The organism is Novosphingobium sp. CECT 9465, from assembly GCF_920987055.1.
Taxonomy (GTDB): Bacteria; Pseudomonadota; Alphaproteobacteria; order Sphingomonadales; family Sphingomonadaceae; genus Novosphingobium.
The window spans coordinates 457,102-514,497 of the sequence record NZ_CAKLBX010000001.1; the positions used below are offsets into that span (position 1 = coordinate 457,102).

A 57,396-nucleotide genomic window follows, 5' to 3' on the forward strand; every position below is an offset into this window, starting at 1 on the left:
ACTGGAGTACTTGTCGTCATTGGCGGTGCGGTGTCCGCCAAAATAATCGGGCGTGGCATTGCCGGTGGGCACATAGACCAGCCCCAACGCATCGTCCGAACTCATCGGCGCCCAGCTGTTGGGCGTACCACGGGTAAAGGCCTGGCCTTCAGGTGGAAGCCCATGGAAATCGGGTTTGCCGATATCGAAGGCCCACGCGAACCGGCCCGTCACCGCATCGAACGCGCGAACAGCGCCCGATGGTTCGCCGGTATGCTGGCCATCGGTTACCCAACCACCCAGCACAAGCTTGCCACGCGCGATGGCAGGCGGTGAGGTGACGAAATAGTAGCCCTTTTCAACCGGGGTCATGCCTTCGAGCAGGCTGACCACGCCGTTTGTGCCGAAGCCTGCGCAACTGCGCCCGTCAGCCGCATCCATCGCCAGCAGGCGGGCATCCAGCGTGGCTGTATAGATTCGTTGCGAACACGGCCCGGTGGCGCCGGGCACCTGATAATAGGTTACACCGCGACAGCTGAGGCCGTAGACGCCGTGCGTGTCCGTCCTGGCGCGGTGTCGCCACACCTGTTTGCCGGTTTCCGCATCAAGCGCTATCACATCATTGTAACCGGTGCAGAAATACACCTTGTCGCCAATTTTCAGGGGATTGGCCTGAAACGACGGCTTACCCTCTTTCGGCCCCGGACCCGTATGGAAACTCCAGATACGTTCGAGATTGCCGACATTGGCCGGCGTGATCTGGGCGAGCGGAGAGAACCGCGAACCGCCGCGATCATTGCCGTAGGCGGTCCATTCGCCATCCTGCACCGTGGCGGGCGAGGGGCCATAGGCATCGCTGATGGCGGGCGGCGTGGCATCGAGCCAGAACAGTGCGGCTACCGAGGCGACCGCGGCAAAACCAAGCCCGCGCCAGAGAATTTTCCCGCCCGGCAAAGGTTCGGCCAGCCCGACATGGCTGCGATAGCTGCGTGAGAGCATCCACAACCCAAGGCAGAACGGCATCGCGATCCTTGGCGCGAGCGCCCAGCCATCAAGCCCGACTTCCCATAGCGCCCACAGGAGATTGGCGGCAAGGAAGGCCCAGAACAGCCGGATCGATAGGACCTTGCGCCGGAAGCCAAGCACGGCTGTGACCACCATGACGATCCCGCTGAGCAGATACCAGGCCGACCCGCCCAACGCCACCAGCTGACCGCCCAGCGCCACAAGCGCAGCGCCACTGACAAGCAGGATAAGAAGGAACGCGATGTTCAGGAAACGCTGCATGGCGGTACAATCCGGTTGGCGTGCCAGCTGGAGGCACAAGGGTTGGCGCCCGATCGTGACAACAAGCGCAGCGTTGCCGTCAACCAGGATGATTTACCTGACTGATGCCGAATATCAGCCCATCTGGCTCTTGAGCCATTCGGGAACGCCGATCAGGTAGCTCTTTTCCTCGTACAGCCTGGCGATCCGCCAGCCATCCGGCGTACGCACCAGATCGTGTATGTACCACAGGCCGCAGATCATCGTATCTGTTTCGACGTTGTTGGTCACGGTCATCGGGTTATAGCAGACGGTCTTGGTCCTGGCGGTCTGCCGGTCTTCACTGAACTCGTAGCGGGTTGTCGATACAACATGCTGCGCTGCCACAACCTGCTGGAAGCTTGCCCGAAGAAATGCCTTGGTTTCTTCCAGATTGCCCTTGAACAGCGCCATTTCCGAATAATCGATAAAAGCATCTGCGGTAAAATAGTCATCGAGTTTGTCGAAATCCCGCGTATCCACGGCATAACAATATCCGACCAGCAGATCCTGAATCTCGAACCGGTCAGACATTTCCTCTACGCTGATAGCCATCGCTCAATCCCACTTGTCTTTTTTGATAGCCTCGCTTTCGCATGGCCCAGGGCACGCTACCGCCTCTCCAATGGTAGGCTGAAGTGCGGGTGCATGGCGGCGAGCGACGCCGGATATTGCGCGATACATCCCCATGTCATGTCCGCAACCGGCCCAAGGCGCTGTGGGAAATGCATGGACCTACAAACTGCTGGAATGGCAGATCAGGGCGCTGCGCCGCTCAGGTCATTCGCCCAGCAGAATTTTCCAGGTGTTGAGGTCTTCGCCAGCGGCAAAGAACCGCTCGTTCATGGGAAGCCCGTTCTGGCCCCAATAATCCATGTTGGCGACCCATGCCTGAATCCCATACATCACCCAGCGCGGGATTTGTTCGTTCCAGATCGTTTCCAGATCGATAACGTCGGTTGCACCTTCCTTGATCAGGCAGTCGCGATAGTGTGCGACCAGATCCTTGTGGTGGTGGCGCCGCTCTTCCACAGTCAGTGAACCGACAGTAAAATACGTCAGGTCGCGCCAGGGACGGCCGCGCCGACCAAGCTGCCAGTCCAGCCACAGCCGCTCGCCCGATGGCAGGATATAGGTGTTGCCCTGATGGCAATCGCCAAGGATCACGCAATAAGGGGCATCGAATGCGCGCTCGTATTCGGTCAGCTTGTCAAATGCCCGCGAGACCCGTTCAGGATCGTCGAGATAATGCTGCGGTGCGATCGCGCGGAAATTGGGATCTTTGAGGTTCTCGCCGATCCAGTGCCACATGATGCGGACCTGATCGTGATCCACCGGAACGTTCATGGACGTTGGCAGCCACGGCGCAGCTTCGGGCGAGATCAACGGGCTGTTCCACAGTCCGCCGTGCAGTTTGGCAAGATCGGCAAGATTCTGTGCGATCACGTCTACGCCGCAATGTTGCGTACTGTGCCCAAACTTGCCGCCGCGGTCGATCAGGTCTTCCAGCACGACAATGCCACGGCCTGAGCCATCGTCATCCCAGTCGGAATAATAGCACGTTGCGGTCTGGCAGGTGAGTTTGTCGGTAAGGAAGTGATAGAACCGGGCTTCGAGGGCGTGGATGTCCACATCGTCGAACATCCCCGACCAGTTGGACTTGATGCACAAATTGCGCGGCAGCCCGGCGGCGATGCCGGCAGCGTTCCAGTCGACGGCGACTCGCAGTTTGGTGGTGTGGCTGTCGAACAGCTGCACCACCTCCATCTTCTCTGCGACAACACCCGGATACTTGTTTGCCATGAGCGAGCCGAACCATTGCGCGTCGGGCGTGAAGCGGCCGGAGGGTAACAGTTCGGTACGGCCGGGATAGGGCCGGGGCACCGGGTTCTGATCCACAACTCTCGCTTCTTTTACAGCTTCCTGCGTCATTCCATCATGCTCCTCTCGCATTGTTGCTGCAAAATCATGCAGCTTGTTACCCTGTTTCGCGCGGCGAGGCCTCACGATCCGGGGCATAGCATTCAGCTTCATTCGTCCGTTGCGAATAGTTTCAGGTCTGGGGGCTGTGCTTGGACCCTGCCAAAGGGAAGGTGTAGGCCGTCGTCTGCACTGCCCAAATCATACCGACAGTCAAAATAGTTGGCGAGAGGATGGAGCGAACAATGTCAAACAGCAAGGAAGCTGCGGTCAGGGAATTTCTTGCGCTTTTCCACACCGCCAAACTGGATCTCGACAAGATCCGCGCAGCGCTGGCACCCGATGCCCGTTGGCAGGCGGTCGTTCCGCTGGCGGAAGTGGTATATGGCGCAGAAGGCATCTGCCGTGAAGCCGAGCGTCAGTATCGCATCTACAAGGACTGCGATTGTGAGCTGCTGAACATCGCCAGTTCGGGCAACACCGTTTTTACCGAACGTGTCGATCGTGTCCGCCTGCTGGATGGCGACAAGGAAATCATCATCAATGTTGCAGGAATTTTCACGGTAAACGACGATAATCTCATCGTTTTCTGGCGGGAATACTGGGACATGCTGGACATTGCCGACCAGATCGGCGTTTCGGGCGAAACCATGCGCCAGATGATGGACACGCAGGTTGCCGTCTGACCCCGGCCACAGTGCAGGAGAGACCGTCTTGAGCACGAGCGAAGAAAACTGGAAGCGGGGCCGCGAAACGGTGGATGCCGTTTATGGCGACGGCTTTTCCGAGATGATGGAGCCGTACAAGGACAATCGGTTCAACCAGGAAATCGTGAATAACCAGTTCGGCAACCTGTGGGCGGACCCGGCCCTGACAATACGCGAAAAGCGGCTGATGGTGCTGGGTCTCACCACGATGTTGGGCCGGGCCGACCTGATCGAAACGCAGATGACAGGCGCACTGCTGAACGATGAATTCACCGACGAGCAACTGGCATTGATACCCCATTTCCTGCTGTTTTATGCCGGTGCCGGCAATACTTCGGCGTTGTTTCGGGGCATCGAGGCAGCCAAAGCCAAGGTGAAAGCCGCAAGGACGGGCGCCTGACCGTGCATCTTGCAACTTTGGAACCGGGTACGGAACTGGTTTGTCCCGAAAGCGACTGGTCGCACCAGAATCGTGATTTCGTGGAGGATTTCGAAATCCTCGCGCAATTCGCCTCGCACGACCTGACGATGGACATTCGGCAATACGATTGGGTTCGGCCTTCCGCGGGGCAATTGCTGCCGCAGCGGCACTATCTCGACATATCCCTTGATGGAAGCACAAGGCGCAGCATCCTGCGGTCGGAGCGATGGGTCGAACCCCAGTATTCGGGCAGCGTACTCTACCTGCCGCCAGATGCGATCTACTGGGGCCAGCCGGCGTTGGAAAAGCGCAAGTTGATGTGCCTTTCGTTCGGCAACCGGTTCCTGTCCGAAGTGTTCGAGGATGAAAATCCGTTGCGCCATGCCGTCGCGCATGCCGATATCCAGAATCCCACGTTGCGGCGCTATCTTCTGGCGATCGCGAGCGAACTGGCTTCGCCGGGATTTGCCGCCGGCCCATTGCTTGAAGCGATGGCGATCGGTGCGACAGTGGAACTGGCGCGATGGTCGCAACTTGTTGCAGATTCGACCATCGGCACCATTCTGCCGCATCAGGCAAGGCGTATCGAGGAATACATACGCGAGAATCTTTCCAGCACCTTGAGCATTTCGGAAATTGGCCGTGCCTGCGGGATGAGCACGCGCAACGTGGCGCGTGTGTTCAAGCAGGCGACCGGCGTCAGCATCGGTGATTTCATCGCACGGTGCCGCATCGAACTGGCCAAGGAACTGCTGGCTTCGGACGAATTGCGGATCAAGGAAGTGAGCTGGCGGTGCGGTTTTCGCAGTTCATCCGCTTTTTCGGCAGCGTTCCGTTCCGCAACTGGCACGACCCCGCGCGACTTCAGGCTGCAACCGGGACTGCTGCTGCAATAAGGCGCGGTGCCCGCACCAATTTCAACATCGGGAACGTTAGAATATGCAAAGACTGGCTGGCAAAGTTGCAATCGTCACCGGCGGCGGTGGCGGCATCGGATCGGCGGTCGCGCGGCGGCTCGTCTCCGAAGGCGCACGGGTTGCGGTGGCGGACATATTCGAGGAATCGGCACAGCGGGCAGCCGAACCGCTCGGCGATGCCGCGATTGCGGTGCAGTTTGATGCGGCCAGCCCGGATTCGGTGAAGGCGCTGGTCGAACGGACCGTGAGCCACTTCGGCAAGCTGGATATCCTGCACAACAACGCGGCAATGACCGACCCGGTAAAGTCGGCGCAGGATACTACGGCCATCGATATTCCCATGGAGGTCTGGCGTGAAATCCTCGATGTGAACCTGACGGGGTACATGCTCGGATGTCGCTATGCGATTCCGCACATGATCGCCAACGGCGGCGGTTCAATCGTCAATACCGCGTCGAATTCGGGCACGGCCGGCGATCTTGCGCGCATTGCCTATGGTTCGACGAAAGGCGCAATCATCACACTGACGCGTTATGTCGCCACGCAGCATGGAACACAGAACATCCGTTGCAACAGCATTGCACCGGGCGTGGTGCTGACCGAAGCGCTGGACAAGACTGTGCCGGGACTGAAGGACATCATCAAGCGCCACATCCTGACGCCTGAGTTCGGCACACCCGATGATATTGCCGCGCTTGTGGCATTCCTGGCTTCGGATGAATCGCGTTATATCACCGGCGAGAATATCTCGATTTCCGGTGGCGGTCTGATCCACCAGCCGCATTACGCCGATCTTAAGGCCTTCATGGAAGCCGCCGGCTAACGCCATCTGGCTCTAAACAAGCCGAACGATCCGCTTGCCCCGGTTCTCTCCCCGGTACAGTCCGGCAAGAGCATCGGGGCAGGCCTCGATACCGTCGAGCACGTCTTCCTGAAAAACCAGGCGGCCATCTGCGATCCAGCCGCGCAGGGTGCCCACCGCTTCGTCAAGCCGGTGCATATGATCGAACAGGACGAAACCTTCCATGCGCGCGCGCTTTACCAGCAGGTGGCGTTCCACGCGCGGGCCTTCCGGCCATGGCTCCCAGCGATCGTATGACGCAGTTCCGCAGACGACGACGCGGGCCTTTTGCGCCAGATGCGGCATGACTGCATCGGAGATCGCGCCTGAAGTGTTGTCAAAATAGACATCGACACCATCGGGACACAACGCAGCCACGCGTGCACCGATATCTTCTGACCGGTAATCGATGGCTGCATCATAACCGAACAGTTCCACGCAATCGCGCACCTTGTCCGGTCCGCCTGCGATCCCGATGGTGCGGCAACCAAGGATACGAGCGATCTGGCCAACCGCCGAACCGACCGCGCCAGCCGCCGTCGATACGACGACGGTCTGCCCGGCTTGCGGCGCTCCGATCAAGGTCAGCGCGAGCAGTGCCGTCGTACCGTTCAATCCCAGGATGCCGAGCGCCATACGTGCTTCAGCGGCAGACGTGCGCTGGACGATACGGTCCGCGCCGACAGCAGCATAGTCCTGCCACCCGAACCAGCCCGTCACAAATTCACCGACCGCGTAATCAGCGTTGCGCGAAGCGACGATTTCCCCCGAACACAGGCTGCGCATCACTTCGCCAATGGCGACGGCCGCTGAATAGTTACCGGTGTCGGCAATCCAGCCCCGCATGGCAGGGTCTACCGAAAGGTAGTGATTGCGCACGAGAATTTCACCGTCGCCAGGTTCCGGCACCGCGCCGCTTCGAACCGCGAAATCACTGGCTTGCGCCACGCCCTGCGGCCGATTGACCAGAACAACGCGGCGATTGATGGCGTCAGGTTCCATCGAACTCATGCGCCAATGCCATGGGCGACGCCATAGCAACGCATCATCGCTAGGCCGATCGTGCTGTTCATAGTTCTGCTCTGACCATGCCATTGTTTCCGTTCTATCGTCACGAACGCTATCGTCGCTTTATCGCCGATAACCTGCCGTCTGGAAGGGGAACCCGCCGCATCATACCGGTGATCATGGCTGAACTTTGCAAGCAAGCGCAAAATCAGGAGAGACTCGATGGGCGGTATTACGAACGATGACAGGATCGCGATCGCCGAACTGTTCGCCCGCTATTGCCACCGCGTCGATCATGGCGATACGACAGGCTGGCTGGAACTGTTCACACCCGACGGCACCTTTGAAGTTGCAGGTGTGATGCGACTGGAAGGGCATGAGCAAGTTGGCGCAATGCCCGGCGCGGTTGCTGCACAAGGCAACGGCAAGTGGCGGCACCAGATCACCAACATCGTCGTCGAACCTGGCGATGGCGATGATGTTGCGCTGGTTTCTGCCTATGGACTTGTCACCGACTGGGGCAATGAAGGCAGGCCGATGACGTTTTCCGATTATGCCATCACGCTGAACCGGATCGGTGGCGAATGGCGGATCCGAACTCTGCTGGCGACAGCGCCCTGAAGGCAATCTTGCCCCGAAGGGAATGTTGCGCCAAAGCCTGCCAAAGGACAGGCGGCTTTGCCGAATGCGTCTCGCACGGCATCGGCAGTGAAAAGAGGTAGACCCGAAATGACCGAGATCGAGCCGGGCGCGCAGGCGCTGTTTGACAAGTTTGGAACCTATATCCTGCCCGGCCGCGTCAGCGACCCTCGGCGAGGAATCGAAGAGGCGATCGAAGCGGAGCGCATCGGCCTTGGTTGCGTGTGGATTTCGGAGCGGTTCGCCTTGAAGGAGCCGGCAGTGCTGGCGGGTGCCGTTTCTCAGGCCACGTCGAAGATCCGCATTACCGGCACATTCTATGCCACCATGCGCCATCCTATCGTGACCGCGAGCACGGCGAACCTGATGCAGGCGATGTCGGGCGACCGGTTCCGCGTGATGTTTGCCCGCGCCGTGCCTGCCTACATGAAGATGATGGGCGCAGCGCCGATCACCATGGACCGCCTTGCCGATACGATCTCGATCATGAAGAGCCTGTGGGCGGGCGAGACCGTGAAGTACGACGGGATCATGGGCAACTTCCCCAACCTGAAGCTGACCGACAAGTATGATGGTCCGCTGCCCCCGATCATCTTCACCGCGATTGGTCCCAAGTCGCTCGAATTTGCGGGCGCGCATTGCGACGGTGTGCTGCTCCACCCGTTCGTATCGCCGCAGGGCGTGCGCAACAGCGTGAAGATCGTGCGCGATGCCGCTGAAAAGGCCGGGCGCGATCCGATGGCGGTGCGGATCTATCACAACATCATCGTTGCCCCGGATCTGCCCAAGGACGAGGAAAATGCGGTCGTGCGCGGACGCGCGATCACTTATTTCGAACTGCCGGGCTTTGGTGACCTGATCGTAGAGATCAACGAGTGGGACAAGGCGGTTCTCGGCCAGATTCGCGCCCATCCCAAGATCGCCTGCCTCAACGGCAAGCCCGCCGATCAGGCTTACACGCGCCAGGAACTGGTCGATGTGGGCGAGCTTTTGCCGCAGCAGTGGATCGACGAAGGCGCCGCAGTCGGCACAGCGGCGCAGTGTGCGGATCAGTTGATGGCCTATCTTGATGCTGGCGCCGACGAAATCCTCCTGCACGGTGCTGCGCCCAAGGACATGGGGCCGCTGACCACCGAGTTGAAGCGGGCGCTTGCTGCCAAGGGTTTCTGACAATGCCCTTTCTCCCGGCAGGTTGCGATTCAGCCCGCCGGGAGAAAGGTTTGATTGGCGCATGATCCCGGCAGCGGATCGGCGCCAGGGATAGGGAACGACGGAATGGCGCTGGCTGAAGCATCAGGATCAATTGCCCCGCTGGACCCGGACGCGCTGATTGCCGATGCGCAGGCGCAGACGGGCTATACCGATTTCGGTCCCGACCTCAGCTTCATGACCGGCTTTCGCGAACTGGTCAAAGCCGTGGAAGCGATGGACCCGCCGCCGCAATTGCGCGCCACCGCCAAGGCCAATATCACCAAGATCCTGTCGATGCGCCTGCGCATGGCCGAGGATGACCGCAACCATCCCGAAATCGCCGCGCAAGATGTGGGATCGCCGCTGATTGTCTGCGGGCTGCCGCGCACCGGCACGACGATCACCTATGACCTGTTGTGCCTTGATCCGGCGGCCCGCGCGCCGACCGAATGGGAATGGTACATCCCCTGGCCTGCGCCGGAAAAGGCGACGTTCACCACCGATCCGCGCATCGGGCAGGTGCAGGCGATCTATGAAAACTGGCTGGCCCACGCGCCGCAGCTTGCCGATATCCAGCGCATGGATTGCACACAGCCGGGTGAATGCAATCACGGTATGATGATGCATTTTGCCAGCACCAACTTCCCCGCCGAACTGGGTGTACCCGATTTTGCCAGATGGTTGCTCAGCACCGTGGCGGAGGGGCAATACCGGACGCACAAGCGCCTGCTCCAGCAATTCCAGTGGAAGGGACCGCAGGGGCGCTGGACGCTGAAATCGCCGCAGCACCTGTTCGATCTGCCGGGGCTGGTGGAAGCCTATCCCGGCGCGATGCTGGTGTGGACGCACCGCGATCCGGTGCTGACGTTCTCTTCGCTATCAAGCATGATCGCCGCGTTCCTCGCCGCCGTGGGCGCGGACAAGGACTTGAAGGCGGTGGGCCGCAGCGTGTTCGAAACGTGGAGCGAGGGGCTGGAGCGCGGCCTCAAGGCTCGCGACGCACGCCCCGACATTGCCGAACGCATCATCGATCTGGGGCACAGCGAAGTCGTGGCCGATCCGATGGGATCGGTCCGCCGCATCTACGACCGTTTCGCCCTGCCGTTCACGCCCGAACACGAGGCGCGCATCACGCAGTTCCTTGCGCAGAATTCGGCGGCGAAGCGGCTGGGCCGCCACAAGCACACCGCCGAACAGTTCGGCATCGATCCGGCCGAGGTGCGCGAACGCCTCGCCCCGTATTACGCGCGGTTCGGGCACCTGCTGGCGCCCCTTCCCACCAACGCAGGGTAATTTCGATGAGCGTACTCGATCGTTTCCGGCTGGATGGCCGCACCGCAATCCTGACCGGGGTTGGCCCCGGTGTGGGCGAACACGTTGCCAAGGCCTATGCCGAACTTGGCGCGAACGTGGTGATTTCCGCGCGCAGCCAGGACCGGCTTGACCGGATTGCCGGGGAAATCAACGCGCTTGGTGGCGGCCGTGCCCGTGCTGTTGCCGTTGATGTGGCAAACAAAGCCGATCTGCAGCAACTGGTCGATACCGCGCACGATGCGTTCGGGCCGATCCACATCGTGTTCAACAATGCCGCCGCTGGCGTGGTCTATGCCCATGATGGCGGCTTGTGGGCCAACACTGACGCGGTGTGGCAGACCGCGATGGACGTGAATGTCATGGCGACATGGCGGCTGGTGGAAATGACCGAGGCCGACATGAAGGCCCACGGCAAGGGCAGCGTGATTTCCGTGCAAAGCTGCGGCGGCTTCACCCCGATCCCACCTGCGGTGGCCTATGGCGTGAGCAAGGCTGCGCTGCTGTTTCTGGTGCGCGAACTCGCCAAGACGCAGGCCCCGCACACACGGATCAACTGTCTGTGCGTGGGATCGATGAGTCCCGATGGGCAGGAGGCGGAAATCCATCGCGGACTGGGCCTTGCCGAGCGCAATGCGATCAAGCGCTTCGGCGCGGCGGACGAGGCAGTGGGCGCGGCAATCCTGCTGGCGAGCGATGCGTCGAGCTATACGACCGGCAGCACGATCTTCACCGAAGGCGGCCGCGTGGGGACGATTTCATGAGCGCGAACCCGCTTTGGACCGCCGATCAGGCCGAGGCCGAGCGGCTTTCGCTGCGGCTGATCGAACGCGCCGATGTGCGTGCCGCGCGTGAAACGCAGCGAATCGCCATGCGTGCACATCCGCTGTCCGCGACAGTTGATGGCATTGCCGGGCTGGACCGCGCGCTCGACCAGTGGGTGCTTGGCCTTGCCATGCGCGAGGCCAATGGCGATCCGGCCGATCCCAAAGTGGTGTGGAATATCAGCAATGCGCCGCGCAACTGGTTCGGCCATGTCTATCAGGGCGCGGCAGTCGCGATCGACAATCCCGACAACTTCAACCGCGAAATTCCCATAGACGGCGACGGCAATTACGAGATCACGATCCAGTTTTCCGCCGACCCGCCGCAACTGAGCATCGTGCTGGAAGTGGAGCCGGATCATCACGCCGGGCTGGGCCGCAATCTGGGCGCGTTCACCTTGCAGGACTTGCGCGATCCGGCAGCGCCGACCGCTCCCGTCGTGGTGACGGTGGGACCTGGCGAGGGTGGCCGCCGTCATCTGCGGTCCGAACCGGGCAAGATGCATCAGGTCTATACGCGCGACAGCCAGCGCGACTGGAACCAGAGGCCTGCGGAAGTCACCGTGCGCCGGATCGATCCACCGGCCGGACACCGTCCGCGCACCGAGGACGAGATTGCGGCGAAGGTCATCGCCGATCTGCCCGCTTGGGTCCACTTCTGGAGTCATTTCAAGGACGATTTCCTTGGGCTGCCCGAACCGCACAGGCTGGTCGGTCCCAATGGCCGCGACGGTGGCTGGGGCTATCTGGCGGGCGGGCGCTTCCGGCTGGACGATGGCAAGGCATTGCTGGTGACGATTGATCCGGCAGGCAGCTACTACTCCGGCTTCCAGATTGCCGATCCGTGGACCATTTCGCCCGATCCGATGGTGCGTCTGGTCAGCCTGAACAGTTCGCAGGTCGCCGTCAGCCCGGACGGTACGCAAAGCTATGTGCTGAGCGCGGTCGATCCGGGCGTCGCCAACTGGATCGACACCACCAACCTGGCAGAGGGCTGGATGATGATCCGCTGGCAGGGAGTTCCGTCCTCTGCCGATCCTGCGACATTCATCCGCACGGTGCAGGAATTCGATCTTGCCGATGTGGATACGGTTGTACCCGCATCGGTGCCCCGCATCGACATTGCCGGACGCCGGGCGCAGCTGATGAAGCGCGCGCGTGACCACGGCACCCGCACCCGCGCCGCCGACTGGTTACCCTGAACTTCGCAACAAGGACTCCGACCGATGCAACCCACCGGCTCCGTTCTCGAACTCTGTCAGGTCGTGGCCGATCTGGAACCGGCGCTGGAACACTGGACCGGGACCATCGGGGCAGGGCCGTTCTTCGTGTTCGACGTGCCCATCCTGCCGGGCCAGATCTATCGCGGTGCGCCCACCGAGGTTTCGATGCGCGTGGCATTCGGATTTTCGGGCGGGCTGTTGATCGAACTGTTGCAGCAGACGAATGACGGGCCTTCGGTGTTCAAGGAAATGCTGGAGAACAGCGGGCACGGCTACCACCACATCATGTTGACCGGTCCCTATGACGAAAACCATGCGCGCCTTTCGGCCAAGGGCCACGCGGTGGCGTTCAGCGGGCAGATGCCATCGGGCGAAAGGTTTTGCCTGTTCGATACGCAATCTGCCGACGGTGCCTTCATCGAACTGATGGAAACGTCTCCGGCGATGCAGGAGTCGATGTCGCGGATGCATCGCGCGCATCTGGCGTGGGACGGGGTGACCGATCCGGTGCGCGGGCTGGAGCGGCTGGCCGAATTTTCCTGAACCGGCCTGATACATCACGACCTGACGTTGGATAGGCGTCGTCCTTTGAATGCTGCCGCAATCCCGACAGCCTGAAGCTGTACCGCGCGTGAGAGGATTGAAGATGAAGGTTGCATGGATCGGACTGGGACAAATGGGCCTGCCGACCGCGAAAGCAGTTGCCGCTGGCGGGCATGAAGTCCGCGCATTCGACGTGAAGGCACCAGCCGCGGAAGATGCGCAGGGTCTCACCTTGGTCGGCTCGCCGCGCGAAGCCGCGCAGGATGCCGATCTGGTGTGCCTTGCCGTGTTCTCCGACGATCAGGTTGCCGACGTGTTGACCGGGCCGGAAGGCGTGATCGACCTGCTCAAGCCCGGCGCGATCGTCGCCGTGTTCACCACGGGCAGCATCGAATCGATCCAGGGGATTGCCGCCAGCATACCCGCAGGCATCGCCATTCTCGATACCTGCTTCAGCCGGAAACAGTCGGAAATGGCGTCCGGCAAGCTGACCTTGCTGGTCGGCGGTGATGCTGACGCGATCGAGCGTGGGCGCCCGGTGTTCGATACATTCGCGCGCGCGATCTTCCACGTGGGCGCCAGCGGGGCCGGTCGGGCGATCAAGCTGGTCAACAACATCCTGTTCGCAGGCCACCTGCAACTGGCTTCCGATGCGATGAAACTCGCCGAAAGCCTGGGGCTTGAGCGTGCTTCCACTGCCACCGCATTGATTCAGTGCAGCGGTGCCAGCGACGTTCTGCCCTGGTTCGCCGGGGCCGATTGGAGCGCAATGCTTGAGACGACGCGCCGCTACATGATCAAGGATGTGGGCGCAGCGATCGATGCGGGCAAATCGGCAGGTGCGGATATCCCGACGCTGACCGCAGCAACCGCCACCTATCTCGCCAAGTAAGCAGGAGGGAATGCCATGAGCACCACCGCCGAAATCTACGACGCGCAGGCCCTTGCAGATCGTAATCGCGCCCTCGTGATCCGGCTGATGACCGCGCTCGACAAATCGGACGTGGATACCATTCGCGCGATCATGGCGCCCGATGTGGACTGGTACGTTTCGGGCGTCGGCACGCTTGATCTGGATACGCTGCTGACGCAGTTGCAGGCGATGCTCGGTGTGGCCAAAGTGGCGCATACGACGATCATCGCCACGACCGCAGAAGGCGAGCGGGTTGCGGTGGAATCGCGCGGCAACTTCGAATTTGAAGATGGCCGGACCTACCGCAATCACTACCATCACTTGTTCACCGTACGTGACGGCAAAGTGGTGGGGGTGCGCGAATACCTTGATCTGCAGGAAACCGAGCGGGCCTTTGGGCCGATGGGGGGCAGCGCTTGAACAAGGTGATGCCCGCAGCCACAGCAGCGATGCAGGGCGGCGGTTTCTACAACCGCCACTCCGGGTTGCAGGCGGCCAATCTTGGCTCTGCGCTGCCGTTGCTGGTGGCGGCAGCGGGCGAGGTTGCCGTTGATTCCCCGGCTGTCGGCATTGCGGATTACGGCGCGTCGCAAGGGCGCAATTCGATGGCGCCGATGGCAGCCGCAATTGACGCCGTGCGCGCACGGACCGGGCCGGATTGCCCGATTGTGGTGAGCCACATCGATTTGCCCTCGAACGATTTCGCCGCGCTGTTCACGCTGCTTGACGAAGACCCGATCAGCTATCTGGCGGGCCGGGCAGAAGTCTATCCCGTGGCCATTGGCCGGTCGCATTATGGGCCGGTCCTGCCGCGCGGCAGTGTCGATCTGGGGTGGAGTTCCAACGCGCTGCACTGGATGAGCCGGAACCCTTGCGCGGTGCCCGATCATGGCTGGGGCGTGTTCAGTGCGGACGCTGCCGTGCGCGATGCGGTCGATGCGCAGCTTGATGCGGACTGGGCGAACTTCCTGATCGCACGGTCGCGTGAATTGCGGTGCGGCGGACGGCTGATCTGCCAGTTCATGGGGCGGGGCGAAGACAGCCACGGCTTTGAATGGATGGCCGGGGCCTTTTGGCAAAGCTGGGTGGATGTGGCCGATTCCGGCCTTGTGACTCATGATGAACTGGCGTGGATCAGCGCGCCGTCGGCGGGCCGCTCGGTCGCACAGATCGAAGCGCCGTTCCGCGATGGCCGGGTATCCGGGCTGAAGCTGATCGACGTTGCCGTGGTGCCGACGCCTGATCCCTATTGGGATATCTACCAGCAGAGCGGCGACGTTGTGCAACTGGGGCAGATGTGGGCGAACATGATGCGCGCCGCCAATGGACCGAGCTTTGCCGCAGGACTGGACGCCGGGCGTGATCGTGGTCTGGTGCTCGATGCGGTTACAGAACGGCTGGCAGCGCGCATTTCGGCCGATCCACAGCAGAACCGGTCGTACAACGTCATCGTGGTGATTGAAGCTGTGGACTAGGCTTCGTTGTTTGATTTTTGCGCGCCAGGCATGACGCGCCAATAGCAAAAACTGGGAGAAATCGAAATGGCATTTGCGTTTCCAGAGCCTGTGATTCCCGATCATGTTCCTGCCGATCTTGTCCGGCCGTTCCCGTTCGTGTTCGGAATGACGACCGACCGCGATCCGTTCAACGAACTGGCGGCATCGGTGCATGAAGGACCCGAACTGATTTACGCTCCCCACGCCTACCCCGGCGGTTCGCCCGCCTGGATTCCGCGGCGCATGGAAGATATGCGCGCGATCTACCTCGATACCGACCACTATTCGACGCACGACTTTTCGCCATTTTCGAAGCTGACCGGCGGAACGTGGATCAATTCGCCGGTTGAACTTGATCCTCCGGCGCACGGACCTTTTCGCCAGATGGTCAACCCCGCCTTTACGCCCAAGGCAATGGCGGCCCTGGAAGACAAGATCCGCGAATACGCCATTGGGTATATCGACGGTTTTGCCGCGCGCGGATCGTGCGAGTTCATGAGCGACTTCGCGTTTGAATTCCCGATCAAGGTGTTCATGGAACTGATGGGGCTGCCCCATGATCGGGTGGCCGAATTCATGGATTGGGAAATGAACCTGCTCCACAACCATGATCTGTCCAAGATCGCCGACGCGACACGCAAGGTCGTGGCCTATCTCAGCGCCGAAATCGACGACCGGCGAGCGAACCCGCGCAACGACTTGATCAGCTTCGGCGTGATGGGGCAGATCGAAGGCCGTCCTTTGACGCAGGACGAACTGATCGGATTCATGTTCAATCTGTTCATCGGCGGGTTGGATACCGTTTCGACGAATATGGGCTTGCAGTTCTGGCATCTGGCGACCCATCCCGAAGATCAGGCCGCGCTGCGCGCCAACCCGGCCGAAATTCCCCATGCGCTCGATGAATTGATGCGCGCCTACGGTGCGGTCACCACGTTCCGAACGTGCAAGAAGGAAACGTCGATCCGGGGGGTCACGATCAAGCCGGGCGACAAGGTGTGCATGTCCACCACGCTGGCGGGGCGCGATCCGGCCGAGTTCGACAACCCCGGCGTTGTCGATTTCAGCCGTCGCCCGCGCCATGTCGGGTTCGGGTTCGGCATCCATACCTGCGTCGGCATGCACCTCGCTCGCCGGGAATTGCGAATTGCCATGGAGGAATTCCTTGCCCGGATACCTGCATTCACACTGCAACCGGGCCATACCGTGACTTGCCACATGGGGATGATTCAGCCTGTCGCCTTGCCGCTCGTGTGGGCGCCGGCGACGTAAGGCCCTGCCCTGAAGGGAAGGCGCATTCCTGCCGAGAGATAGGTTGCAGGGAATGGGCCGAGGCTAGAGCGAAGGTCGATCAGGAGTTGACACCGAGCCATGGATTTTTCGCTTACCGAAGAGCAGCAGGCATTCAAGGATATCGTGCACCGTTGGGTCGAGGCCGAATGCCCGAAAGACTGGATGCGCAAGCTTGAGGCTGACGAGGAAAACTATCCTTATGCGCTGTGGGACAAGCTGAAGGAGCAGGGCTTCTTCGGCATCGGCATCCCTGAAGAGTGGGGCGGCCTTGGCGGCGACGTTGTCATGCAGATGATCTTCGCGCGCGAATTTGCCCGCACCGCTGGCGGCTTGCTTTGGACATGGGGTCTGACCTCGTTCGGCGGGGCCAAGACGATCACGGCGGTCGGCAGCGAAGAGCAGAAGCAGCGCTGGTTGCCGAAGATGGCATCGGGCGACCTGCGCGTGTCACTTTCGATGACCGAACCTGATGGTGGCACCGACGTTTTGGGCGCGATGAAGACGCATGCCGAGAAGGTCGACGGCGGCTGGAAGCTCAATGGCGCGAAGATGTGGACGACCGGCGCCAAGGCAGCGGACCGGTTGCTGGTGCTGGCCCGTACGGACGCCAACGTCGAAAAGAAGCATCACGGTCTGACCATGTTTTTCGTCGATGCAAAGTCGCCGGGCATCACCTCGTCGCTGCTGCCCAAGCTGGGCATGCGTGCGATGGGATCGTGCGAAGTGCATTACGAGGACGTGTTCGTTCCTGACGAGGACGTCCTCGGTACGCCGGGGCAGGCTTGGTACGCGATGCTGCCCACGCTGAACAATGAACGCATCATGGTCGGCGCGCAGTGCCTTGGTGCGATCGACGGCGTACTCGAAGATGCCGTTGCCTACATGAAGCAGCGCACGGCATTCGGCGGGATCATCGGCCGGTTCCAGATTTTGCAACATTACATTGCAGACATTGCCACCTGGCAGAAGACCACCGAACTGCTGCTCTATTACGTGGCGCAGCTTCAGTCCGAGGGCAAGCCCTGCGGAATCGAAGCCAACATGCTCAAGATGGTGGCCACCGAAAACGCTGTGAAGGCAGCGGATCTTGGCATTCAGATCATGGGCGGCATGGGCTATTCGGCGGAAACCGACATGCAGCGTTACTGGCGTGATCACCGCATTCTGCGCATGACGCCGATTTCCAATGAGATGGTGCGCAATTCCATCGCCGAAAGCTTCGGTCTGCCGAGGTCGTACTGATGAGCGATACAGCCGAGTTTCCGCCCGCGCCGCAAGTCGCCGGGACTTCGCTCGATGGGACCAGGATATTTACGGTCTCGGCCGAGGAAAACGAGCGCCTGTGCCGGTCGGTGGGCGTTGCCCCTGCCGCCGATGGCACCGCGCATCCGGTGTGGTATTACGTCGCCACGCAAGTCGCGATGGGCAAGACTGTGGCGGGTGTGTGCGAGACCTGCGAGTTCGATGTCGAGGACGGCCCGATGATGGGATCATCGGGTGTCCGTTTTTCGGGGCCGATCATGGTCGGCCAGCCTTACAAGGTGAGTGGTGAAATCCTCAGCCTTGTACGCAAGAAAAGCCGCAAGCTGGGCGTGATGGATGTGCTGACCTATCGTCTGCGCCTGCATCCGTCCGAGGGCGGAGACGCCATTCTGGAAACCGACAACGTGTGGGTGCTGCCGCGAAAGGAACTGGCATGAGCTACGCCATCGGCGATGCGATCGCGCCGTTCACGATCCCTAGCGTAAGCGCTGAAGCGATGAAGGATTGGGCCGTGTTCCTGGCCGATCCCAACCCGATCCATCTCGATGTGGAAGTGGTGAAAGCCAAGGGACTGGGGGATCGGGTCATAAATCAGGGTCCGATCAACGTCGCCTACATGATGAACATGCTGATGGCCGCCTTTCCCGAAGGCACGATCGAGGCGATGGATTCCCGTTTCCTTGACAATGTCTACGCAGGCGACAAAGCCATCGCCAGCGGTCGCATCACCGCAGTCGATGGTAACCGCATTGAATGCGAATTCAGCCTGGATATCGAAGGTCGCGGCACGGTTAATGCCGGCACCGCGACGATCCGGCTCAGTAATTAAAACTGGCCGGCTCAACGTCTAAAAGGAGACAAGACAATGCCGAGCGGACCTTTTGCCCACGTGTGCATGGTCGTGCGCGATCTCGATACTGCGATCGTCGACTGGACCAAGATCCTGCGCGTGCTCGATCCTGCGCAGCTTGATCAGCGTATCGTCAAGTACGACGAGTTTTCGAGCGGCGACGATGCCGGCATGAAGTGGGCGACCTTCGTCAACGATCACGGCACCGAAATCCAGTTCATCCAGCCTGCGCCCGGCACCCCGATGGGCCGCCGTCTCGACAAGGTGGGCGAACATGTCCACCACCTGTGTTTCTCCACCGACGACGTTCCGGGCGCGATGGAAAAGCTCAAGGCTGAAGGTCTTGACCTTCCAGGCGGCGGCGCAACTTACAACGATCCCGACATGACTTGGCAGAAGTGGAGCTGGGTCGGTGCCAAAAGTACCCATGGCTGCCTGATCGAAGTTGCCAGCCCCTATGAAAGCCGCAACGACGGCAAGTGGCACCATGCCCCGCAGAAGTTTGCATACAAGGGTTCGGGCGAGCACCCCATCTTCAACGAGATCGCCCCGCCGACAGTGGCTGCCGAATAAGCTGGCAGCTATACGATGAATGCACCGGTTCGGGCCGTGGTCGAACTTCCTGGCGACGACGGCCTGATCCTGCGCGCTGACGCTTATGGTCCGATTGACGGCCCGCCGGTGCTGTTTTTCCACGGTGGCGGACAAAGCCGCCGTTCCTGGAGCGGTGCCGCACGTCGCGTAGGAGCGGCGGGCTATCGTGCCTGTACCGTAGACCTGCGCGGCCATGGCGAAAGCGATTGGGCTGTCGATGGTGATTACCTGCTCGATGCCTTTGCCAGAGACGTGGAAGCCTTGCTGGACTCATTCGATCGGCCGGTTGTTCTGGTTGGCGCATCACGCGGCGGGCAATCCGTATTGGTGGGCGGTTCCCGGCGGCCGGGCAAAGTGGCGCTGGCGATGATTGCGGATGTTGCGCCGTTGCTCCGCGATGCCGGTGTAGACGATATGCGCAGCTTTTTTGCTGCCAGTGCTGGTGGCTTTTCCACAATCGATGAAGCCGCCGATGCGCTTGCTGAACACCTCCATCTGCCCCGTCGAAGCGACGTTTCAGGTCTCGAAAAAACGATGCGGCGCGATGAAAGCGGACGGTTGTACTGGCAGTGGGATCCTAAGACGGTCTCGCCGGAATTCCTCAATCCTCCGTCCGAAGGCGTGGCGTTGGAACTGGCCGCCGCAAGGATGAAAGATCCGGTTGTGCTTGTGCGGGCCGAACTTTCGACGATAGTGACGGATGAAAGTGTGGCCTTGTTCCAGCAGCTTACCCCGCACCTGGAAGTCGTGGTTGCCCGCGACGTGGGGCATATGGTGACCGGCGACAGCAATGACATGTTCGCAGATACGCTGCTGGACTATCTGGCCCGCTATGCCCCGGTAAAGAGATGATGCAGCAAACGGTTCTTGTGATCGGCGGTTCTGGTGGCCTTGGCTCCGCGATCTGTCGGGCGCTTGCGGCGGATTGGGGCCGGGTTGCAGTGGGCTATCGGTCCGGGAAGGACAAGGCCGAAGCGGTGGCGGCAGGGCTTGGTGGCAAAGGCATTGCCTTGTGCTGCGATCTTTCCGACAATGCCAGCATTGCAGATGCCGTAACAGGTGCAAACTCTTGCGGCATGCCTTTGAAAGGTATCATCTTTTCTGGTGGTGTGGCGATAGATCAGCCCTTTGTCAGCACAATTGCCGAGGCGCAGTGGCGGCAGGTTTTCGAAGTCGAATTGATTGGCTTTACCCGCGTGGTTGCTGCCGCCATACCGGTCTTGCGCGCCAACGGCGGCGGATCGATCACCGCGATTTCATCGGTTGCAAATTACAGCTACCCGCCCGGCGATGCGCTGTCATCCGTGCCGAAGGCCGCGATCGAATCGCTATGCCGCGCCGTCGCCAAGGAGGAGGGCAGGGCAGGTATCCGCGCAAATGCGGTCGCGCCAGGCATCATCGATGCCGGACTCGGCGCACAATTCCTGGCGGATCTCTATTCGCCGGACGTGTGGGAAGCACAGCGTCGTCGCATTGCACTGCGTTGTTTCGGTTCAGCCGAAGACATCGCCGATGCCACGGCATTTCTTGCTTCAGACCGCGCCCGCTACATCACCGGCCAAACCCTGATCGTCGACGGCGGTTTCAGCCTCTAGCTTTCAGGCTGCGATTGGCGCGGTGGCTCCACGATCATACTTCGCTTCGAAATCCTGAAGGTAGGCCCGATAGCCACGAGGCTCGCGCCGCTTGATCGGATCGTAGAACGGAGAGCAAATCTTCAGCATGTTGCGGAAGAAGCGACGGCCCATGATTTTGCGCGCGTATTTGTCGCGCACGAAAGATTCCTGCAACTCGTCCGGCGTCATATTCCGACGATCATGTTCCAGCAGTTTTTTTGAAACCATGAGCTGGAACCGGCCAAGATGGACGATCGCATAGAAATATCCGTAAAGCCGGTAAAAATAGGCAAAGACCGGGTTGAGACCGCTCAATTCATGATAGACGTCCGAGCATACGGTTCGATGTTCGAACTCTTCGGCCAAATGCCAGCGCCACATATCGGTTGGTTCCGGGTCGGCACTTTCCAGAAGCTCGTTATAATCTTCGAAATATAGCTCGCACGCCGTTGCGCTGAGCGATTCAAAGCCTTCGCAATAGGCAAGGTTGAAACGCATGGATTTGTTGGCAAGGAAGCCGGCGAAAGTCGCCTCGAAATCCTTCTCGATCGGCTTGAGCAGTTCGTAGCCCACTTCATGCATGCGCTTGTTAAACGCAATATGCTGGCGGCAATGCTGCATTTCCTGCTTGATGAAAATATCCAGATCGTTGTGCAGCGCAGCCTTGGAGGGATCGATTTCCTTCCGGGCTTTCATCATCACTTTGAGCAGGTACGGTTCGATGTAAGCCGGAATCAAGGATGCCGCGTTGGCCCTTTGGGCAAATTCCCAATTGGGTGCCCAGTGCGCGCGGACGTTCGAAAATTCGAACTTGGGGAATCGTACCTTCATCGTTCATCCTCGCGATTGGGCCGCTAACGATCGTCGGTTGGCTCCGACGGATCTTTCATCATGTGAACTTACGCGCATTGTGCATGGATTTCAATTACACTTGACGGCCAGTCAGGCAATTGCCCCTTCTGCCACGCTCACGGATTTTGCGCAGCAATGAGGAGCGACGTTGCTGGTGGTGAAAAAGCCATGCCATGTGGACGGCGCGTCAAACCACAAATCCAAATGCCATATTGTGCATAATAACGATATAATGCATAAAAAATGGCAAGGCAGATTTACTGCTTGATGAAAAAGACTTTAGGCAAGGAGCGGACAAATGAAAGTTTCATACCTTTGCATGACGGGTTACGATGGTCCTGCGCCTGGGATCGAGATATGGCCTGCGTCCCCTGAGTTTTGCGAGCCTGCGGTGGCGCAAGGATCGTATGCGCGGTATCTTGAGATGGCGGAGACGGCCGAGGCGCTGGGTTTTGACTGGGTGAGCGTTTCGGAGCATCATTATGCGCCGTACCAGATGACGCCGAACCCGATGATCATGGCATCGGCTATCATCCAGCGCACCCGCCGTGTGCGTGTCGCCCTGCTGGGTCCGCTGGTGCCGCTGAACAATCCGGTGCGCCTGGCCGAGGAAGTGGCGATGCTCGATGCTTTGAGCGGCGGGCGGCTTGAAGTGCTGTTTTTGCGCGGCACACCCAACGAACACAAGACTTACGATACCCAGGCCGACCAGACCAAGGCGATGACGCAGGAAGGCATCGACCTGATCCTGAAGGCCTGGACCAGCGAGAAGCCGTTTGGGTGGGAAGGCGATCAGTACCAGTTCAACACGATCTCGATCTGGCCGCGCATCACGCAATTGCCGCATCCGCCGGTGTTCGGATCGGGCAACAGCGAGGATTCGGTGGTGTTTGCGGCCAGGCGCCGGATCGGCATCGCGTTTTCCTTTGCCGCGCCGGAAACGGTCAAGGGCTGGATCGAACTGTACCGCGCCGAATGCGCCAAGGAGGGCTGGGAGCCGACCCCTGCACATGTGATCTACCGCGGCATTGCCTATTGCGCCCCCACCGACGAGCAGGCGCAGTCCGACATGATTGCCTATTTCGGGGCGCAGGCCGAAGCACAAGGAACGCTGCAATCGGCAACGCTTGGCGGCCCGCCCGTTCTGGAACTGGTGGCAAAGCCCTATTTCGTGGGCAGCCCCGAAACGCTGATCGAAAAGTTCCGCGTGCTGCACGATATCGGCGTGGGCGTGTGCGATCTGCCGTTCGTGATCGGCACGCCCGACCAGCAGCGCGCATCGCTCGACCTGTTCGGCAGAAAGGTCCTGCCCACCGTGCAAAGCTGGGACATGGCACGCTTCCCCCAGATCGCCCAAACCGAACCCGCCGAATAATATCCTGCGCGGCGGGCAGGGCATTATCGCGCTGGACGCCGCGTCAAGGAAACGACCTTCGACTCCGGCCGGAAATCGTGCATAAAGGACATGTTATCGCCCTGCAGGTAATGGCCTGAAGAGCCGCAGGTGCCGGTGCTGATCGATGTTGCGAGCCGGTTTTGCCGGACATGCTTGGGAGAGTGCAAGAAATGACCGATGCCCTGACGCTGCCTGCCGGATTCGAGAACCTTGCGCCGTTCGCAGATGTATGGGGCAAGCTGGTTTCACAGGAAGAGCGTTACTTTCAGCGCCAGCACAGCACGATGAAGGAGCTCAAGGCATTCTACGATGCCACGGCACCCCGCCTGAACGAGATTTTCGATCATCTTGATACTTTCCCGATGGATGCGCTGCCAGAACCGGAAGCCTTGCTTTATCGCACCACGTTGGGGTTGACCGAAGCAGCGATGGCCATTGAAGTGTTCAACCAGCCTTGCGTTCCCTATGCTCCGTTTCCGCACAAGATGGCGATCGAGTGGAGCGAGCATCGCTGAATGTCGCCGCGCCTGCCGAAGTGCAGGCAGGCCATTGCCCGATAAGCTGAACGGAAATTCGCATGAGCCATGTATCACTGCCGGAACAGTTTGCGTTCCTTGAACCCTTCGTTGCGGCCTGGGGTGATCTCAGGACGCAGGGCGAACGCTACAACCGGCGGCAGGAATTGCCGCAGGGCCAACTTGAAGCATTTCATGCAGCGCTCGCTCCGCGCCTTGAAGAGGTGTTCACCCATCTCGACAAGTTTGATCCCAAAGCATTGCCGGAAGAAGAGGCGCTGCTGTTCCGCGTGGTGCTCGGTCTGACCGAGGCAAGCCAGGCGGTCGAGATTTTCGGGCAGCCGCGCGTCCCATATGCGCCGTATCCACACAGCGTCAGCATGGAATGGGTCGGCTATCAGCCGCATTGATCCTGTCAGAATTCGGGGAGAGGGTGCCAAGCAAAGGGCGCCTTGCATAATATGGTCGATATCAATCAGCATATGACGAAGGCTCACGATCTGGGTCTTGGCAACGATCGGGTGCCGGTAGAGTATTACACTTCACCGGAATATTTCCGCCGCGAACAGGACATGATCTTTCGTCGGGCCTGGCTTATGGTCGGTCGTGTCGATGAAGTGCCTCAACCGGGCGACTACATTGTGCGCGACTTGCCGACGCTGAAGGCAAACATCGTTATTGCGCGGGGCAAAGACGGCGAAGTGCGGGCCTTTCACAACGCCTGCTCGCATCGCGGCGTAGCGCTTGTTTGCCAGGAACGTGGGAACGCCCTGACATTCCGCTGCCCTTATCACGCATGGACCTATCGCATCGACGGTTCGCTAAGCGCCGTCCCGTCCGAACAGGATTTTCCCCATGTGGACAAGGCTGCCAACGGGCTTACGCCGATTCACCTCGATACCTGGGCTGGCTTCATATTCCTGAACTTCGCCGATGAGCCCGAAGCTACGTTGTCGGAATTTCTGGCCGGACTGGATGTCATGCTGGAAGGGGCACCGTTCGAGGATTTCCCGTTCAGCATCCACGTGACTGACGAAATCGACTGCAATTGGAAGAATCTCGTCAATGCCTTCAACGAAGGTTATCACGTGGCGATTCTGCATAACAAGACGCTGCGTGCGGCAGTTGTGCCCAAGGAAAATCCGCACCTGCATTATCTTGATGTGAAGCATTTCGGTCCGCACAGCGCAGGGACGGTGCAGCGCAATTTCGATTACAACCCGCAGGCGCCCGCGCTGACCTGGGTTTATGCGCAAATGCTGCCGACATCGGCGCCCGACATCGAGGCCATCAAGGAAGGCCGCGCCGGCTTTTACGAACACCCCGGCATCAACCGGCTCAAAATTCCGAATTTCGGAACCGAAACGATTACGATTTTTCCGAACATCTCGATCCAGCCGCTGGCGAACGGCTATCTGTTTTACCAGTTCTGGCCCATTTCCGAAGGCCGGATGCGAACCGAGGTGCGTATCTACAGCCGCCATGAACCGCGCACCCTGCGCGAGGAATATGCGATGGCCAGTACGCTTGCGGCCACGCGCGATGTGGTGGTGGAAGACATGGCTATGTCCCGTCTCCAGCAGATCGGTTTTGAATCGGGCGGAAAGAAGTTCCAGCAGTTCGGCCAGAACGAACCCCTGCTGCGCATGTTCACCCGTGACTACGAGGCCTATCTGGCGGGCGGTGGTCTGGCACCCACACCCTCGCAAGCAGAGGCTGCCGAGTAACCCGCGTAGCGTTCGGTAAGCATGACCTCAAGGGAGCGACTATCTGACAGGTCAAGTGTCACTGACCAATTTCAGCTCTTGTTTCGCGTGCTTTTGCGTTGAGTCGGACGAGCAGTTTTCGGGCGAGGGCGATGCGGACGACCATTTTGGGTTTACCTTGGTCGAGCAGGCGTTGGCGGAACTCTGCCATGGCCGGATCGAATTTTCGCACGATGTCGGCGACGAGGAAGAGGATCGAGCGGACAGAGCTTCTTCCACCACGGATAGATCGGGCACCGGATCGTTTGCCGCTGTCGTTCGCGATGGGCGCAAGGCCTGCAAGTTTGGCGATGGCCTTGTTCGACAGGGTTCCGATTTCGGGCAGTTCGGCCAGCAGGGTGGCAACGGTGCGATCTGCCACGCCCTTGACCGAGCGCAGTGTGCGATCAAGCGCGGTCCAGACGGGATCGTGTTCGATCAGGCCTGCGATTTCACGGGCCAGCGCTTTGGCTTGGGTATTGAAGAAGGCGATGGCCTCTTTCAGGCTGGCAAGGGCAAGCGGATCGCGGGTGGAATGCAGGCGCTGCTTTTGCACCGTGATATCGCCTGTCACTTGCCGCAACCGGGCAGAAAGCGCGCTAAGCCTTTGTTGTTCGTCGCAAGGTGGCGGCGTTGGCCGTAGCCGCCGTGCCGCAGCAAAGCAGGCGATGACCTCTGCATCGATACGGTCGGTCTTCTCCAGCCGCCCCATCGCCTCGGCAAAATGCCGTACCGCTCTGGGATTGGTCAGGGCACAGGGCATGCCTGCGCGCCACAGCGCCAGGAATGCGTCCTGTTCGAGCCCGCCACTGGATTCCATCACCACCAGCCCTGCGCCATGGCGACCGGCCCAGTCCACCAACGCAGCAATCCCCGCCTCATCATTGGCGAACCGGCGATAGCCGCCGGCCTCGATCCAGCCATCAAGCCAGGCCTTGCTAACATCCACTCCACAAATCGTTTCGATCACGGTAACCTGCCTTGTCCGTACGGTTGAGACACCTGCCGACTATTCGGTCGTGCGTGACAAGCGGTGCTGGTCCCAGGCTCCCTTACGGTTACTGCCTGAGGGGTGACGGGCGACAGCACCGCAGCGCCGGGGTGGGTGGCCACCCACCCCGGCGATCAGCCGATTACATCGCAATCAACCAACAACGTCCAGATACAAGGGGCATTCGTCAATGTCCCTGCCTGTTCGAAGCGATTATACCCTTTTGCAAACATCATTTCGTCATTGCGAGGAGGCGAAGCCGACGAAGCAATCCACCGCCGCTACACACCGCTCTGATTGCTTCTCCCCGCTTCGCGGCGCTCGCAATGACGAAGCCAAGGCTTGTGTTTGCAAAAGGCATAATCGCCTTTTTCAAGGCTTCAGCGAAATGTCGTCCGTTCCCCCGGCTTGCCAGTGCTACAGCAGATCGCCACGGCTTATCTTAGATGGGGCTTCATTCGCTCCAGCGCGGCCATGAACCTGTCGATTGCACGTTCCAGTTGTGCGTCCTCGCTAAGGTAGCAATCGAAATTCTGCGCATACTGGCTCAGAACATGAACTGCTCTTGCTTGTTCGCGCTTGCCGCTCTTCAGCCGGTATTGATACAATGCGCTGCGCGGATCGCTTAACAGCAACTTGCGCATGTCGTGCTCGCGCGCAGGATCGTAAAGGTCCGGCAGTGGCTTGAAGTGGATCGGCATGCATAGCGATGCTGCCCAGTCATGCCATTTGCCGACGTAATTGATCGGGCTGATCTGAAGCGGGAACCATGGCACCCGCAATGCATCGGCAACGATTGCGCCGTGCATGGCCTCGGTCAGCACCTTGCTGCAGTTGGCGATAGCGTCGATCGTACCCGATGGTTCGGCCTTGGGATCGAGATAGGCCAGGCCCGCCTGTTCGCAGATCGATTTCCAGTCCCAGCGCGCCAAGGAACGGTGGTGGGGCATGAAACCGACCTTGCCCGTCGGTCGGTCGGGTCGTTGCCAGAGATCGCGGATGCACATCGCCGGGTCGGTCGTGGAAAGTGAGAGGTCAAGGCCGAGATAGGATGCCGTCAACGGCCCGCGTACGCCGAAAATGCTCCACGTTTCATCTGTGACCAGCGGTGGAACAGACATCCCCCCCCCTGAACCGAGGACGTATTTTCGCGCACCAGCAGGCAGGTCCTGAACGAACCACGGCTCCAGAATTGTCCCGACACCGATCAGGAACGATGCCGGATCGTCATCGATCGTGCCCGGAAGCAACTGGTCCCACAGCCAGGGATTGAGATCATCGCCGAAGTTGCCTTCAGGATCCTTGAAATACGCAAGCTTCATCGACGATTACTCACCTGACGTTGCATCGAGACGCCTATCACCATGGCGAAACCGCGTTGATCCCTGCCGACAAGGCGGACAGTCCAATTTTTTGGTCGAGCATGATCTTCATTCGCTGCCATCGGGATTTTGGCTGCGCACGAAGGCTCAGGCGAGCGCGTTTTTGTGCCAGATTCTCGCCAGCCAGTACCGGATGGAACAGCGCTGCCCCGCTTCTGTCAGGCAAAGGCTCATTTGCATCGCGCAGTGTTTCGAACGAATATTCGGACGTGTCGTAAGTCTTGCGCCCAAGGCTGTTAAGGTCGGCAAAAGTCAGGCCGCTTGCGGCAACGCCGGTGGCAACGAATGCCTCGTCATTGGCCCAGAAATGTCTTCGCGACCACTGCTGTCCATGGCGCAGGCGCGCCGCGAACAATTTATCGATTGCCGTCCGGTTCAGCCGACATACGGGAAAGAAGCATTTCAGTACGTCGTGGTCGCGGCTGGTCGCCGACCGATGCCAGTACCAGTCGGACGAGGTCACGGCGATATAACTGGCCAGAAAATCATGAGGTTTGTCCGCAAAGAAGCGAAAGAACGATGCGGGATCGCTTCCGCCAATCCGCACATCGGATTCGATCATCCAAAATTGCTGGACTTCGCCGAAGGCGTGCCGCGCAAGGTAGAAGCCATAATCGCCGCAGCGCCATGCAAAGTCGTCTGGACAATACAATCCGATATTTTCGCAAGCTTTCCGGGTCAGACTGATCTTCGGCAATGCCCCGCAATCTACCGGCCCGTTGCGTTCATCCATGATCAGGACAACCGGGGCGCCCGCCCACGCACCAAGACATTGCGCAAATTCCGCCATGTCGCGGTCAATCGCCTGGGTCCGCAACAGGATCATGGCATTCGTTAGTGGTCCTTTCCGTGAGTCGATTGGCGAATGCCCTTCCATCATGATGCCAGTCCGCCCGCCATGGCAATTTTCCTGCCTTTTCGCGTCGCAAGAATGCCTCGTCTGCTGGTTTCGACTGCCGACATGCTTTGCGTTGATTGCATTTGGAATTCCCCAGGTATGCGGCAGGGCGCCAAAGCGACCCGGTCCTTTCGGATTGCGATCACTTCCTGATGGTCAAGGCCGCCTTGTTTATTGTGATTGCTCCTGCAAGCGTAACGTAAACCGCGCCGGCAAGTGGCGCCATGGCGATCAGCGTTGCCCAAGCCCTGCGATGGATCATGTAGGCCTTGGCCGCAGCCAATTCGCGCGCAAGTGTCGAAAGCCGCCCACGATGCAGGTCGCGGAATGTTCCGGCAATCCAGCCCTGCAGATAAGCGATGCGACTTTTCCGGCAAAGCAAGTGCTTGGCAAAATAAGCGCCTCTGCCGCGATCGTAACTTGCCATGAGCGCGGGATAATCTGAGGCTTTGCGTCCGTGGTGATGTCTTACAACCATGGAGGGATCGAATCGGCCTGGCAATCCTGCCCATACGCATGCCGCCACCGTATCGATATCTTCGCACGGGAATGGCGTTCCTGCACCCAATGCCGGGTCTACTCCGCCGATCCGTTCTAGCGCGTTGCGCCTGAACGCCATGTTGGCGCCTTGAAGGGCGCCTGGCCTGACAAATTCAAAGGCAGGTATGTCACTGGCCTGCGTTCTTTCATCAATGGTAACCGGATAGTCGTCGGGGTCGTGCAGCAGGATTCGCCCGCCAGCAAATCCGATCTCTGGATGAGCATCGAACACGGCTATCGTGGCATCGACGATATCCGGCGCGACGTAGCAGTCATCGTCCGTGAAAAGGATGATATCTCCGCGCGCTTCCCGCCATGCCATGTCACGCGCAGCGCCGAGTCCGATGCGACTGGCGGTGACGATGCGAAAATTTCCAGCCCCTTCCGCAAGGAATGTCAGCCGCTCTCTGGTGTTGTCAGTGGATGCGTTGTCAACCAGCAGCAATTCCCAATCTTGCTCGCTTCTAATGGCCTTCATGGCCGAAATCATCGGCTCCAGCGATTGCGCGCGATTGCGGGTGCAAACGATTATGGAAAGCCTGGTCATGATAATCGGCACGAATCTGAAATTTTACACATCCCTGCGCCAATCGATTGGGCACCGCAGGCGCCATTCGTCCGCCGCTTTGCGCCATGTTGTACCGGTAATGCGCAGGAAGAATTCCGAGGCAACATGCAGCTTCCCATCAATGATCAGGGCGTTGATGAAGTGCCCACCCGGCCAGCCATCGTTCAGGGGCGCCCAACGCTGGTATAGGAAAATCCCGCGTCGCGCATTTCCGCCGGATCATAGACGTTGCGCAAATCGACGATTACCGGTCCCTTTGCCAGTCCCTTGACCCGGCCAAAATCGAGCGCGCGGAAGGCGTCCCATTCGGTGACCAGGACGATGGCATCTGCCCCCTCGATCGCGGCATAGGCGCTTTCCACCATCCGCACGGCGGGCATCATTGGCGCGGCTGCCTCCATCCCCTCAGGGTCATAGGCGACCACTTCAGCGCCCGCATCCAGCAGTGTCTGAACCACCGCGATCGACGGCGCATCGCGCATGTCGTCGGTGTTCGGCTTGAACGTCAGGCCCAGCAATGCCACGCGTTTGCCCCGCGCCTCTCCGCCCAGTGCCTCGATCACCTTGCGGCCCATCGCGCGCTTGCGGCTATCGTTCACCTTGACCACGGCTTCGACAAGCCGGACCGGACTGTTGTAATCCTCGGCGGTCTTGAGCAGCGCCAGCGTGTCCTTGGGGAAGCACGATCCGCCATAGCCCGGCCCGGCATGCAGGAACTTCGATCCGATCCGGCCATCAAGACCGATCCCGCGCGATACGTCCTGCACGTCTGCACCCACTTTTTCGCACAGATCGGCCATCTCGTTGATGAAGGTGATCTTCGTCGCGAGAAAAGCGTTGGCGGCATACTTGATCAATTCCGAACTGCGGCGCGAGGTGAACAGGATCGGCGCCTTGTTCAGGAACAGCGGGCGATAGACCTCCTTCATCACGCCTTGCGCCCATTCTTCCTCTGTGCCGATGACGATGCGGTCCGGCCGCTTGAAATCGCCGATGGCAGCGCCTTCGCGCAGGAATTCGGGGTTGGAGACGACCGCAAACTTCACGTCTGTCCCGCTATCGCGTATGATCCTTTCAACCTCGTCGCCGGTGCCCACCGGAACGGTTGATTTCGTAACCACCACCACCGGGGTCTTGATGTGTTCGCCAAGCTCTTGCGCTACGGCGTAGACATAGCTGAGATCGGCATGGCCATCCCCGCGCCGTGACGGGGTGCCCACGGCGATGAAGATCGCCTGCGCCCCGTCGATCGCGCTTGCAAGGTCGGTCGAGAACGTAAGGCGCCCAGCTCTCACATTCGTTCCTACCAGTTCGGCAAGGCCCGGTTCGAAAATAGGCATTACCCCGTCGAGCAGGCGGGCGATCTTGCTTTCATCCTTGTCAATGCAGACCACATCATGGCCGAAGTCGGCAAGGCATGCGCCGGAAACCAGACCGACATAACCTGAACCTACCATCGCAATCTTCATGCCGACTTGAACCTCGTATTGTCAAAGGTGACCCGGTTTTCGTTTGGGCGAACATCGCTTGCCGCAATGCCGGCAAGGTCCGATGCGAACATGCGCGCTAGTCTGTCCAGATCAGAATTGTGTGTCAAATTGCGTAATTCACCCCCAACGCTACGCTGTTGGCTTTGAAGCCTCGCCCACCGTTGGAGGAATTGCGCGCCTGATGCCGCAGGTTGAAATGCAGGCGCAGGCGGTTTGTCATGTAATAACGCGGTTCGAACACAAATTCGCGCTCGCGACTACTTGAGACAACGGTCCCGGCTGCTGCCCCGGCGAGCGATGGCTTGATCCAGCCCAGGCGTGTGCGTCCTGTCAGCACAAGGTTGCGCAGCAGTTCGTGATCGATTCTCAGACGCACTTCGTCGCGCAGATTTCCGGCAGTCGTCGGTGAAACCGTTTCGTCCACCCGGCGTTCGCCGTCCAGATATATGCTGGTCAGTGGCGTTACGTTCCAACGTACTGTGGCGGCATAGGCGAGCACCTTGAATTCGCGGACGGTAGGATCGGGGTAGCGGAAATTGAGGTATCCGATGCGGATGGTTGCCAGCAGCAGCTGGGTAATCTCCCGCTGGACTCCCAGTTCCAATCGCAGGCTGTCCGCGCTCCGATCAATCTGGGTCAGCGGATCGAAGCCGGCATCGCCCCGCCGCAGATCGTACCGCCGCGTCTCAATCGTGGCGCGCGTGAAAAATTGCGTGATCGGGCTGACATTGAATCCTGCCTGCAGGCTTGCTGACATGACCTTGAAATCGCGGAACTTCTGGTTGAGTACGCTGCCATCTTGCAGCAACACGTCACTGTACCGCCACTGCCGCGCCCGGCCCTCGGCCCGCAGTGCGAGGTCGCCCAGCGTCTGGTCCAGCCCCAATGTACCGCCAAGAGTAGAGTAGTTTACGCGTTCTGCCGTCGTGCTGAAGCTGCCAAGATCACCGCGTCTTTCGGCCGTTCGATTGTAATCGACACCCGCAGACAACCGGGTCTGGCGTGAAATGTCGAGGCGGCCGTTGAATGCCGTTCCATATTCGGAAACATCTTCGGTGCCGTTCTCCAGGTATGCAACCCGCTGGTAGAAGCCGTCGAGCTTGACAAAATGATTGTTCCAGTTGGACTCAACGGTCAATTCCGGGCGTATCGTTGCAATTCCGTCACTCACGGTGTTGGTGTTGCTCGCCTGGATATTGTCATTGTAGACAAAATCGGCGCTGATCTGCGGCATCACCAGGAAAGAACCCGCGCGCAAGCCCTCGTCGCGCAAGCGACCGCTCTCGCGCGAAGCCACGCTTGACCCGTAAACATCGCGGTTCTGCGCGAACGCGGCACCCGTGCTGCCTGCCAGAGCAGAGCAGGCGATGATCCCCCCGATCAGGCTTCGTTCGAAAGTGTGGCTTTGAATTCCACGCATGACGTTTCGCCCTTGTCGGTCAGTTGACATAATAGCCGCGGAACTGGCGCTGATAGTTGTAGATATCGTTGTGGCCAGTGCTGGCATATTTCGCGATATCTACCTGGCTGAGCGCAACGCCGCTGATCTTGGCCCCGGCGGCCAGAAGAATATCGATCGTTGCCTCAACCGCATCAATCGAGGTTTTCGACCAGCGGGTGATGACCAGAACCCGGTCGGCGCAGGCTGCTACTGCACGAGCATCCGCCACGCCAAGCACTGGCGCGGTGTCGAGTATGACCACTTCGAACTGCTGGCGCAATTCGGCTGTCATTCGCGCCAGGTTTTCGGGCGTCAGCGGATCACGGGCATCCGCCTGCGGCGCGGCCGTGCCCAGCAGATACATGCCGCTCGGCTCATGCAATACCAAGGCTTCGTCCAGTGAAGCTTCGCCACGCAGGTATTCGTAAAGACCGGGGCGTGGTCCTTTAACCAGAAATGCGCTGGAGCCGCGGCGGCGCAAGTCACAGTCCACCAGCACCGTACGTGCACCTCCCATGGCCGTGGTTCGGGCAAGGCAGGTCGATGTCGTGGTTTTGCCTTCCTGCGGAAGGGCTGACGTTATCGCGATGACCCGGCCTGATGACCCACCCGATGCCTTCGCGCCGCCCAGCATCATGAACGCCTGCAATGCCCGCAAACTTTCAGCAAAGATGGAGAACGGATGCGAAACAACGTATTCTTCCGGCGGCTCCGTCGCCCGTTCCTTGCCCAGTGTGGATTCAAGCGTCGGGATGGCCCCGGCGTAGCGCACACGCAACCGCTTCTCGATATCGCTTTTGGTACGAATTCCGCCGCGTATGTATTCGGCGATGGCGATGGCCGCAAACCCGGCAAGGAAACCGCCGATGATGCCGATCAGCGCGGCCAGCTTCCGGTTGGGGAATACCGGGGCATCAGGCAGTTCAGCGGCGCTGGTCAGGCGGGCGTTGGCCTGTTGCAACCCTTCCTGCGCGCTTGTTTCCTGAAGGCGCTTGAGAAATGTCTCGTAAATGCCTTTGGCTGCGTCGGCGCGACGCTGCAACTCCATCAGGCCTACGGCGGCGGAATTATTGCCGGCCAGCGTACCGGTTGCCCGCGCTCGACTGCTCTGCAGTGACCCAAGGCGTGATGACGCAACGCGCACATCAGCGCGAAGGTTGGAGAGAATACGGTCGATTTCCTGCTGAATCTGCGAACGGATTTCGGTCAGTTCGCTCCGTGCCCGATTAAGGTCGGGATGGAGCGGGCCATAGCGCGATTCCATCTCGGCCACCTTGGTGCTGGCCGCAGCCTCGCTTTGCCGCAGGCTGCCGATGGTGCCGGAACCCAGCGCTGCGCCAACGTCAGCCCCGCCGCCGCCTGCCCGCAACTGGCCCTCCGCAGCGCTTAGCCGACCCTGCTTTTCAGCCAGTTCGGCTTCTGCCTGCGCGATCTGCTGGTTCAGCGTCGAGACTTCCTGCTCCGCCATTGTGGAGCCTTGGGCGCTCATCAGGCCATTGCTGATCTTGTACTGCTGCAGTGCAGCGTCGGCGGCAGAGGCTTCGGCGCGCAATTCGGTGGTGCGCGCCTGAAGGAATTTGCCTGCATCGCTATTGGCATTGATCTTGGCTTCGCGTTGTGCCGCCATGTATTCCTGCGCCACCAGGTTTGCCGCATCGGTGGCGAATTGCGGATCGCTGGACCTGGCCGTCACGTCGATCACGAAAGTGGTGCCAAGGCGCGAAACCGAGACGCTGCCCAGAATCGCCTGAGCCAGGACCTCCCGCTTGTCTGCCGCAGAAAGGGGATCGGATGGGCGCAAGGTAGCATATACAGCCGCAGCACGGCGCGCGACATCGGGCGATCCGATCAGCCGGACCTGTGTTTCGATCGCCTCGCTGTTGCTTGCGATATCCTTGGTCACTGCCTTTACGTCGACGACATCGGGCGTTGCCACTTCGACAAGCAGGCTTGCGCTGCTCTGATAAATCGGCGTCCGCGTCAAAGTCCATGCGGCCACGCCTGCCACGACAAGGATCGTCACCAGCGAAAAGAGCAGGATATTCCGGCGAAACATCAGCCAGAGCAAGCGCGGGTCGGGAAGAATCCGTGCCGGCGCAGCGTCAGCGGTACGCTGATCCTCAATGGGATCAAGCACTTCGCTGCCTTGTGGATCTGCAACGCTCATATTTGGATGCCGTCCTAATTATCGCCGTAGCATAGGTCTATAGCCTGTGTGCGGTTGCAGCAAAAGTCATGTCTGCCCAAGTCGCGCATTCTGTCTCTATTTGATCCGCTTCAGATGTTCGGCAAGACGTAGCGCAAGTGCAACAATGGTCAGTGTCGGGTTGGCATGGCCACCTGTCGGCATCGCTGATGCGCTGCAGATATAAAGATTGGATGTTCCATGAACTTTAAGTTGCGGGTCAACTACACCATGTTCCGGGCTGGTTGCCATGCGGGTAGCACCGATATGGTGATGACTGTCCAGCATGTAGGCTTCGGGCAAGGCTGATTGAGCAAGGACGCCATCCACCAGTTGCACCGTGCCAAGCCCGGCCCTGGCCAGCCAGTCGGCAATTGCGCAAGTCGTTATCCGCAGGGTCCGGCGATCCTCGTCGGAAATCCGCCAGTCGATCACCGCGTTCTTCATGCCGTTCCGGTCGCGGTCCGGGGCAAGCAGGATGCGGCTTGCGCGGCAGGGTTGCTGTTCCACGTCGAGAGTGAGGAGGCACTCGGCGTTGCCCAGCACGGGTTCCCGCCCTACGGCGCGATGGCCTAGCGACCGTGCCAGCCTGAGGGGGTTGAACTCCCGCGAAACGCGATCGCCGCGCCGATAGTTGAGCCAGGCTGCGGCGTTGAGCAGTTTTTCGCGCGCCTGGACATCTTGCGACAACGCCACCCCGGTTTCGAACTGCAATCCCTTTGGTTTGCGAAAGCGGTTGAAGGCCTGTTGCAACCGCGCAGACTGTCCGGGATCAGCCGTAATCACCGCCGTTATCGCCCGAAGGTGCTGCATGAAATAGCGGCCGGTGACAGGCGCGACGCCAGACAGGACGTTTGGCCAGTCTTCGGCCAGATTGAGCATGAAACGCGCGTTTTCCACACCGCCGCCGCACAGCACAACCCGGTCTGCGCGCACGGTCACCACCTGCCCGGTTCGCGCCTTCAGTACGCATCCGGTTGCCTTGTTGTCGTGCCATTCGGAAATACCTGTCGCAGCGGCGTACAGCAGCACCTTTACCGTTGCGGAGGTCTTGAAGCGATGATGCACACGCTTGCCCCAATGCTGGTAGCGTTCTCGCGCAACGCCCCAGTGCCGCCAGGCATAAGGTTCAAGCATTTCCGGTCGTCCCGGTATGGCGCGCAGATTCTCAAGCGGCGGCGGCATGTCTTGCCAGCCATCCGCAAATCCGCACATGGCCATCGCCCGATCTTCGTATTCTGCGAGTTCTGCCCAGGGGAACGGCCAGCCGCTTTTTGGAACCCAGGGCCGTTCTGCAAAATCGATCGGGTCCAGCATGGCAACGCGGCCACTCCAGTACCGGGTCAATCCGCCAAAGGCATGAAACTGGTCGCGAATGCCACCGGCAGGCTCGCCAATCGAGCGGAAGCAGGTATAAGGCTGCAATTCCTCATTAACTTCAAGACCGCCAGCTTCGGCGATGATGATCCGGCGCTTGCCATCGTCGAGCGCTTCGGCCAGCGAAATGCCTGCTGCCCCGGAACCGATGATCAGAACGTCGCATTGCAGATCGTGGTCGGTCAGGTGTCTGGCGTCGATAATCACGTTTTAACAGTACCCCGTCGTTGGATTGATCCACCTCTCTGATCTGCGTCACGGGAAATCGGCATTATCGAGCAGGAGGCGCCATTGCGGCGTTGACGGTGGACTGTGCGCAGCGCGCTTGTCCCGAATGATGTCGAGGCAGACACGGGCAAGGATTAGCGGTGTGCTTGCGAGATCGGAAATAGCCCGTGCCAGGCCGCTGTCGCGCTTCCGGTCCAGAAAACGGCGATGGGCGACTTTCCGACCGATCGAGACGGCGTGAGTTGCCAGCAGGCCGCGTTCGGCGCGGGACAGTCCGCTTTCGTCCGCAAGGCTCAGGCTGGCCTGGTGCAGGGCCTCAAGATCGGCAGTGCGGTGCTGTCCACTCAACGAACCTGCCCGCTCGATAGCGATGTAGCCACAGCGTTGCGACAGGACGAACCGCGCTCCGCGCGCCATCGCCTTGGCATAAAGCACGAAATCTTCGCCCAGGCGCACATTTTCGGCATAGCGCAAGTCCAGCAGCCCCAGCAGTTCGCGCCGGAAGACCGGCTTCAGGAAGCCGAGTTCGCCGCGCTTCCTGCCCGGACGCGAGATGTTGCGATCGATGAACTCTGCCAGCCCCAGGGGGCGGCGCTTGTCTGCAAGGTCGGCAAGCATGGCATCGGGCAAGGGCATCGTCTTGCATTGTTCCGGGATGAACAGGATGTTGTCCGCCATGAAATCCCAGCCTGTCTGGCCTGCCAGCAATGTTGCGAACCGTCCGGGCAGAAGCCAGTCGTCCGAATCCACCATGGCCACAAAGGGCGCTTCGCCCATCCTGAGCGCATGGTTCCGGGCTGCGGCCGGGCCTTGGTTCCGTTCGAACTGAACCAGACGCAGGCGCGGGTCTCCTGCTGCAACGTCCCGCACCACGTTTGCCGTTCCATCGGTTGAACAATCGTCAACAACGATAACCGAAGCCACTTCGCGTTGCGCCATGGCCGTTTCGACCGCCCGTCCTATCGTGTCGGCAGCATTGAAGGCCGGTATCATCACGTCTACGAGCATGAAGGCGCCGTTCCGTTTCTGGCTTCCCTGTGGAGCGAGGCGCGGTTCGCACATTCATCCGCGCGGCGCGTCACTATCGCCACAACGATTTTGCCAGTGCGATTGGCCAGAGCCAGACAGGTGCCAGCAGCATTGCGGCCCCGACCTGACCGGCCTTGATCAGCCGAGCGGATGCCTGCGAGACATACCATCGTACCTCCCGTGCATTTTCCATCGATATCGGGGGCTGATCGCGCAGCGCGGCGGCGATGAAGGCGCAGTCGCTTCTTTCAATCTCGTAAGGGCGATAAGCGCTCAATTCCAGCAACTTGATCCCGACGCTCAGGCGAAAGTGATTCACTTCCAACGAAGCCAGGGTCGGCCCGACCAATGTGCACATGGCATCCAGCGTGCCAGCGCTGCGCAGTTGCGCGATGAGACTGCCGGAAAAGTCCGGTTCGGCTTCTCCCCTCGCGCGCCGCCGTGCAGCCAGCCCACCAAGTTGCGAACCGATTGCCATGATCCGCCCATTGACGACCGAACTGCCCGAAATGGACCCGACATGAAAGCGGTACTGGCCCAGCACGATTGGCAGATTGTGCAGTTCACCCGCCTCGCGCAGCCGCCAGTAAAGATCGCTGTCCTCCGAATGCGGGACTGCGCGATACCCGCCTGCCTTGCGCATCGCATCAGTGCGGGCCATCAGGAAAGGGTGGACGATGTAGGGTTCGCGCACCGGCACCCACGCGGCATCGGCGAGCATCGGATCGCCTGGCTGGGGCAGGCCCGGTACGGGTGCGCCATGCTCATCGATGTGATCGACCTTGCAACCCACTCCCACACAGCCGGGATGTGCCTGAAGGTGGGAGTACTGCTGCGCCAGCCGGTCCGGCAGGCAGATGTCATCTGCATCCATCCGTGCAACGAACGGGGCTTCCACCAGGGCAAGCGCATGGTTGAGTGCGCTGACAATGCCGGCATTGTCCTGGCGGACAACCATGAAGCGCGGGTCCTTCTCCTGCCAGCGGGCAAGGATGCGCGCGCAACCATCCGTGGAACCATCATCTACCGCGATGACCCGAAAATCTGTAAAGGTTTGCTCCGCAAGGCTTTCAAGCGCGGCATCCAGCGTCGCTTCGGCGTTATGCACCGGTATCAGGATGTCAATCTGCGGAACAATCATCTGTCAGACATTTCTCGCCAGCTATCCGTGCGATCCTTCGATGATTCCGCAGGCAGAAATTCAGTCATCAAAACTTGTGATACTCATTGCAGGCTAGCTTGCCAAACGCGTCTTCGCAATTGCAAAATACAACTGTCTCGGTCTTGAATATGTATGCCGAAATGGAAATGATTGATGATAATTTCGATTTATGAATGGTACAGATCTTTGATTATCATGAAGATAGTGGGCGTATCTGAAAGTACTCCACCAAAATGGAGGAACGCTCGGCAATGCCGGTTTTTGCAATTGCTGGCAGCTGACCAGCAAAGTTTTCAGCCAATTGATACACACCGCACCAATTGGCCATGCTTTTGATGTGGGCCTGTGCATTCTGCCAATCATGCGGCCAAAATTCGTGTACTGTGGAGGTTCGGCAAGGCCTGTGCCCCGCCGTGGGGCTTCAATGCGATCAGCGGAAGGGGCATCCTCACGCCATCTCATGCTAAAGTTCCTCTGCCAATGTCGGCTGCGTCTGGACCGGTGCCGTCCTGTGCTGCTGAAACATCATGCGCAGGCGCCGCGTCATCGGACGTTCCACCACCATATGAACCAGAATCGCAAGGCATTGTGCAAGGGCGAAAGCGCCAACCATAGCCAACAGCACGGTTGTTGTTGAGGCCTTGGCAGGAAGCAGCTTGCCGATCCCCTGCAAGACGAAGGCATGCGTCAGGTACAGGGCATAGCTGGCGTCTCCGAGCAACTGGACGGCGCGGTGGCGGAAGCAGTTTCCGCTTCGCTCCAGGGATACCGCGCATAGCAGCACGATGGCGGCTGGTATGCCGCAGACGATTGCCCGCGGCAGGCCGGACCCAAGCAGGGCACCATAGATCAGCGCTGCCAGCGCAACGGCAAGCAGCGGCAGCGCCATGCGACGCGGGATTGTACGGTCCTGCCCCAGGGCAAGCGCCACCCCCATGCCCAGCGCAAACTCCAGCACGATGGGGTGGGCAAAAAATCGGACCTCGACGGGGGCCGGCCGGACCCAGGCTCCGAATATGACGATCAATGCCAGCATGCCGATGCTCAAAAACGCGGTTCGTCGTACGTTGGACCGGGTAAGCCAGAGGAATGCGGCAAACACCGCGTAGAAGAACATTTCGTAATTCAGTGTCCAGCCGACGAACAGGACAGGCATGGCCAGGCCATTGCTCTTTATAAACGGGATGAACATCAAGGATTTGAGCAGTTCCAGCCAACTGGCTCGCGTCGCGCCAAGCAGTTCCGGTCGGGTTGCGGCGATCAGGAAAACAGCAAGTGTGCAGACCCAGTAGAGCGGCACGACCCGGAGGACGCGATTTGCCGCAAAGGCAGAGGCCGCAGGAGGCTTGCGGCTGGCTGTGTGCACCATCAGAAACCCGCTCAGCACGAAAAACAGGTCGACTCCGGCGTTGCCGAATTCCAGCCAGCGCTTTTCAATACCCAGCGGACGCGCAAACAGATCAATGTGTACGAACAGTACCAGAAAAGCGGCAATTGCGCGCAGAATTTGCAAATTGTAAATCACGCCAATTCCCGATGTACAAATGCAGCGCCATGGCTCCGTAGTACCATTAACCGGCATCTGCGTTTCAGAGAAGCGCGGATATCGGAACGAACTGGCCGGATCGGGACATCGTGGCTTGCCTTGCAGATCGCGAACCACCCCTTGCCCAGATGGACACCGGGCACCATATCGAAGCGGCAATGGGGGCATCTGACAGCATCATTTCCGGCGTGATCCCGCCCGGCGGCTTGCGGCTCGACAAGGCTTTGGCCGAGGCGAGCGGGCTTTCGCGCGAGCGGGTGAAGGCTTTGCTGGGCGAGGGGCGGATTGCCATCGGCGGGGTGCGCGCTGCCAATGCCTCTGCCAGGCCGCCAGAAGGCGTCACCTTCACGATCACTGTGCCCGAAGCGACGCCTGCCCATGCTGTCGCCCAGGATATTCCGCTGTCCGTGATTTACGAAGACGATGCTCTGATCGTGATCGACAAGCCTGCGGGGCTGGTGGTGCATCCGGCGGCGGGCAATCTCGACGGGACGCTGGTCAACGCGCTGCTGCATCATTGCCGTGGGCAGCTTTCGGGCATTGGTGGGGTGGCGCGGCCGGGGATCGTGCACCGGATTGACAAGGATACTTCCGGGCTGCTGGTCGTGGCCAAGACTGACGTGGCGCACGAAGGGCTGGCCAAGCAGTTTGCCGATCATTCGATCGTGCGTGCCTACAAATGCCTGACCGCAGGCGCGCCGATGCCGCCTGCGGGAACGGTGCGCGGGGCAATCGCGCGGTCGAATCACGATCGCAAGAAGATGGCGCTGGTCGAGGAAGGGCGCGGTAAACATGCCGTGACCCACTACAAGACGCTGGCCGTGCTGAACGATGCCGCGCTGGTCGAATGCAGACTGGAAACAGGCAGAACCCACCAGGTCCGCGTTCACCTTGCGTCAATCGGTCATTCGCTATTGGGTGACCCTGTCTATGGACGCGCACCTTCACGGCTCAGGCCGATTCTGTCGAGGCTCAATTTTCACCGCCAGGCGCTTCACGCCGCGGAACTGGGTTTCGTGCATCCCGTCAGCGGCGACAAGCTGCACTTCACCAGCCCGACGCCCGTCGATATGCGGGAACTTATCGTCGAACTCTGCGCTGAAGGACAGGATACAAGAGTACTGGCGATGGTGTAGACAATCTGGTGTAATCAAGCGTTATGGAGTCGCGTTCAAAGGCACTCCGCAATGCGTGGTCCCACCGCCGGTCGCCCATCAGGGGGCCGTCATCTGGGAACCGACGCGTAGAAAGGACAAGTTCAGGTGAGCAAGGAACGTAACGCGCTGACCGTCCCTTCATTGGGCGGCGAAGCCAGCCTCAATCGCTATCTTTCGGAAATCCGCAAGTTTCCCGTGCTGAAGCCGGAGCAGGAATACATGCTCGCCAAGCGCTATCAGGAACATCAGGACCCGGAAGCCGCCGCACAACTGGTGACGAGCCATCTGCGACTCGTGGCGAAGATCGCCATGGGCTATCGCGGCTATGGCCTGCCGGTGAGCGAGCTGATTTCCGAAGGCAACATCGGGTTGATGCAGGGCGTCAAGAAGTTTGAGCCGGATCGCGGGTTCCGTCTGGCGACTTATGCGATGTGGTGGATCAAGGCTTCGATGCAGGAATTCATCCTGCGCAGCTGGTCGCTGGTCAAGATGGGTACGACCGCCGCGCAGAAGAAGCTGTTCTTCAACTTGCGCCGCATGAAGAAGAACCTTGAGGCGTTCGAGGATACCGACCTCCATCCCGACGACGTTCGGAAGATTGCAACTGATCTGGGCGTGCCCGAACAGGAAGTGATCAACATGAACCGCCGGATGATGATGGGCGGCGATGCCTCGCTCAACGTCTCCATGCGCGAAGACGGCGAAGGATCGTGGCAGGACTGGCTGACCGACGACCGCCCGCTTCAGGACGAGACGGTGGCCGATGCCGAGGAAGCGCATTACCGTCACGAAATGCTGGTGGAGGCGATGGAAAGCCTGAACGAGCGCGAGCGTCATATCCTGACCGACCGCCGTCTGGTGGACGAACCCAAGACGCTGGAAGAACTTTCGCAAGTCTACAACGTCAGCCGCGAACGTGTCCGCCAGATCGAAGTGCGCGCTTTTGAAAAGTTGCAGAAGGCGATCCAGCGGATTGCAACGGAAAAGCACCTGATCCCCGCAATGTGATGCGCTGATCGATGGCAAATAACGGAAACGGCCGGGCGATTGTCCGGCCGTTTCTGCGTCAGCACGCTGTCGGCAGCGCCAGCTTGGCATCGCTTCCGGCAAAGGCGCTCCCTGCAAGGAACCATAGCGCGTGGCGGCCCGGCATGAAGAAGTAGCCGCCGCCGCGCAGGGTCACATGGCGTGTGACCGGGGACAGTTCCAGTGAAGCGTTGCGACCGGGGATGGTGAAGCGCTGCTTGTCCGGCGCGATGTCTGCGTGATGCATCGCAAAAGGATCGGCCTCGCGTTCAAGGCCGTGAAACACTGGCGAGCCGACCCATGTTTGCTGGACGAATTCGAACTGACGTTCCAGATCGGCGTTGAAGCACATGAACAGCGTACCCCTGGCCACCGTGCCGTCATCGCTCAGATAAGGCCGTCCGCGCCGGAGCAGGCGGTGACGATTGCTGACCGACAGTTCCAGCGGATCGGTCTGGGCAAGGCTGTCACGCGGGAAACTGCGGCGCACGTGGCTGCCGAACGGGCAGCGCAATCCTTGGGGATCGGCATCCCGGTACAGAAAGTCGTTTCGCGCAACGGCGGTGGACCCGTTGCGGAAGGCGGGGTGGAAAGGGTGATCGACCAGCGAGGACCCATCGCGCCACCGCCCCAGCATCTTGGCGGCCAGCCATTCGCGGGTCCGGTGGAGGTTGCCATTGTGGGGGTTGATAACGTCGGGCTGGCGGCAGACGAATTTGGCCTGTTCATCAAGTTGTGCGCGAAACCCGTCAACGTCCTGTCCCAGTTGGCGGATCACCAGATAGCTGCCATTGCGCCCGAAATCGCGGGCCATCGCGCTTTGCCGCGAGAAATCGGGATAGAGCTGGGGCTGGTCGGGCGGGGGCGCGGGCAGGATAAGATCGGGTCGCATGCCGAGGGCGTCCATCGGGCGTTCGATCAGCGGGGAGGGCGGATAGAAACCGCGATTGTCGGCATAGCCAAGGATGAATTCGCCCGGTTCCACCGCGTGGACCGGGTCCGGCGCGCCTTTGCGACCGGGAAATCCGCGCACCGTTGGCTGCGAGACGCCATCGACGAAGCCGAATGGCTCTCCGGTCAATTCGCCGTCTGCCGTGGCGCGCGCGGGGATGACGGCCTTGGCGTCTGCCGGGGCGGAAATGGCTTCGTCGCCCCGATCCCATGCGGCCTTGAACGCATCGAGATCGAAGCGGTCTAGGCCGGTGCGGATCGTGACCGGATCGGTCAGCCCCGCCGCCAGCGCGGTATCGATGGTCTGTTGGAAGCGGGTGTCGGCGGTATCGTCGTCCTTGGCGTAGAGCAGCAACGCGATGTGCGCGTCGTCCTCAGTCCATTCGAGGGCTGCCGGATCTTCGAGCAGGCGCTTTCGGCTGGGGTGCGCCATGCCGAGCGCGAAGGCGGGCGAAAAGCCTTGCGCGGTGCCGGGGCCTGCAAGGTCCAGTTCGTCATGCAGCCCAAGCAGGCGCAGACCCTGCGCTGAGAATGCAAGGTTGCAGACGAAGTGCTCAGGCGGTTTGTCGCCGAAGCAGACGACATCGCTGGACATCAGATCGGCCAGCCAGCGCTGCACATGCGAGTAGGGGTGGGCGGTGCCGGTTTGCGGTGGGCCGAAACGCAAGCCCACCACCATGCTGCGCGGATGGCGGCGCAGGCCTCCGAACAGGACGGTCTGGATTTCCTCGTATTGCAGGCCGTATTCGGGGCGCGGGATCGATCCGAACAGGTCGAGCCATGCTTCGGCGTCAGAAGGCGATGCTTCAAGGCGCTCCTTGCACAGAAGGCCGCTGACGATCAGTGCGTGCTTGCGCATGCTGGCGCAGGAAAGATCAGGGTGTGCCGAAAACCAGAACGCGGTGGGGCGCATCGAACAGCGGGCAAAGCGCTTCATCCGGTCGCCATCGGTGGCGCCATCGAAAAACAGCAGGCGCGTTTTGGGGAACCCTTCGGTGTTGCTCCATGCCCCGGTCACGCCGCGCGCGGCCTTTGTGATGAAGTCTTCGAGATAGCTCTCCCAACTGCCATCGTAATTGCTGCAGAATACCAGTTGCCGGGTGCCGGGCAGGACCAGCCAGCGCGCGGCGTGGATCGTGCCGATGGTCGAAAGGAAGCCGTTGCGCATCACGCCGATCCGGGCAAGCAGGGCAATGGCGCTGAACGCCAGTGCCAGCGACAGGCGGCGAACGCGGGCAGGGCGCAGGCGGGTGACGCTGATCATGTGATTCTGGACAAGGCCGGGCGCATTCTCGCGGGCCATCATCCGGCCAAGGTTCGCCGGCGAGGGGGTGCGGTCAACCGGGGCATTGGCCGTTTCGTCCTTGCGCAGCACCCATCCGAACAGGGCGACCAGCGAGCCGGTGAACGCCAGCGTGAACGCGAGTGCGCCTGCCAGCGCGACGAGCGGCGAGGTGCCGTTCCAGCACAGCCCCGCCAGCGACAGCAGGAACGGCAGGATAACGCCGATGGCGAGCAGTTGCCAGCTTTCGGGCAGTCCGCGGACGATGGCGCTGAAGGTCGATTGGGTACGTTCGAATTCCAGCCACGGCGCATCAGCCGTTTCCGAGAAGGCGAGCTTTGGCGGTTCGCGGTCGCCGATCTGGCCGAGCGTATCGGCGAGATCGCGGGCGACGGCGCAGAACAGCGTTTGCGGGCCATGCAGGGTGGATTCGCCGCGCTGCCGGGCGATCACATCACGCGCACGTTCGACGATGGCACGGTTGCGCGCGATGGCCTTGACCGAAAGGCCGGGAAGGCCATTGAACGGCAGCCCGCCCAGCGCGCCGAACAGGCGGAACGGCCCTTGCGTCAGCGGATGAGCGTGGCGCTGTAGCAGTGGGAGAACGTCGCGCTGATGTTCGATCCCGCTGGTCATGGAAAGGATTGGCAGCAACTCCGCGCCAATGGCCTGCGCGATGGCGACGATTCCTTCTGCGGGCGTACCGTCCACCGTTGCTTCGATCAGCAAGTGCGCCTTCCTGCCCGGTTCATCGGGGCCGATGGCGTGAATGGATACGAAGTGAATGGTGCCGGCAGCGCGCAGCCGTTCCGCCACATCGGCGCGGGCGGGATTGCCGAGGGCTTCGACCGCGCGCTCGACATCGGCAAGCGTGATGGTGCACCACTCGGTATCGTCGGTGAAGGGAATGGCGATGGTGACGAAATCCTGCCGTTCGCTCATCCTGCCGCGTCCTTTTGCACGATGTGGTTAGGGGTAGGCGTGGGGGCTGACGACTGCGGCGCGACGCATGCGAAGCGCAGTTCGTCGGGCATGAACAGGAACATCGAAAGGTGCGCGCCCTTTGCCGGGACGATCCGGCCTTTGGTGGCAAGCAGGGCTTCACGCATGATCGTCCACGCCATCATCCGGCCATAGCAGACGTGCGTCCCTTGCAGCGGGCCGGAGGTGATGTAGGGCCGCGCCGGATCGGGCACGAAATTGTCGGGATCGGCAAAGACCGCCGGATCGCGCGAGGCGATGTTGACCATCGCCAGAATGCGATCGCCTGCGCGAAGATCGATCCCGCGCCAGTGGCAGTGCTGCCGCACGGTGCGGACCAGGCGGCTTTCGCCCGCCAACCGCAACATCTCGTTGATCGTGGCATCGTGATCGGCGTCGGCCTTGGCGGGATCGGACAGGCGTTCGAGCAGCGCGTTCCAGCCGATTCCTGCGTCGGCGCCGTTTTGCGATGTGGCGAACCCGGCGATTTGCGACAGGGCATTGCCCACGATCAGCACCAGCGCACCGGTGAGTTCGAACAGTACGCTGCGCGCCTGCGTGGCATAGTCGGCAACATCGGGGAATTGCCCTTCGACCGCGCGCAAGGCGGCGAGCAGGCTGGTGGGTTCGGCAATGGCAGGCATCTGCCAGGCCCTGTCGAACGCGGCGAGCGAATGACGCGCGGTGGATTTGGCGAGCATGGGGGTGAGGCCGGTGCTGGTGGTGACCGTGCCGAAGACGTGGCCGAACAGAGGCTGCTGAAGGGTCAGCGCGATCGTGGCAGCGCCCATTTCGCCTTTGAGCGGCAAGTATCGACCGGGGCGCAGCAGGTTGCGACCGTAGACGATCGACCGTGCCACCCAGCCCGGTGTTGCGGGCGCGGGTACGCCCACAATCCGTCGGGCCATGCGCCATGCCAGCAGGAACGCATATTCGCGCACGAAATTGACCGGCTCCTGCGTTCGCGCGCGGGTGTCGAGTACGGCAAGGATGCCCTGCGCTTCCTCGCGCGCGAGGCTGGCTATCCATGTGCGATAGCTGGATGCCAGGTTTGGCGGCTCGCTGCTGGGCGGTGCCTTGCGCAAGGTGTCGATATGGGCCTGTGCCGCCAGCAACTGGCGCTGGCGTACCTTCCGGTTGGCGTCATTCTCTCCCACAAGGTAGCGCACGGGGCCAGCAACCTGACTTAGCAGGTCATCGTAATGGCACAGCGAAAATGTCGCCTCGTCGGTCAGGACTTCGCTGACGATATCATGCCGGGCGGCGAGGAAGACGCGGATGGTGCCGCCTTTTTCCAGCGGGGTGAAGCGGGCAAGCGCGGGGGCGTTCGGATCGAGGAGGCGTCGGGCCTCGGTCTCAGGATCCGAAGCCGCGCTCATGCAAGCGGTGCCAGCGCATCGAGCCGCCGGATCAGCGGCGCGATGCCCAGCGCTTTTACTTTCGTGCGCAAGGCGTCCGGTACTTGCGGGTCTTCTCCGAAAGCCGCGCGCACTTCAGCGCCAAGTACGGCGGCGTGCAGTTCATGCATCGCTTCGCCGCAATCGCGACAATGCGTCAGCGCTTCCGCTGCTCTTGCGGTAGCCTCGGCCGCATCGCCACGCGCCATGGCCAGCCGCGTCCGGGCTTCGTGCAGATAATAGGTCGCTGCCGTGCGGACATAGCGATAGTGGCCACGCCGGACAGAATCGGCAAGGACAGTGCCCGCCTCTTCCAGCAGGCCCTGCTCGATCAGGCACAGTGCCAGCCAGCTTGTGCTGACCGGCTCGAAGCCATGAAAACGGTAGCGCAGGCAATCCGCATAAGCTGCACGCAGAACGTGCAACGCCCGGTCGATCCGGCCCGAACGATAATGCTGATAGCCATTGGCGAGATCGGCCAGCAGGCGCGAATACTTGTGGCGGTAGCGGCGAGACAGGTTGAGCGCTTCGGCGATCCACTGCCGCGCGCGCGGTACATCACCGAGATCGACCAGATACCACGCTCCGAAAGAACGGGCGAGGACGTGTGGGATAACAACCACGGCCCCGAACGTGGAACCGCGCGAGCCGTCGTCCAGCCGCGCGCCAAGCCGTTCGATCCGGGCGATCGCCTCTTCCGGGTCGGCGCGCGAATAGGCGATATAGGCCGCGACCAGATCCGCAAATGTGCGGCGGGGCAGGCTTTCGCGCAAGTCGAGATCGGCCTCGGCTTCGGCCAGCCAGATGGCGCCGCGCGCGGGCGCGCCGTCGATCCAGTCGAGCAGGGCCATATTGATCCGTGCCACGGTGCGCATCGTCGGACCCATGTCGATCTGCCCGCTGGCAACGGCAAGAATGTCCTCACGCGCTTCCTGCTCAAGCGACAGTTGCTGAAGCGTATCGAGTGCCAGCAGCGAGAACCGCGCGCGCTCGAACGCAGCACTCCGGGGATCGAGTTTTTTCGCGACTTCGCGCGCGCGGCGGTAAAGCAAGAGCACGGATTCGATCGCGGCCAGCCCCAATGCCTGTTCGCAGGCCTGCCACAGATGTTCCAGGGCGCGCTGGGTCAGGCCCGCCTTTTCGGCGTGTGTTGCCAGTTCGGCCTGGCTCGCCAGCTCGGCGGGTGCCGTGGCATCGTCTTCCAGCAGTTCGAGTACGCGCGTGTGCATGGCCGTGCGTCGCCGCCGCGCCATCGTGCCATAGGCCGCTTCCTGCACCAGTTGGTGTGTGAACCGCGCCACGTCGCCCTGCGCGGTTTCGATGACGCGAGCCTCAACCAGTCGCGCAAGCGCGTTTGCCGGGTTGCGGCATACCAGCGCCGCGCCCCGCGCAAGCCGATTGGCAGGAAACGATGGCCCCAGCGCAGCGCAGAGCTGGCACAGTCGCGTGGCGTCTTCGTCCAGCGCGGCAAGGCGCTCGGCAAGCAGGTTTTCAAGCCGTGCGGGCAGGCGCGCGATGCCTGCATCGGGCTGGGCTGCCACCGCGAATTCCTGCACCGCCAGCGGCAAACCTTCGGCACGTTCAATAATGTTCTCAACCGTCGCGTCGTCCAGCGGATCGTGGCGGTTGATCATCGAGACGAGGACGCGCGCAGCACCCGGTGACAGAGCATCGAGGTGGACCGGCCTGCCGCACAGCATGGAAATCCGTCTGGCCGCTTCGGGGCGTCCTCCTGCGATCATGGCAAGGTTCGCGCCCTTGCGGATGCTGGCCAGGACGCCCAGCGTTTCTTTGTCGATGTACTGGACATCGTCGACCAGCACGAGCAGCGGCAGGTTGGCAACGGCAAGGCGGGCAAGGCCGATGATGGTCTGCCTGGCAATGCGATTGCGGTCGCCCGGTGTAAGGCCGGGCAGCCACGAGTCCTTGCTCGCCACAATGCCGCTGAGACATTCTGCCTGTTCGGCAGTAAGCGCCGCGGCGGCAGCGGGGTCGGGGCAGAACGGGCGCAGAAGGTCGACCAGATGGCGAATGGCAGGCGCAAGGCAGCCAAACGGCACGGCGGCAATCAGGGCGTTGCCGCGAATGACCACGACAGTGACGCCGAGGCCCGCAGCGATTCGGCTGGCTTCGAGCAGAAGGCGGCTTTTGCCCATCCCCGCCTCTCCGACAAAGCCCAGCGCCGCGGCCTGGCCCTGACGCGAAGCTGCGACCACAACCCGCAGGCGTTCCACGTCATCGTGGCGCCCGATGACAGGATAGGTCGCGTTGCCCTTGACCGGAACGCTGTCGCTTCCGGCGAAATCGACCGCCAGCAGTTCGAACACGGTTTCGCCGGTCGCGTTGCTGCCTGCACTGTCATCATTGCCCGGCAGGGTGCCCAACGGACGCAGTTCGCAATGTTCGGCGATCAGTGATACGGTGGCAGCGGAAATGGCGACGCTTCCGGGCGGGGCAAGCTTTTCGATCTGGCCGGCCACGTGCGCGGCATGGCCAACCACGTCGACGATACTGCCGAAATCGTTGTCCTGACGGCGCAGCAGAATCGGCCCGGCATGAAGCCCGACGCGCACTTGCGGCGAGGGCAGAATCCCAACGGCCCCGCTTTTCATCCGGTCTACGATGCGCCGCGCGGCAACACTGGCGCGCAGGGCGTGGTCCTGTGCGGCCGGGTGAATGCCGAACACCGCCATCACCCCATCGCCCTGGACGCGTACCACCAGGCCATCGAATTCGTGAATCGCCTTCTGGATAAGCGCAATCGAACTGTCGAGCAGATCGCGCGCATCTTCGGGATCGAGCGCGCTGATGAGGCGGGTGGAGCCGACGATATCGGCAAACAGGATCGTGGCGAAGCGAACCGATTCAAGCTCGCCTGCAAGCGCTTTCCAGTTTCCGGCCAAATCGTTCGGCAAATGCCGCGTGGCGCGCGCTGCATCCAGCGCGGACCCGGTATTGCCGTGCTGTACCACCCGCACGTTAAGACTTTGCGCCCCCTGGTCAGACGATGCGAAACCCCTGCCGCCGCGCTTGACCCAAGCAGAATCACAGGTTGCAATGACAATCGCAACGAATTTCGAAGAATTATCGTTAATTCCAGCGAAATTCCGCCGACAGGGTTCATGACAGGCCGATAAGATCGTGTCCGCGCGCCATTGCCGATTTGACTGGAATATGACGCAATCGTGCGCGGGTGAAGCCATCGCGGCACATTACCAGCGGCGCACCGTCAAGATGATGGCCGGGCAAGGCCTCGCCATCGCGGGAGACCCGAATCGCCCATCCCCACCGCCGTCTGTCCGATCCCATGCTAAGAAAAGCATCGCACTGAAACGCAAGACATGGCGCACGCAGGGCACCGGGAGCCGACAGCAGCCGGGCGACGTTGGCTTCATCAAGATGGAACCGTGCGACATCGCGGTCGTCTTCATGGGGTACCGCAATGCCGCCAACCGGCGTGACAATGAGGAGAGAGGGCCTTAGCACTGCCTCGCCTACACGCTTGATCTCGATATCGAGTGGACCGGGTCCAGATTTCCAGATCAGGTAGCGGTGCATCTTCTCAACGGTCATTGCGGTCGATGCGGTATGCTCCTTTCACACAAATGGCGCCGTCGCCCAGAACACGGTCATCCTGTGATTATCGACACATTCGTTACGCGCCCTATAAGGCACCGTTTCGGGGGGAATCTGGATTTTATGCCGCCTGGTGCAGAAACTAAGTCGAACCTGACCGTCCCCGATGAGGTGCGGCAGATCCTTGCCGACAACGGCAGGCAGGTCCGTGTGCGCAAGGGGCACGTCCTCCTGGCGGTGGGCCTGCCCGCGAGCGATGTCTACATGGTGCTCGATGGCGCGTTGAGCGTGTCGCTGGTTTCGGCGCAGGGCCGCGAGACCGTGTTGCGATCGATCGGGCCGGGCGAGATTTTCGGCGAACTGGCGGCTATCGATGGTGAGCCTCGCTCGGCCGACGTGGTGGCATCGCAGAACAGCAGCCTGCTGGTCATTCCGGGCAAGACGTTCATCGCCCTGATCGGCCAGCAGCCGGTGTTGAGCCTGTGGCTGGCGCGCTATCTGGCGCATCAGGTGCGTTACCTGACCAACCGCATCTACGAACTTTCGACGATGGCGGTCGGCACCCGCCTTCAGGCTGAACTGCTGCGGCTGGCAGATGGTCCCGACGCCAAGGGCGCCGCAAGCATCGCGCGCATCCCGACGCAGGCGGAACTCGCCGCGCGCATCGGCACCAATCGTGAAACCGTTACGCGCGAATTCACTTTGCTCGTGCGCGAACGGCTGGTGGTGAAGGAAGGGCGCCGGATCGTGATCCCCTCAGTCAGCAGACTGGCAGAGCGGATCAAGCGCTTCTCCCAGGTGGCCTGACACACCTCCGGCAAACGGTCTGACAAAGGTGCTCCGCAATCTTTCCGGTGGATTGCCAGACGGGGCTGTTCGCGGATAGGTTTGGCGGCCTATGGTGGATGAACTCAAGAACCTGCGCCGACCTGCGGCTCGCTCGTGGACGCCGACCGGGCCGATCGGCCGTCTCGGCTGGTTACTCGCGCGATTGATCGCCGCGTTCCTGTTCATCTCGGTCGCGCAAGTGGTGATATACAAGTTCGTGCCGGTGCCCACCACGCTGACCATGCTGATGGACGATCACCCGGTAACCAAGGACTGGACGCCGCTGGACCAGATTGACCGCGATATGGTGGCCGCTGTGATTTCGGGCGAGGATGGCAAGTTCTGCCTGCATAACGGTTTCGATCACGAGGCAATCATGCAGGCGTTCCGGCGCAACGCCAAAGGCGGGCGGATCCGTGGCGGTTCCACGATCAGCCAGCAAACCGCCAAGAACGTGTTCCTGTGGCAGGGCGGCGGCTATCTGCGCAAAGGGCTGGAAGCGTGGTACACCGTCCTGATCGAAACGATCTGGGGCAAGCGCCGGATCATGGAAGTCTATCTCAACGTCGCCGAAACCGGCATCGGCACGTATGGCGTTGAAGCAGGCGCGCAGCGTTATTACGGAAAGAGCGCGCGCAAGCTCAGCCCGGTGGAGGCCGCCCGCATCGCCGCCGTGCTCCCCCTGCCCAAGAAGCGCGAAGTCAACGGCGCGGGCGGGTTCACCCGGCGGCACGGCAATTCCATCGCGCGCCGCGTGGCCGTGGTGAAGAACGAGGCGCTGGACGCCTGCGTCTACCGATAGGCAACCTTCACGCCATTGAGGCGTTTGAAATCCCGCGTCCGCGTTCCCACATCGGTTCGGGACGGCAGATCAAGGGGATTTCCAAGGATCATGGCAGAAGCTGCAACCGAACCCCGGACAGAGGCGCGCACCGTGCGCCTGCAGGTCGCGGGCGCGCGTCAGGAAGAAAGCGGACACGGCATCGCGCGGGTCAGCCGCCATGTCATGGCGCAGCTTGGCGTAACCGAGGGCGATGTGATCGAGATCGTGGGCAAGCGGTCCACCGCCGCCCGCGTGATCCAGCCCTATCCCGAAGACGAAGGGCTTGAACTGATCCGGCTCGACGGGTTGCAGCGCGCCAATGCCGATGTCGGTTCGGGCGAGCATGTCGAAGTGCGCAAGATCGATTCGCGCGCTGCGCAGCGCGTGGTGTTCGCGCCCGCACAGAAGGACTTGCGCCTGCAAGGCCCGGCCGTTGCTCTCAAGCGCAACTTTGCCGGGCGTCCGCTGGTGATGGGCGATCTGGTCGCCACCGCAGGCCAGCAGCAGGTCAGCCGTGACGATATGCCGCCGCAATTGCGCCAGATGCTCAACGCGCCCGCCTTCGCACTCACGCAGATCCGCCTGACTGTCGTGTCCACTGTGCCGAAGGGCGTGGTGCATATCGACGAAAATACCGAGGTCGAACTGCGGCCTGAATATGAAGAACCGCGTTCAAGCCGCGCCGATGTCAATTATGACGACGTGGGCGGCATGGGCGATACCATCCGCCAGTTGCGCGAGATGGTGGAACTGCCCTTGCGCTATCCCGAACTGTTCACCCGCCTTGGCGTCGATCCGCCGAAGGGGGTTCTGTTGCATGGCCCGCCGGGCACGGGGAAGACGCGGCTGGCGCGCGCGGTGGCGAACGAAAGCGATGCTTCGTTCTTCACCATCAACGGTCCCGAAATCATGGGGTCTGCCTATGGCGAGAGCGAAAAGCGCCTGCGCGAGGTGTTCGAGGAGGCGACCAAGGCCGCACCTTCGATCATCTTCATCGACGAGATCGATTCGATCGCGCCCAAGCGCAGCGAAGTGCACGGCGAGGCGGAAAAGCGGCTGGTCGCGCAATTGCTCACCCTGATGGACGGGCTGCATTCGCGCACCAATCTGGTCGTGATCGCGGCGACCAATCGCCCTGATGCCATCGACGAGGCGCTGCGCCGTCCGGGCCGGTTCGATCGCGAGATCATCGTGGGTGTGCCCGACGAATCGGGTCGTCGCGAAATCCTCGGCATTCACACCCGTGGCATGCCGTTGGCTGAAGATGTCGACTTGCAGGAACTGGCGCGGACCACCCACGGCTTTGTCGGCGCAGACCTTGCGGCGCTGACGCGGGAGGCGGCGATCGAAGCGGTGCGCCGGATCATGCCCAGGCTCGATTTCGAGCAGCAGACGATCCCGCAGGACGTGCTCGACAATCTTGCCGTGGATCGCGAGGATTTCGTGCAGGCGCTCAAGCGTGTGCAGCCATCGGCCATGCGCGAGGTCATGGTGCAGGCCCCGACGGTTGGCTGGGCCGACATCGGCGGGCTGGATGATGCGCAGGAAAAATTGCGCGAAGGCGTGGAATTGCCGCTGAAGAATCCCGAAGCCTTTCATCGGCTCGGCATTCGTCCGGCCAAGGGCTTCCTGCTTTATGGCCCTCCCGGCACCGGCAAGACCTTGCTGGCCAAGGCGGTTGCCAAGGAGGCGGAAGCCAACTTCATCTCGATCAAATCGTCCGATCTGCTGTCAAAGTGGTACGGCGAGAGCGAACAGCAGATTTCGAGGCTGTTCGCCCGCGCCCGACAGGTTGCGCCGTGCATCGTGTTCATCGACGAGATCGACAGCCTGGTGCCCGCGCGCGGCAGCGGACAGGGCGAACCTCAAGTGACCGCACGGGTGGTCAACACCATTCTTGCGGAAATGGACGGGCTGGAAGAACTGCAATCGGTCATCGTGATCGGCGCCACCAACCGCCCGAACCTTGTCGATCCGGCTTTGCTGCGTCCGGGAAGGTTCGATGAACTGGTCTATGTCGGTACGCCAAGCCCGGCGGGACGCGCGCACATCCTGCGCATTCACACCAAGGCGATGCCGCTGGCCGATGACGTGGATCTCGATCGGGTGGCGGCGGAGACGGACCGATTCACCGGCGCCGATCTTGAAGACGTGGTGCGTCGTGCAGGCCTCAACGCCATCCGGCGTGCGGGCGGAGACGTGCGCAGCGTAACCGCAGCGGATTTTACAGAGGCGCTCAAGGATTCGCGCGCCACGGTGACGCCGCAGATGGAAGAAGAGTACGGCCGTATGAAAGGCGAACTGAAGAAGCGCGCGATGGAACCCGGCCCGCTGGGCTTCATCGTGCCGGGAATGGTCCAGCCCCGCCGCGAATCGAAGCATTGAAACTGCCGCTGACGGGTTGAGTCTGGAGCATGGGACGTTCAACCTGAATTATCGTCATTGCGAGGCCCAAGGCTGAAGCAGTCCAGAGCTTTGTGTCCGACGCCGTGGATTGCCGAGTCGGCTTCGCCTCCTCGCAATGACGATTCCCGATTTGCGCACGCTAACCTAGCTGCCCTCGCCCGTCAGCGGGAATGCCATTTCCACCACGATCCCGCCTTCGCCGAAACGCCGGGTGATCGTGCCGCCAAGCTGGCGCTCGGATGAGCGGATCAGTGCCGAGCCGAAGCCTTCGCGGCCCTGTTCGGGCGGTGCCGATCCGGCCTCGCCATGCTCCTCCCACAGTACGCGCGCATGCCCGCCGGTGCATTCCCAGCTTACTTTCAGCAGCCCGCCGGGCTTTGCCCACGCGCCGTACTTGACCGCGTTGGTCACCAGTTCGTGCAGCACCAGCCCCAGCGGCACGGCGTGGCGTCCCGGCAGCACCAGCTCGCCGCCCGACAATTCGCAGCGCTCGCTGCTCGATTTGTACGGCGCGATCACCTTGCCGATCAGATCGGCGAAGTCGACCGTCTGGTCCTGCCCGGCACCTTGCGTCACCTCGTGCGCGGTAACCAGCGCGTGGATGCGCTTGGCGATGCGATCCACCGCAGGGGCGGCGGCGGCATCGCCGCGCGCGCTCATTTTCACGATGGCAAGGATCACCGCGAACAGGTTCTTGACCCGATGGTTGAGTTCCTTGGCAAGAAGATCTGCCCTGTCGCGCGCCTCGGCAATCGCGGCTGCGCCTTCGGCCAGCGCTTCGGCCTCCGCCTTGCGAATCGCCTGCCACAGCCCAAGTGCAAGCGCGCAGACGATCACCACGAACAGCGCCGCCAGCGATGGCAGGATGCGCGCTTCGGCATCGGCGGCCTTGACCACGGCGTTGTTAAGTCGGACCTGTTCGATCGCTTCGAGTTGTGCCACTGCGCGGCGCAAGCCCTGCATCGCCAACTGTCCTTCGTCAGACAGAAAGCGGGCATGGGCATCGGGAATGCGGCGTTGGTCGACCAGCGTGACAATGCCTTCCATCTCGGCCCATTTGGCATCGCCCAGCCGCGCGATTTCGGCAAGCAGGCGGGCCTGATCGGGCGGCAGATCGTCGCCCATCTGCCTGCGCAGGCGCGCCATGCCGTCGGTATAACGCCTCTCCCCTTCGCGATAGGGCGCCAGATAGCGGGTATCGCTGGTGATGAAGTAGCCGCGCTGGCCGGTTTCGCCGCTGATCGTGGCGCGCAGGATATCGTCGAGCGAGGCGATGATGGAGCTGGTCCGTGCCGCCTGTTCGCGCTGTGTGCGTTCGATCTCTACCGTGGTGAGGATCAGCGCAAACGTGCCCAACAGTGCCAGGGCCACCACCACGAACAGCGCCAGCGTGGGAATGCGCGGCGCGCGCTGCCACCAGCGCGGTCTTAACGCGATGCTGCCGGATTCGGTGCTCTCCATCATCTGGCGGTCCGTAACCGGTCCCGGCCACGCCCGCAACGCATTGAGACGCTTGGCCTTGCCGTCACAGGGTTGACGCAACACGGCCGTTCCCCTATCGGCCACAGCCTGATTCCGGCACGTCGCGCTTGCGGCGGTCAATGCCTGTTCACCGACTTTATTGAGAAGAGCAAACAGATGAAGCGCACTTTCCAGCCCAGCAACCTCGTGCGTGCCCGCCGTCATGGCTTCCGCACCCGTTCTGCTACCGTCGGCGGTCGCAAGATTCTTGCTGCCCGCCGTGCGCGCGGCCGCAAGAAGCTGTCGGCCTGAACGCAGCCAGCTACCTTCCGAAAAGTGAGGGCGCGGGGATGACCCGGATCGCCACTATTCGGAACCGGGCGGACTTTGTTGCCGCCAATCGCGGAATCCGGGTCGCAAGGCCCGGATTCGTGCTGTTGGTGAACCGTGATTCCGTGCCTGAAAGTGCCGGCGCGGATTTGCGCTTCGGGGTGACTGTCACCAAGAAGATCGGCAATGCGGTTGTCCGCAACCGCATGAAGCGTCGTTTCCGTGCCTTGCTGCGCGATGCTTTGCCAGTTTCGGGCATTCATGGGGCCGACCATGTGATGATCGGTCGCGAAAGCGGGGTGGAGCGCGATTTCGCGGCGTTGCGCGATGAACTTGCCGTAGCGCTCGCGCGCGCTGCCGAGGGCAAGGGCGATCCGCCGCGCAGGCGCCCGGATTCGGGCAAATCCCGCAAGCCGCGCAAGTGAAGCGCCTGCTGATCCTGATCGCGCGGGGCTGGCAATTGGGGCCTTCACGCATCTTGCCGCCCTCGTGCCGCTATAGCCCTTCGTGTTCGCATTACGCGATCGAAGCGCTGGAAAAGCATGGCGCGATTAAGGGTGGCTGGCTGGCGGCGAAGCGGCTATTGCGCTGCCACCCGTGGGGTGGGCACGGCTACGATCCGGTTCCATAGGCCGGTGCCATAAGCCCGTTCCCCGATTGAAATTACCGGCTGCGAATTGCGCGGCAACGACTGACAGGACGCGAACACGGTGCAGAATCAGCGTAACCTTATCCTGGCCGTAGTCCTGACCGGCCTGCTGCTGCTTGGTTGGGATTCGGCCATGCGCTGGTTTTATCCCGCGCCCGTCAAAAAGCCTGTGGCCGAAGCGACAGCGCCTGGCACAGCGCCAAAGCCCACGCGCGAAGGTGGTCTGGTCAATCCGGCTGACGTGGCGCTGGAGAAAAAGGACCTGCGCGCCGAACTGGCGGCGGGCAACCGTGTGCCCATCGATGCGCCGGGCCTCAAGGGCTCGATCAA

54 protein-coding genes (2 of these 54 cut by a window edge) are annotated in these 57,396 nt (G+C 61.2%); 33 read left to right on the forward strand and 21 right to left on the reverse strand.

The window, feature by feature from the left end; all coding sequences use genetic code 11:
• The 3 genes from LUA85_RS02170 to LUA85_RS02180 form a co-directional block, all read right to left on the reverse strand.
• On the reverse strand, positions 1-1,266 hold the 5' portion of the coding sequence (locus LUA85_RS02170) for a membrane-bound PQQ-dependent dehydrogenase, glucose/quinate/shikimate family (RefSeq protein WP_231466701.1). Its footprint begins 1,068 nt before the window's first position; only the first 1,266 of its 2,334 coding nucleotides appear in the window; its start codon is at positions 1,264-1,266; its stop codon lies off the left edge, out of view.
• A gap of 114 nt (positions 1,267-1,380) precedes the next feature.
• On the reverse strand, positions 1,381-1,839 hold the full coding sequence (locus tag LUA85_RS02175) for a nuclear transport factor 2 family protein (RefSeq protein WP_231466702.1): 459 nt from the start codon (positions 1,837-1,839) through the stop codon (positions 1,381-1,383).
• 225 nt (positions 1,840-2,064) lie between these two features.
• Positions 2,065-3,216 (reverse strand): DUF1679 domain-containing protein, encoded by a 1,152-nt coding sequence (locus LUA85_RS02180; RefSeq protein WP_231466703.1) that lies wholly within the window; start codon positions 3,214-3,216, stop codon positions 2,065-2,067.
• A 233-nt stretch (positions 3,217-3,449) separates the two neighbouring features.
• Here LUA85_RS02180 and LUA85_RS02185 point away from each other — a divergent pair, with 233 nt between their 5' ends.
• The 4 genes from LUA85_RS02185 to LUA85_RS02200 are packed head-to-tail and all read left to right on the forward strand — an operon-like array spanning position 3,450 to position 6,072.
• Positions 3,450-3,890, forward strand: a complete 441-nt coding sequence (locus LUA85_RS02185; protein ID WP_231466704.1) for a limonene-1,2-epoxide hydrolase family protein — start codon at positions 3,450-3,452, stop codon at positions 3,888-3,890.
• Between the two features lie 28 nt (positions 3,891-3,918).
• The gene (locus LUA85_RS02190) at positions 3,919-4,311 is read left to right on the forward strand and encodes a carboxymuconolactone decarboxylase family protein (protein WP_231466705.1); all 393 of its coding nucleotides are present in this window, start codon (positions 3,919-3,921) and stop codon (positions 4,309-4,311) included.
• Between the two features lie 2 nt (positions 4,312-4,313).
• Positions 4,314-5,228 (forward strand): AraC family transcriptional regulator, encoded by a 915-nt coding sequence (locus LUA85_RS02195; RefSeq protein WP_231466706.1) that lies wholly within the window; start codon positions 4,314-4,316, stop codon positions 5,226-5,228.
• A 43-nt stretch (positions 5,229-5,271) separates the two neighbouring features.
• Positions 5,272-6,072: an SDR family NAD(P)-dependent oxidoreductase gene (locus LUA85_RS02200; RefSeq protein ID WP_231466707.1), complete on the forward strand. Its 801-nt coding sequence runs from the start codon at positions 5,272-5,274 to the stop codon at positions 6,070-6,072.
• A 12-nt stretch (positions 6,073-6,084) separates the two neighbouring features.
• On the opposite strand, the gene LUA85_RS02205 is transcribed toward LUA85_RS02200, so the two are convergent.
• On the reverse strand, positions 6,085-7,101 hold the full coding sequence (locus LUA85_RS02205) for an NADP-dependent oxidoreductase (RefSeq protein WP_231466708.1): 1,017 nt from the start codon (positions 7,099-7,101) through the stop codon (positions 6,085-6,087).
• A 219-nt stretch (positions 7,102-7,320) separates the two neighbouring features.
• On the opposite strand from LUA85_RS02205, the gene LUA85_RS02210 reads away from it, so the two are divergent.
• The 16 genes from LUA85_RS02210 to LUA85_RS02285 all read left to right on the forward strand — a co-directional run bounded on the left by LUA85_RS02210 (position 7,321) and on the right by LUA85_RS02285 (position 20,833).
• Entirely contained in the window at positions 7,321-7,719 is a 399-nt protein-coding gene (locus LUA85_RS02210) for a nuclear transport factor 2 family protein (RefSeq protein ID WP_231466709.1), read from the forward strand.
• A gap of 108 nt (positions 7,720-7,827) precedes the next feature.
• A complete protein-coding gene (locus LUA85_RS02215; RefSeq protein WP_231466710.1) occupies positions 7,828-8,907 on the forward strand; it encodes a TIGR03857 family LLM class F420-dependent oxidoreductase in 1,080 nt (359 codons plus the stop codon).
• A 105-nt stretch (positions 8,908-9,012) separates the two neighbouring features.
• Positions 9,013-10,221: a sulfotransferase gene (locus LUA85_RS02220; protein WP_231466711.1), complete on the forward strand. Its 1,209-nt coding sequence runs from the start codon at positions 9,013-9,015 to the stop codon at positions 10,219-10,221.
• Positions 10,222-10,226: 5 nt separating this feature from the next.
• A complete protein-coding gene (locus LUA85_RS02225; protein WP_231466712.1) occupies positions 10,227-11,003 on the forward strand; it encodes an SDR family NAD(P)-dependent oxidoreductase in 777 nt (258 codons plus the stop codon).
• Positions 11,000-12,265: a hypothetical protein gene (locus tag LUA85_RS02230; RefSeq protein WP_231466713.1), complete on the forward strand. Its 1,266-nt coding sequence runs from the start codon at positions 11,000-11,002 to the stop codon at positions 12,263-12,265. Before LUA85_RS02225 ends, LUA85_RS02230 begins: the two co-directional genes overlap by 4 nt.
• A gap of 24 nt (positions 12,266-12,289) precedes the next feature.
• Positions 12,290-12,829 (forward strand): VOC family protein, encoded by a 540-nt coding sequence (locus LUA85_RS02235; RefSeq protein ID WP_231466714.1) that lies wholly within the window; start codon positions 12,290-12,292, stop codon positions 12,827-12,829.
• Between the two features lie 103 nt (positions 12,830-12,932).
• A complete protein-coding gene (locus LUA85_RS02240; protein WP_231466715.1) occupies positions 12,933-13,721 on the forward strand; it encodes an NAD(P)-dependent oxidoreductase in 789 nt (262 codons plus the stop codon).
• Between the two features lie 15 nt (positions 13,722-13,736).
• Complete coding sequence (locus LUA85_RS02245; protein ID WP_231466716.1) at positions 13,737-14,162, forward strand: nuclear transport factor 2 family protein; 426 nt, start codon at positions 13,737-13,739, stop codon at positions 14,160-14,162.
• 5 nt (positions 14,163-14,167) lie between these two features.
• On the forward strand, positions 14,168-15,217 hold the full coding sequence (locus tag LUA85_RS02250; protein WP_231471739.1) for a class I SAM-dependent methyltransferase: 1,050 nt from the start codon (positions 14,168-14,170) through the stop codon (positions 15,215-15,217).
• 66 nt (positions 15,218-15,283) lie between these two features.
• Positions 15,284-16,510, forward strand: a complete 1,227-nt coding sequence (locus tag LUA85_RS02255; protein ID WP_231466717.1) for a cytochrome P450 — start codon at positions 15,284-15,286, stop codon at positions 16,508-16,510.
• A 99-nt stretch (positions 16,511-16,609) separates the two neighbouring features.
• On the forward strand, positions 16,610-17,773 hold the full coding sequence (locus tag LUA85_RS02260; protein ID WP_231466718.1) for an acyl-CoA dehydrogenase family protein: 1,164 nt from the start codon (positions 16,610-16,612) through the stop codon (positions 17,771-17,773).
• Positions 17,773-18,231: a hypothetical protein gene (locus tag LUA85_RS02265; protein ID WP_231466719.1), complete on the forward strand. Its 459-nt coding sequence runs from the start codon at positions 17,773-17,775 to the stop codon at positions 18,229-18,231. Before LUA85_RS02260 ends, LUA85_RS02265 begins: the two co-directional genes overlap by 1 nt.
• Entirely contained in the window at positions 18,228-18,623 is a 396-nt protein-coding gene (locus LUA85_RS02270) for a MaoC/PaaZ C-terminal domain-containing protein (RefSeq protein ID WP_231466720.1), read from the forward strand. Before LUA85_RS02265 ends, LUA85_RS02270 begins: the two co-directional genes overlap by 4 nt.
• A 36-nt stretch (positions 18,624-18,659) precedes the next feature.
• The gene (locus LUA85_RS02275) at positions 18,660-19,217 is read left to right on the forward strand and encodes a VOC family protein (RefSeq protein WP_231466721.1); all 558 of its coding nucleotides are present in this window, start codon (positions 18,660-18,662) and stop codon (positions 19,215-19,217) included.
• 15 nt (positions 19,218-19,232) lie between these two features.
• On the forward strand, positions 19,233-20,090 hold the full coding sequence (locus LUA85_RS02280) for an alpha/beta fold hydrolase (protein ID WP_231466722.1): 858 nt from the start codon (positions 19,233-19,235) through the stop codon (positions 20,088-20,090).
• Positions 20,087-20,833, forward strand: coding sequence for an SDR family NAD(P)-dependent oxidoreductase (locus LUA85_RS02285; RefSeq protein WP_231466723.1), 747 nt, complete (start codon positions 20,087-20,089; stop codon positions 20,831-20,833). Before LUA85_RS02280 ends, LUA85_RS02285 begins: the two co-directional genes overlap by 4 nt.
• 3 nt (positions 20,834-20,836) lie before the next feature.
• Here the strand turns inward: LUA85_RS02285 and LUA85_RS02290 are convergent, their stop codons facing one another.
• Positions 20,837-21,685: a metal-dependent hydrolase gene (locus LUA85_RS02290; protein WP_231466724.1), complete on the reverse strand. Its 849-nt coding sequence runs from the start codon at positions 21,683-21,685 to the stop codon at positions 20,837-20,839.
• A 319-nt stretch (positions 21,686-22,004) separates the two neighbouring features.
• Here LUA85_RS02290 and LUA85_RS02295 point away from each other — a divergent pair, with 319 nt between their 5' ends.
• From LUA85_RS02295 to LUA85_RS02310, 4 genes are all read left to right on the forward strand, one after another.
• The gene (locus LUA85_RS02295) at positions 22,005-23,081 is read left to right on the forward strand and encodes an LLM class flavin-dependent oxidoreductase (protein WP_231466725.1); all 1,077 of its coding nucleotides are present in this window, start codon (positions 22,005-22,007) and stop codon (positions 23,079-23,081) included.
• Between the two features lie 191 nt (positions 23,082-23,272).
• On the forward strand, positions 23,273-23,617 hold the full coding sequence (locus LUA85_RS02300) for a hypothetical protein (protein ID WP_231466726.1): 345 nt from the start codon (positions 23,273-23,275) through the stop codon (positions 23,615-23,617).
• 62 nt (positions 23,618-23,679) lie between these two features.
• A complete protein-coding gene (locus LUA85_RS02305; protein ID WP_231466727.1) occupies positions 23,680-24,027 on the forward strand; it encodes a hypothetical protein in 348 nt (115 codons plus the stop codon).
• Positions 24,028-24,099: 72 nt separating this feature from the next.
• Positions 24,100-25,344, forward strand: a complete 1,245-nt coding sequence (locus LUA85_RS02310) for an aromatic ring-hydroxylating dioxygenase subunit alpha (protein ID WP_231466728.1) — start codon at positions 24,100-24,102, stop codon at positions 25,342-25,344.
• Positions 25,345-25,402: 58 nt separating this feature from the next.
• Here the strand turns inward: LUA85_RS02310 and LUA85_RS02315 are convergent, their stop codons facing one another.
• The 11 genes from LUA85_RS02315 to LUA85_RS02365 all read right to left on the reverse strand — a co-directional run bounded on the left by LUA85_RS02315 (position 25,403) and on the right by LUA85_RS02365 (position 40,178).
• Positions 25,403-26,332, reverse strand: coding sequence for an IS110 family transposase (locus tag LUA85_RS02315; RefSeq protein ID WP_231466349.1), 930 nt, complete (start codon positions 26,330-26,332; stop codon positions 25,403-25,405).
• A gap of 458 nt (positions 26,333-26,790) precedes the next feature.
• Entirely contained in the window at positions 26,791-27,675 is an 885-nt protein-coding gene (locus LUA85_RS02320) for a polysaccharide pyruvyl transferase family protein (RefSeq protein ID WP_231466729.1), read from the reverse strand.
• Positions 27,676-27,712: 37 nt separating this feature from the next.
• Positions 27,713-28,561 carry a hypothetical protein gene (locus tag LUA85_RS02325; RefSeq protein ID WP_231466730.1) on the reverse strand — a complete coding sequence of 283 codons (849 nt, stop codon included), beginning with the start codon at positions 28,559-28,561 and terminating at the stop codon, positions 27,713-27,715.
• A gap of 214 nt (positions 28,562-28,775) precedes the next feature.
• Positions 28,776-29,720: a glycosyltransferase family 2 protein gene (locus LUA85_RS02330; protein WP_231466731.1), complete on the reverse strand. Its 945-nt coding sequence runs from the start codon at positions 29,718-29,720 to the stop codon at positions 28,776-28,778.
• A gap of 185 nt (positions 29,721-29,905) precedes the next feature.
• Entirely contained in the window at positions 29,906-31,210 is a 1,305-nt protein-coding gene (locus LUA85_RS02335; protein WP_231466732.1) for a UDP-glucose/GDP-mannose dehydrogenase family protein, read from the reverse strand.
• Between the two features lie 124 nt (positions 31,211-31,334).
• On the reverse strand, positions 31,335-32,651 hold the full coding sequence (locus LUA85_RS02340; RefSeq protein WP_231466733.1) for an outer membrane beta-barrel protein: 1,317 nt from the start codon (positions 32,649-32,651) through the stop codon (positions 31,335-31,337).
• 19 nt (positions 32,652-32,670) lie between these two features.
• Positions 32,671-34,839, reverse strand: coding sequence for a polysaccharide biosynthesis tyrosine autokinase (locus LUA85_RS02345; protein WP_231466734.1), 2,169 nt, complete (start codon positions 34,837-34,839; stop codon positions 32,671-32,673).
• A gap of 96 nt (positions 34,840-34,935) precedes the next feature.
• Entirely contained in the window at positions 34,936-36,441 is a 1,506-nt protein-coding gene (locus LUA85_RS02350) for a GMC oxidoreductase (RefSeq protein ID WP_231466735.1), read from the reverse strand.
• 48 nt (positions 36,442-36,489) lie between these two features.
• The gene (locus LUA85_RS02355) at positions 36,490-37,470 is read right to left on the reverse strand and encodes a glycosyltransferase family 2 protein (RefSeq protein ID WP_231466736.1); all 981 of its coding nucleotides are present in this window, start codon (positions 37,468-37,470) and stop codon (positions 36,490-36,492) included.
• Between the two features lie 73 nt (positions 37,471-37,543).
• Positions 37,544-38,632 carry a glycosyltransferase family A protein gene (locus tag LUA85_RS02360; protein ID WP_256448207.1) on the reverse strand — a complete coding sequence of 363 codons (1,089 nt, stop codon included), beginning with the start codon at positions 38,630-38,632 and terminating at the stop codon, positions 37,544-37,546.
• A gap of 484 nt (positions 38,633-39,116) precedes the next feature.
• Positions 39,117-40,178, reverse strand: a complete 1,062-nt coding sequence (locus LUA85_RS02365; protein WP_231466738.1) for an acyltransferase — start codon at positions 40,176-40,178, stop codon at positions 39,117-39,119.
• Positions 40,179-40,357: 179 nt separating this feature from the next.
• Between LUA85_RS02365 and LUA85_RS02370 the strand changes: the two genes are divergently transcribed.
• Both LUA85_RS02370 and rpoH read left to right on the forward strand, forming a co-directional pair.
• The gene (locus tag LUA85_RS02370; RefSeq protein WP_231471740.1) at positions 40,358-41,335 is read left to right on the forward strand and encodes an RluA family pseudouridine synthase; all 978 of its coding nucleotides are present in this window, start codon (positions 40,358-40,360) and stop codon (positions 41,333-41,335) included.
• A gap of 126 nt (positions 41,336-41,461) precedes the next feature.
• Positions 41,462-42,364, forward strand: a complete 903-nt coding sequence (rpoH, locus tag LUA85_RS02375; RefSeq protein WP_231466739.1) for an RNA polymerase sigma factor RpoH — start codon at positions 41,462-41,464, stop codon at positions 42,362-42,364.
• 58 nt (positions 42,365-42,422) lie between these two features.
• Here rpoH and LUA85_RS02380 read toward each other — a convergent pair whose 3' ends face one another.
• The 4 genes from LUA85_RS02380 to LUA85_RS02395 form a co-directional block, all read right to left on the reverse strand.
• Positions 42,423-45,557 carry a hypothetical protein gene (locus LUA85_RS02380; protein WP_231466740.1) on the reverse strand — a complete coding sequence of 1,045 codons (3,135 nt, stop codon included), beginning with the start codon at positions 45,555-45,557 and terminating at the stop codon, positions 42,423-42,425.
• A complete protein-coding gene (locus LUA85_RS02385; RefSeq protein ID WP_231466741.1) occupies positions 45,554-46,975 on the reverse strand; it encodes a cytochrome P450 in 1,422 nt (473 codons plus the stop codon). The genes LUA85_RS02380 and LUA85_RS02385 overlap by 4 nt, the downstream gene beginning before the upstream one ends.
• Entirely contained in the window at positions 46,972-49,971 is a 3,000-nt protein-coding gene (locus LUA85_RS02390; protein WP_231466742.1) for an adenylate/guanylate cyclase domain-containing protein, read from the reverse strand. Before LUA85_RS02390 ends, LUA85_RS02385 begins: the two co-directional genes overlap by 4 nt.
• Positions 49,972-50,113: 142 nt before the next feature.
• Positions 50,114-50,566, reverse strand: coding sequence for a hypothetical protein (locus LUA85_RS02395; RefSeq protein WP_231466743.1), 453 nt, complete (start codon positions 50,564-50,566; stop codon positions 50,114-50,116).
• Positions 50,567-50,692: 126 nt separating this feature from the next.
• On the opposite strand from LUA85_RS02395, the gene LUA85_RS02400 reads away from it, so the two are divergent.
• The 3 genes from LUA85_RS02400 to LUA85_RS02410 all read left to right on the forward strand — a co-directional run bounded on the left by LUA85_RS02400 (position 50,693) and on the right by LUA85_RS02410 (position 54,605).
• Complete coding sequence (locus LUA85_RS02400) at positions 50,693-51,376, forward strand: Crp/Fnr family transcriptional regulator (protein WP_231466744.1); 684 nt, start codon at positions 50,693-50,695, stop codon at positions 51,374-51,376.
• 91 nt (positions 51,377-51,467) lie between these two features.
• The gene (mtgA, locus tag LUA85_RS02405; RefSeq protein WP_231466745.1) at positions 51,468-52,199 is read left to right on the forward strand and encodes a monofunctional biosynthetic peptidoglycan transglycosylase; all 732 of its coding nucleotides are present in this window, start codon (positions 51,468-51,470) and stop codon (positions 52,197-52,199) included.
• A 90-nt stretch (positions 52,200-52,289) separates the two neighbouring features.
• The gene (locus LUA85_RS02410) at positions 52,290-54,605 is read left to right on the forward strand and encodes a CDC48 family AAA ATPase (RefSeq protein WP_231466746.1); all 2,316 of its coding nucleotides are present in this window, start codon (positions 52,290-52,292) and stop codon (positions 54,603-54,605) included.
• A 165-nt stretch (positions 54,606-54,770) separates the two neighbouring features.
• Here LUA85_RS02410 and LUA85_RS02415 read toward each other — a convergent pair whose 3' ends face one another.
• Positions 54,771-56,171: a sensor histidine kinase gene (locus tag LUA85_RS02415; protein ID WP_231466747.1), complete on the reverse strand. Its 1,401-nt coding sequence runs from the start codon at positions 56,169-56,171 to the stop codon at positions 54,771-54,773.
• 93 nt (positions 56,172-56,264) lie between these two features.
• Here LUA85_RS02415 and rpmH point away from each other — a divergent pair, with 93 nt between their 5' ends.
• The 4 genes from rpmH to yidC form a co-directional block, all read left to right on the forward strand.
• Positions 56,265-56,399 carry a 50S ribosomal protein L34 gene (rpmH, locus tag LUA85_RS02420; protein WP_231466748.1) on the forward strand — a complete coding sequence of 45 codons (135 nt, stop codon included), beginning with the start codon at positions 56,265-56,267 and terminating at the stop codon, positions 56,397-56,399.
• Between the two features lie 38 nt (positions 56,400-56,437).
• Positions 56,438-56,842 (forward strand): ribonuclease P protein component, encoded by a 405-nt coding sequence (gene rnpA / locus LUA85_RS02425; protein ID WP_231466749.1) that lies wholly within the window; start codon positions 56,438-56,440, stop codon positions 56,840-56,842.
• Complete coding sequence (yidD, locus tag LUA85_RS02430) at positions 56,839-57,048, forward strand: membrane protein insertion efficiency factor YidD (protein WP_231466750.1); 210 nt, start codon at positions 56,839-56,841, stop codon at positions 57,046-57,048. The genes rnpA and yidD overlap by 4 nt, the downstream gene beginning before the upstream one ends.
• A gap of 79 nt (positions 57,049-57,127) precedes the next feature.
• Positions 57,128-57,396, forward strand: the 5' end (the start) of a protein-coding gene (gene yidC, locus LUA85_RS02435; RefSeq protein WP_231466751.1) for a membrane protein insertase YidC. Its footprint extends 1,519 nt past the window's final position; 269 of the gene's 1,788 nt are visible here — the first part of the coding sequence; its start codon is at positions 57,128-57,130; its stop codon lies beyond the right edge, outside the window.

Excerpts from the sequence above, each read along its gene's own strand:
- LUA85_RS02200 (WP_231466707.1), top strand. The coding sequence starts at position 5,272 with ATGCAAAGACTGGCTGGCAAAGTTGCAATCGTCACCGGCGGCGGTGGC.
- LUA85_RS02335 (WP_231466732.1), bottom strand. The coding sequence starts at position 31,210 with ATGAAGATTGCGATGGTAGGTTCAGGTTATGTCGGTCTGGTTTCCGGC.
- LUA85_RS02255 (WP_231466717.1), top strand. The coding sequence starts at position 15,284 with ATGGCATTTGCGTTTCCAGAGCCTGTGATTCCCGATCATGTTCCTGCC.
- mtgA (WP_231466745.1), top strand. The coding sequence starts at position 51,468 with ATGGTGGATGAACTCAAGAACCTGCGCCGACCTGCGGCTCGCTCGTGG.
- LUA85_RS02355 (WP_231466736.1), bottom strand. The coding sequence starts at position 37,470 with ATGCTCGTAGACGTGATGATACCGGCCTTCAATGCTGCCGACACGATA.
- LUA85_RS02320 (WP_231466729.1), bottom strand. The coding sequence starts at position 27,675 with ATGAAGCTTGCGTATTTCAAGGATCCTGAAGGCAACTTCGGCGATGAT.
- rnpA (WP_231466749.1), top strand. The coding sequence starts at position 56,438 with ATGACCCGGATCGCCACTATTCGGAACCGGGCGGACTTTGTTGCCGCC.
- LUA85_RS02340 (WP_231466733.1), bottom strand. The coding sequence starts at position 32,651 with ATGCGTGGAATTCAAAGCCACACTTTCGAACGAAGCCTGATCGGGGGG.
- LUA85_RS02240 (WP_231466715.1), top strand. The coding sequence starts at position 12,933 with ATGAAGGTTGCATGGATCGGACTGGGACAAATGGGCCTGCCGACCGCG.
- LUA85_RS02260 (WP_231466718.1), top strand. The coding sequence starts at position 16,610 with ATGGATTTTTCGCTTACCGAAGAGCAGCAGGCATTCAAGGATATCGTG.
- LUA85_RS02345 (WP_231466734.1), bottom strand. The coding sequence starts at position 34,839 with ATGAGCGTTGCAGATCCACAAGGCAGCGAAGTGCTTGATCCCATTGAG.
- LUA85_RS02290 (WP_231466724.1), bottom strand. The coding sequence starts at position 21,685 with ATGAAGGTACGATTCCCCAAGTTCGAATTTTCGAACGTCCGCGCGCAC.
- LUA85_RS02215 (WP_231466710.1), top strand. The coding sequence starts at position 7,828 with ATGACCGAGATCGAGCCGGGCGCGCAGGCGCTGTTTGACAAGTTTGGA.
- LUA85_RS02385 (WP_231466741.1), bottom strand. The coding sequence starts at position 46,975 with ATGAGCGCGGCTTCGGATCCTGAGACCGAGGCCCGACGCCTCCTCGAT.
- LUA85_RS02360 (WP_256448207.1), bottom strand. The coding sequence starts at position 38,632 with ATGATTGTTCCGCAGATTGACATCCTGATACCGGTGCATAACGCCGAA.
- LUA85_RS02175 (WP_231466702.1), bottom strand. The coding sequence starts at position 1,839 with ATGGCTATCAGCGTAGAGGAAATGTCTGACCGGTTCGAGATTCAGGAT.
- LUA85_RS02330 (WP_231466731.1), bottom strand. The coding sequence starts at position 29,720 with ATGACCAGGCTTTCCATAATCGTTTGCACCCGCAATCGCGCGCAATCG.
- LUA85_RS02325 (WP_231466730.1), bottom strand. The coding sequence starts at position 28,561 with ATGATCCTGTTGCGGACCCAGGCGATTGACCGCGACATGGCGGAATTT.
- LUA85_RS02295 (WP_231466725.1), top strand. The coding sequence starts at position 22,005 with ATGAAAGTTTCATACCTTTGCATGACGGGTTACGATGGTCCTGCGCCT.
- LUA85_RS02245 (WP_231466716.1), top strand. The coding sequence starts at position 13,737 with ATGAGCACCACCGCCGAAATCTACGACGCGCAGGCCCTTGCAGATCGT.
- LUA85_RS02395 (WP_231466743.1), bottom strand. The coding sequence starts at position 50,566 with ATGACCGTTGAGAAGATGCACCGCTACCTGATCTGGAAATCTGGACCC.
- LUA85_RS02370 (WP_231471740.1), top strand. The coding sequence starts at position 40,358 with ATGGGGGCATCTGACAGCATCATTTCCGGCGTGATCCCGCCCGGCGGC.
- LUA85_RS02400 (WP_231466744.1), top strand. The coding sequence starts at position 50,693 with ATGCCGCCTGGTGCAGAAACTAAGTCGAACCTGACCGTCCCCGATGAG.
- LUA85_RS02230 (WP_231466713.1), top strand. The coding sequence starts at position 11,000 with ATGAGCGCGAACCCGCTTTGGACCGCCGATCAGGCCGAGGCCGAGCGG.
- LUA85_RS02275 (WP_231466721.1), top strand. The coding sequence starts at position 18,660 with ATGCCGAGCGGACCTTTTGCCCACGTGTGCATGGTCGTGCGCGATCTC.
- rpmH (WP_231466748.1), top strand. The coding sequence starts at position 56,265 with ATGAAGCGCACTTTCCAGCCCAGCAACCTCGTGCGTGCCCGCCGTCAT.
- LUA85_RS02305 (WP_231466727.1), top strand. The coding sequence starts at position 23,680 with ATGAGCCATGTATCACTGCCGGAACAGTTTGCGTTCCTTGAACCCTTC.
- LUA85_RS02180 (WP_231466703.1), bottom strand. The coding sequence starts at position 3,216 with ATGACGCAGGAAGCTGTAAAAGAAGCGAGAGTTGTGGATCAGAACCCG.
- LUA85_RS02410 (WP_231466746.1), top strand. The coding sequence starts at position 52,290 with ATGGCAGAAGCTGCAACCGAACCCCGGACAGAGGCGCGCACCGTGCGC.
- LUA85_RS02205 (WP_231466708.1), bottom strand. The coding sequence starts at position 7,101 with ATGAGTTCGATGGAACCTGACGCCATCAATCGCCGCGTTGTTCTGGTC.
- LUA85_RS02225 (WP_231466712.1), top strand. The coding sequence starts at position 10,227 with ATGAGCGTACTCGATCGTTTCCGGCTGGATGGCCGCACCGCAATCCTG.
- LUA85_RS02310 (WP_231466728.1), top strand. The coding sequence starts at position 24,100 with ATGACGAAGGCTCACGATCTGGGTCTTGGCAACGATCGGGTGCCGGTA.
- LUA85_RS02220 (WP_231466711.1), top strand. The coding sequence starts at position 9,013 with ATGGCGCTGGCTGAAGCATCAGGATCAATTGCCCCGCTGGACCCGGAC.
- LUA85_RS02210 (WP_231466709.1), top strand. The coding sequence starts at position 7,321 with ATGGGCGGTATTACGAACGATGACAGGATCGCGATCGCCGAACTGTTC.
- LUA85_RS02380 (WP_231466740.1), bottom strand. The coding sequence starts at position 45,557 with ATGAGCGAACGGCAGGATTTCGTCACCATCGCCATTCCCTTCACCGAC.
- LUA85_RS02280 (WP_231466722.1), top strand. The coding sequence starts at position 19,233 with ATGAATGCACCGGTTCGGGCCGTGGTCGAACTTCCTGGCGACGACGGC.
- LUA85_RS02285 (WP_231466723.1), top strand. The coding sequence starts at position 20,087 with ATGATGCAGCAAACGGTTCTTGTGATCGGCGGTTCTGGTGGCCTTGGC.
- LUA85_RS02270 (WP_231466720.1), top strand. The coding sequence starts at position 18,228 with ATGAGCTACGCCATCGGCGATGCGATCGCGCCGTTCACGATCCCTAGC.
- LUA85_RS02300 (WP_231466726.1), top strand. The coding sequence starts at position 23,273 with ATGACCGATGCCCTGACGCTGCCTGCCGGATTCGAGAACCTTGCGCCG.
- LUA85_RS02235 (WP_231466714.1), top strand. The coding sequence starts at position 12,290 with ATGCAACCCACCGGCTCCGTTCTCGAACTCTGTCAGGTCGTGGCCGAT.
- LUA85_RS02185 (WP_231466704.1), top strand. The coding sequence starts at position 3,450 with ATGTCAAACAGCAAGGAAGCTGCGGTCAGGGAATTTCTTGCGCTTTTC.
- LUA85_RS02265 (WP_231466719.1), top strand. The coding sequence starts at position 17,773 with ATGAGCGATACAGCCGAGTTTCCGCCCGCGCCGCAAGTCGCCGGGACT.